The sequence below is a fragment of the Aureimonas sp. AU4 genome (genome assembly GCF_001463765.1).
Classification (GTDB): Bacteria; Pseudomonadota; Alphaproteobacteria; order Rhizobiales; family Rhizobiaceae; genus Aureimonas.
Genome location: NZ_BBWK01000021.1, coordinates 1 through 55942 on the forward strand (window position 1 = coordinate 1; position 55942 = coordinate 55942).

Consider the following 55942-nt stretch of genomic DNA (forward strand, 5'->3'; position numbering starts at 1 on the left):
GGCGTCCTCGGCCCGCAGGCGGTCGAGCCGTTGCGCCGCCGCGCGCCCCGCCGCCGCGTCGAGAAAGGTGACGGCGCCGAAGTCGGCGAGGCGCTCCGCGGCATCCAGCGCCGCCTCCATCGCTTCGGTGGCCGAGATCCGGCCGTCGCGCACGGCGGACCCGAGCGCGGTGGCATCGCCGCCGGCGAGGGGCTCGTCGGCGGATAAGGGCATGAGCGGAGACGGCATGGCTGGGCGGAGGACGGTCAGCCCGGCTCGCTCGTGTTCATCGGCACCTCGAACGTGCCGGCCTTGATCGCGGCGCGGCGCTCCTCCATCGGACCGACGGCCTCGGCGGGCACCTGCGCGGCGTCGAACTGGATGTCGTTGCCGCCCGTCTTCATCAGGCTGAAGGGCGTGTAGTTCTTGCCCGTCGGCTGGCCGGCCGCCGCGTCCGCCACGGCCGCGTCGAGGATCGGGCGGAAGTTCCAGATGGCGTTGGCGAACACCGTGCCGGGATAGCGCGGCGTGTAGTCGATGAGCGACCCGATCGCCTTGACGCCGCGCTCCTTGGCCGCGTCCGCCGTGCCGATGCGCTCGCCGAACAGGATGTCGGCGCCGGCATCGATCTGGGCGAGTCCGGCTTCGCGCGCCTTCGGCGGATCGAAGAACGTGCCGATGAAGCCGACGAGGTGCTTGGCGTCGGGCCGCACCGCCGTGACGCCCGCCTGGAAGCCGTTGATCAGCATGTTGACCTCGGGGATCGGGATGGCGCCGACCGAGCCGAAGACGCCGCTCTTGCTCATCTTTCCGGCCAGCATGCCGGCGAGATAGGCCGCTTCGAAGTTCCACGTGCCGAAGGTTCCGAAGTTCTCGCCCGCCGGCTCGCCCGACGAGCCCATCAGGAAGGCGGTGTCGGCGTATTCGCCCGCCACCTGCCGCGCCTCGCTCTCCACGGCATAGGACTCGCCGACGATGAGCTTGGCGCCGCCTTCGGCGTATTCGCGCATGGCGCGGCCGTAGTCGGGTCCGCGCACGCCTTCCGAGAAGACGTACTCGATCTTGCCGTCCTTGGCCGCGTTCAGGAGCGCCTGGTGAAGGCAGGAGTTCCAGGCGTTCTCGACCGGCGAGGCATGGATGCCCGCGACCTTGAGGGGCGCCTGCGCAAAGGCGCGGGGCATGGAAAGCGCCAGGCCGACGCCCGCCGACCCCAGAAGAAATCCGCGTCGCCCGATCGATCCCGTCGTCATCGCCATCTCAGCCCCTCGTCCCATGCCCTCGGATGAAGGGCATGTGACGGATTGCCTCTATTCGTGTCAATCGGCAAGGCTGCCGGGGAAATGGACAGGAACAATCAGCCGGCGGCGCGCGGCACGTAGCTCGACGGGTCCACGACGCTCTCGCGGCCAGGGATCGACAGTCGGCTCGTCTGCGGCTCGGCGCGGGCCAGAACCTTCCCCTCGCGCACCACGAGGAGGCGGCGCGCCTTGAGGCGGATCGCCTCGATCGGATCGGCGGCCTGGAGGAGCACGAAGCTCGCGGCCGAGCCGACCGCAAGCCCGTAGTCCGTCAGGCCGATCGCGCGCGCCCCGTTCACGGTCACCGCGTCGAAGGCCGCGCGAAGCCCCTCGCGCGAGGTCATCGGCGCGATGTGGACGGCCATGTGGGCGACCTCCAGCATGTCGCCGGAGCCGAGCGCGTACCAGGGGTCCATGACGCAGTCGTGCCCGAAGACGACGTTGACGCCGGCCGCCATGAGTTCGGGCACGCGCGTCATGCCGCGGCGCTTGGGGTAGGTGTCGTGGCGGCCCTGCAGCGTGATGTTGATCAGCGGGTTGGCGACGACATGAAGCCCGGCCTCGCCGATCAGGGCGATCAGCTTCGAGGCGTAATAGTTGTCCATGGAATGCATGGACGTGAGGTGCGAGCCCACCACGCGCCCCTGCAGGCCGTGGCGCACCGTCTCGGCGGCAAGCGTTTCCACATGGCGCGAGAGCGGGTCGTCGCTCTCGTCGCAGTGGAGGTCCACCGGCAGGCCGCGCTCGGCGGCGAGCCGGCACAGGGCCTCCACCGAGGCCGCGCCGTCGGCCATGGTGCGCTCGAAGTGCGGGATGCCGCCCACCACGTCGAGCCCCATGTCGAGCGAGCGCGCGAGAAGCGCCACCGCGCCGGGGCTGCGGTAGTAGCCGTCCTGCGGAAAGGCGACGAGCTGGAGCTCGAGATAGGGCCGCACGCGCTCGCGCAGCTCGATCATCGCCTCCGCCGTGCGAAGCGTCGGATCGCTGACGTCGACATGGCTGCGGATCGACAGCAACCCCTGCGAGACCGCGAGGTCGCAGTAGCGCAAGCCCCGCTCTACCATGGCCTCGACGGTGAGAAGCGGCTTCAGCTCGCCCCAGAGCGCGATGCCCTCGAGAAGCGTGCCCGAGCGGTTCATGCGCGGCAGGCCGAGCGAGAGCGTCGCGTCCATGTGGAAGTGCGGGTCGACGAAGGGCGGCGACAGGAGGCGCCCGTGCGCCTCGACGCGCTCGCCCGCCTCGCCCTCGATCCGGGGCGCGATCGCGGCGATGCGGCCGTCCTTCACGGCCACGTCCATGCCGGTGCGGCCGTCGGGCAGCGTCGCGCCCGCAACGAGAAGATCGAACATCGCAGCCCCTTGGTGGTCACTCGCGGCAGCCCCGGCAGAGGGGGTGACCCGCGTGGGAAAATCGGGCGGATGTCCACAGGAGCGGGCGGCCGAGGTCAAGCCCCTCGCCGGCGGATCCCCGGTGGAGCTGCGACCGGGCCGCGCCGCGGACACGCGGTGCCCGTTGCGCCGCCCCCCGCAAGCGGCGTATCGCGGGGGGGCCATCCCATCCGCCCCGCCCACCGCCACGGTTTCCCCTCGATGACCGCTCCTCCCGACGACGGCGCCGAGCCCAGAGTCGCCCCCGGGCCCGGCGGCGGCCTGATCGAGCGCCTGCGCGAGCGCTTGGCCGCGCCGGACTTCGCGGAGCCGCTCTATGCTCGCCTATCGCGCGAGCTCGCGCAGGAGATCGCGGCGGGGCGCCTGTCCATCGGCGAGACGCTGCCGGGCGAGCGGGTGCTCGCCGAGGGTCTGGCCCTGTCGCGCGTCACGGTGCGCAAGGCGATCGACGGGCTGGTGGAGGCCGGACGCCTCGCGCGCCGGCCCGGCGCGGGCACGGCGGTGGCGGGCCGGGTGGAGAAGTCGCTGACGCGCCTCACCGGCTTTTCCGAAGACATGGCCGCGCGCGGCCTCGAGCCCGGCTGCGTCTGGCTCCTGAAGGAGCGCGCCAACGCCGACATCGACGAGGCGCGCGCGCTCGGGCTCCCGCTCGGCGCCGCGATCCTGCGCCTGCACCGGATCCGCACCGCGAGCGGCGCGCCGATCGCCTGGGAGCGGACCGCCGTGCCGGGCTGGGTGCTCGGCGACCCGGACGCCGTCGACCAGTCGCTCTACAAAGTTCTGGAGGCCGTGGGCGCGGCGCCCGTGCGGGCCGTGCAGCGCCTGCGCGCCGAGGCCGCGACGCGGGTCGACGCCACGCACCTGCGCTGCAAGCCGGGCTCGCCCCTCCTGGTCATGGAACGACGCTGCTTCGAGCGCGAGGGGCGCATCGTGGAGAGCACGGAGTCGCGCTATCTCGGTGAGGCCTACGACTTCGTCACCGAGATTTTGCGATAAGACCGGTACGATACCGGTTGCATTCTCCAACCGTTCGGTTAGCGTCCGGAAACCGATCGCGGACATCTGGACCCCCGTGCGCCTCTCCGATCTCGACCGCAAGCTGATCGTCTCCTGCCAGCCCGTGCCGGGCGGTCCGCTGGACAGGCCGGAGATCGTCGCCGCCTTCGCCCTCGCCGCTCTCGACGGGGGCGCGAGCGGCCTGCGGATCGAGTCGGTGCGCTATGTCGAGGCCGTGCGCGCCGTGACGCGAGCGCCGATCATCGGGCTCGTCAAGCGCGACCTCGACGATTCCCCCGTTCGCATCACGCCGACCTTGGAGGAAGCCGCGGCGCTGGCGCGGGCCGGCGCCGACATCGTCGCCTTCGACGCGACGCGCCGCCCCCGGCCCGCCGGCGTGCGGGAACTCGTCGAGGCCGTTCAGCGCGAGGGCGCGCTCGCCATGGCCGACTGCTCCGACGAGGAGGACGCGAGGCAGGCGCTGGCGGCGGGCGCCGACGTCGTCGGTTCGACGCTTTCGGGCTATACGGGCGGTCCCGAGCCGGTGGACCCCGACATCGCGCTGATCTCGCGCCTGCGGCGCCTGACGCCCCATGTCGTCGCGGAAGGGCGCATCCGCACGCCCGACCAGGCGGCCGAGGCCCTGGCGGCGGGCGCCTTCTGCGTCGTGGTGGGCTCCGCCATCACGCGCCCCGAACACGCCACGAGCTGGTTCGTGTCGGCCATGGGCGCGGTCGCGCCGCAGCCCGCGACGGCGTGAACGCCGTGGCCGGGGTCCTCGCGCTCGACGTCGGCGGCACGAAGATCGCGGCAGCGCTCGTGGAGGGCGGCCGGATCGTCGAGCGCCGCGCCTTTGCGACCCCGCGCGAACGAGGCGCCGAGGTCTGGCTCGACGCCATCGCCGACGCCGCCCATCCCTGGCGCGGACGCGCGCGGGCCGTGGGCGCGGCCCTGACCGGACTGGTGGACGACGGGCGCTGGTCGGCCCTCAACCCGCGCACGCTGCCCGTGCCGGACGGTCTCCCGGTCGAGGCCGAGTTGTCGCGCCGCCTCGGGCTCCCGGTCCGCGCCTGGAACGACGCACAGGCCGCCGCCTGGGGCGAGGCGCGCTTCGGCGCGGGGCGAGGCGCGGATGAGGCCACGGTCGCGTTCCTCACCATCTCCACCGGCATCGGCGGCGGCATCGTCTCGGGCGGACGGCTCCTCAGCGGACTGGCGGGCCATTTCGGGCAGTGGCGCGAGGGCGGCGACCCGAGCGCGCCGCCCGCCGAGGACGCGGTCTCCGGCCGCTGGATCGCCGCCGAGGCGGCGTCCGCCGGCTTCGATGCCGACGCGCGCGCCGTGTTCGATGCCGCACACGGGGGCGAGGCGTGGGCCGAGGCGATCCTCGAGCGCTCGGCCCGCCGGGCCGCCGCCCTTCTCCTCAACGTCCAGCTCGCGCTCGACCCCAACCGCATCGTCATCGGCGGCGGGATCGGGCTCGCGCCCGGCTATCTCGACCGCCTGGATGCCGCGCTCGGCGGCCAGCCCGCCCGGCTGCGGCCACGCCTCGTTCCGGCCGAGCTCGGCGCGGACGCGGGGCTGATCGGCGCCGCCGACCTCGCTCTCACCGCCATCTCCACCGCCGAAAGGGTCTGATCCATGCCGAACCGCGCCCGACGCAGTGCCTTTCTTCTCGCCGCAACGCTGGCGAGCTTCCTGTCGGCCGGCGCCGCCGACGCCAAGGTCACGGTCCTCGGCTGGCCCGGCGGTCCCGAGGAGGCGGCGTTGCGGGCCGCGGCCGACGCCTACAATGCCAAGTCCGATACGGCCGAGGCCGACAAGGTCGACCTCCTGTTCTTCAACCGCGAGGGCTTCTGGGACAAGCTGCAGGCGGACCTGGCCGCCGGCACCACGGCCTTCGACGCCAACCTGCTGGCCACCTACTCGATCGGCCGCTACGCGCCCTTCATGGAGCCGGTCGAGCTCGACCCCTCCGCCGCGAAGGTCGTCGGCGAGCCGGTGCTGAAGACCATGCAGTTCGAGGGTCGGCAATACGGCGTGCCGACCGACCTCTCGATGCACTTCCTCTACTTCCGCAAGGACCTCGTCGACGCGCTGCTCGCCAGCGACGAGGCCAAGGCGACCTATGCGAAGATCGCCAAGGAGCGGCTCGGCCTCGACCTTCAGCCCAAGGCCCCCGCTGACTGGACCTGGGACGACTTCGCCGCCACCGCCCTCTACTTCACCAAGGCGGTGAACCCCGACAGCCCGACGCGCTACGGCACCGTCCTCCAGATGAAGAACCTTCTCTTCAACATGATGGTGTTCCAGTCCCTGCCGCGCGCCTATGGGGGCAACTGGGAGGACGCTTCCGGCAAGGTGAGCGTGGACTCGCCCGCCTACCGGCACGGGCTCGAGCTCTACAAGATGCTGACGGATGCCGGCGCGACGCCCAAGGACTCCCTGTCCTACGAGTTCGCCGAGGCGAACGCGGCGTTTGCGTCCGGCCAGGTCGCGGCCATGGTGCAGTGGAACGCCGCCGCGCCCGTGCTCACGGACCCGAACCAGTCGCCGGCGGTCGCCGAGACCACCGCGACCGTTCCCCCGCCGGCCGGACCGGACGGGCGCTTCACCCATATCCACTCGCTCGGCCTCGGCTTGTCGAAGACCGCGCCCAACAAGGCGGGTGCCGCGAAGTTCCTGCGCTGGATGTCGACCGAGGAGGCGGCCCTCGCCTATGCCAAGGCCGGCGGCGCGCCGGCTTTGACGGCTGAGGTCGCGGCCAAGATCGCCACCGAGCGGCCGGACCTCGTTCCGCTCGGCGAATACGCGGTGAAGTACGGCTTCGTGATGAACGGGGCGACCTCGGCCAACGCGCTCTCGGTCTACGAGCTCCAGGCCAAGGAGTTCACCGGCTACTGGAGCGGCCAGCGCTCGCTGGACGAGGCGCTGAAGGCGACCGAGACCGGCATGGCCGACCTCCTGAAGTAGGCGTGCGCCTCCTCGGCAACCGGCGCGGCCCTTGGCGGCCGCGCCACCGGACACGGGTTCTCCTCCCATGACATCAGCGATGCGCGGCGGCACGTTCGGCTGGTCCGTCCTGATGGCGCCGCTCGTCCTGTTCCTGCTGGCCTTTCTCGGCTTCCCGGCGCTGGTGAACCTCGTCTACTCCGTCTCGGAGGTCACGTTCCAGACGTTGCGCGAGCCGAAGCTCTCCGGCTTCGGGAACTACGCGGCGGTTCTCCGGGACGGCGCCTTCTGGAGCGCGGCCGGCTTTTCCTTGCGCTTCGGCCTCGTCACGGCACTGATCGAGTGCGGGCTCGGCCTCTTCCTCGCGGTCTTCCTCGCCCCGCTCCTGGCCAGGCGCTCCGTCCTGATCACCGGCCTCATGCTGCCGCTCATGGTGGCCCCCGCGCTGGTCGGCCTCATGTACCGCCTCGTTCTGCACGAGTTCGTGGGACCCCTGCCCTACTATCTCCTCGAATGGACCGGCGACAGCCCGGCCTTTCTCGGCCCCGACATGGCGTTCCGCACGCTGGTCGCCGTGGAGGCGCTGCAGTGGACGCCCTTCGCCTTTCTCCTGTTCCACGTCGCCTACGGCGCGATCTCGCAGGACGTGCGCGACGCCGCCGCGATGGACGGCGCCGGTGCCTGGCAGCGCCTGCGCTTCGTCGAGCTGCCGCTCATGCTGCCGACGGTCGCGGTCGCCTTCTTCATCCGCTTCATCGACGGCGTGCGCGTGTTCGACAACGTCTACGTGCTGACGGGCAGCGGGGCCGGTGGCTCCACGCAGTCGCTGTCGATCTACATCTACGAGAGCTTCTTCCGGCAGGGCGCGATCGGGCGGGCGGTCGCCGCCTCGGTGGTGCTGTTCGCAGCCTCGTTCCTTCTTCTCTACGCCTTGAACCGTGTCTCGCTGCGGCGGAGGACCTGACGCCGTGATGATCCTGCGCGTCGCCGTCTACCTCGTCGCCGTTCTTCTCGTGAACCTGCCGGTGATCGTGACGCTCGTCACCTCGTTCAAGTCGGCGGCCGAGATCGCGCGCAATCCGGGCCTCTGGATCGAGGCGCCGACGCTCGCCAACTACGCGCGCGTCTTCGCGGATGCCGGCCGCGTCGACATGACGGGCTACCTCCTCAACAGCCTCGCCGCTTCGCTGACGGGAACGGTGCTCGCCATCCTCCTCGCCTTTCCGGCCGCCTACGGCATCGCGCGAAGCGGGCTCGGGCGCCGGTGGCTGATGCCTCTCGTCGTGAACCTGCGCGCCATGCCGCTCGTGATCTTCGCGATCCCGATCTACATGATGTTCCAGTGGGCGGGGCTCCTCGACACGCGTCTCGGCCTCGGGCTGGTGCTCGCCGTCGTCAACCTACCGCTGACGCTGGTGCTGCTCCTCAACGGCGTCGAGGAGGTGCCCTTCGAGATCGAGGAGGCGGCGGTCATGGACGGCGCGGGCCGCCTGTCGCGCATGCTGCGGGTGGTCGCCCCGCTCTGCCGCCCGGCCTTCGTCACCGCCTTCGTGTTCGGCTTCATCACGGCCTGGAACGAGTTCCTGTTCGGCCTGATCCTGACGACGCGCGACGCCGTGCCCGTCACGGTCGGCGCGTCCTTCTTCTTCGCGTCCGGCGGCGGCGGGGTCCAGTGGGGCGTCGCCTCGGCGGTCATGGTGTTGGCCGCCCTTCCCCCGGTGATCCTCGGCAGCGTCCTCTACCGCTATCTCGCGGGCTCGCTCGCCGGCGCGGTCAAGGGCTGAAGGCCAGGCCTTGGCCGGCCGAAGTCAGTGGGCGCCGTGCCGGCGCCGGCCGCGCTCGATCATCAGCATGTGGTCCTCCAGAGCGTTGCGGATCTCGTCCTCGTCGACAGGCGCCGCCATACGCTCCAGCATCCAGTCGCGGAACGCCTCGTGCTGGCGCACAACGGCGCGCAGGTCCTTGTCGCGGTAGCGCTCGAAGTTGAAGACGATCAGGACGTGCCGGGCGATCGTGTCCCACAGCGTTCCCACGATCGCGTTGCGGGCGGCGTTGCGGAACACGCGGTGGAAGTTGAGGTCCGCCTGGAGCGAGGCCCGCACGTCGCCGACGCGCGCCGCGCGCCGCATGTCGTCGATCGGTCCCTGGAGCATGGCGGGATCCTCCAGCCCGGCCGCCCAGTTGCCGATCGCATCGCGCAGGAGAAGCGCCTCCACCTGGAGGCGCGCCTCCAGGATCTGCTGCGTGACCCGCGCGTCGAAGGTCGCGACCTTGTAGCCGCGATGGCTTCCCCCGATGACGATGCCCTGCGCATGAAGGACCTTCAACGCCTCGCGGATGGGAACGCGACTGACGCCGAGGCGCTCCGAGAACGAGGTCTCGATGATCCGCTCGCCGGGCTTCAGGTTGTTGGTGGCGATGGCCTCCGCGATGGAGTCGGCGATGGAGTCGGCGAGCGCGAGGCGGAGCGGCTGGCGGAGCGTACCCGAAGGGGAGCTGTCGTCTTCCGGCTCGTGGTCTGCCATGCCATCTCTCCCGCGCCGGCGCGACGCACAATTCGCTATCGCACGATGTTATAATGTAGACGATATGGCTGCCTCAAGACACGGATGCTTGCGCGGCTGCCCGCCGGCGGCCGGCGCGCGACGCGCCGGTTGCGATGCCGCCACCTCTCAGCCGAGCGATGCCTCGCGCCGATCGACGCCGCCCTTCTGCGAGCGCGCGACGACGCGCACCCCCGCCCCAGAGCCGCTCGAGCGCACCAGCCATTCCACCGGCTTGGCGACGGCGCTCCACTGCTGGCCCCAGGGCGACCAGGGGTAGAGCCGCTCGTTGCGCCCGGCCAGATGCCCGAGTTCGACCCGGGCCGGGTTCATCACGACCTCTCCGCCCTCGACCTCCAGCGCGACCTCGACGGGTTTGGCCGCCTTGTTGGCGACCGCGACGTCGGAGAGGTTGGTCGGCAGGTAGCCGTGGTTGGCCACCACGGCGCGTATCTTGAAGAGATCGGCGCCCATCGGCTCGACTTCCAGCGTGTCGACGCGAACGCGCGGGGCGGCTGCGGCATGACGCAGGTTGAACAGGGCGTTGGCGCGCGCGATGCCCTCCAGAAGCGCGGGCGGCGGGTTGCGGTAGCTCCAGATGTTGACCATGCCGCCGATCTCGATGGCGCCGAGCTGCGGATGCTCGAAGGGGCGCCAGTCACGCCAGGCGCGTTCGCCCATGTGCTCGCGCACGTAGGTGTAGACCTTCTGCTGTACCTCCTCGTTGCGCGGGTAGAGGTTGTAGTAGCCCACCTTCTCGACGCCCGCCTCGCGCTCGAGGTCCCAGAGTTCGGTGCCGAAGGAGATGATGCCCATCTCCTCGTAGGTCCAGTCCATCAGCCCGCCGCGCCGGACCTGGGTCTTGTCGGGCGTGAAGTCCTCGTAGATCGAGACCGTGGGGTAGCCGGTGAGCTCGGTGCCGACCTTGCCGATCTCCTTGTAGAGCGTGATGTCGCGCGCGCTCATGGCGCTGTCGGGCCTGGTCATCGAGGGGCGCATGATGATGCCCCCGTGCGTGTGGTAGGCGCACATGCCGCAGATGTTGGGATGGTCGAGGATGAAGCGCGCCATGGCGGCGGCTTCCGGCTCCGACAGCGGATGCTCGCCCGCGCCGTATTCCTGCGGCGACCAGTTGGTCGGAAAGTTGCGGTTCATGTTGCCGTCGAAGGGCTTCTCGATGGCGACGTTCGCGCCGTCGTAGTCGCGGATCGTGCCTTCGGGGTAGAGGCGGAAGTAATCGCCGCCCTCCTCGCCGGGCGCGCGCTGCACCATGATGTCGGGATTGCGGGCGCTCTTCTTCCACTCGCCTTTGGGATCGGGCACGCGCATCCAGACCAGGAAGCCGTCGCCGTCGACGTCTTCCGGAATGAGCCCGGCATGACGGTCGGCGCCCGGCATGAAGCGGCCGTTGCCGCACCAGTTGTAGTAGGGCGGCTGGAGCGAGAGCTCGGCGCCGTCCGGGTTGATGCGCGGCAGGACATAGAAGACCTGCGTGTCCAGAAGGCGCGTCGCCTCCTCGTCCCGGCCGTAGTTCGTCAGGAGGTGCCAGATGGCGTAGAGCGCCGTCGCGCTGGTCGCGTGCTCCTCGGCGTGGATCTGGGCGTCGATGTAGTAGCCGGGCTTTTCCGCGGCGGGCCCCGTGTTGGGGTTGGTCATCTCCATCACCCAGACCTCGCGCCCCCCGAACGAGCGCGCGAGCGAGCGCAGCGTGGCGAGCCTGGGGTAGCGGGCGGCGAGCGCCTGGAGGCAGGCGGTCATCTCGTCGTAGCTGTAGTAGCGGTCGAAGCGGATGTCGGGCTCAGCGGTCATGAAGGGTCTCGAAAAAAGGTCAGGGGGCGGTGCGGATGCAGGCGCTGAACTGGCCCGGCGAGACGGGCCTCAGCTCCGGCACGACGCGGGCGCAGTCGGCGATCGCCTGCGGGCATCGCGTGCGGAAGACGCAGCCGGACGGCGGCGAGATCGGGCTCGGGATGTCGCCGGTGAGGATCGTGCGCTGCGGGCGGCGGTCGGGGTCGGGCTGGGGCACGGCCGACAGCAGCGCCTGCGTGTAGGGGTGGTTGGGCGCGGCGTAGAGCGTGCGCGTCGGCGCGATCTCCATGATCCGGCCGAGATACATGACGATCACCCGGTCCGAGATGTGCTCCACCACCGCCAGATCGTGAGCGATGAAGAGCATGGTGAGGCCGAGCGCGTCCTTGAGGTCCTGCAGGAGGTTGATGACCTGCCCCTGGATCGACACGTCGAGCGCCGAGACCGGCTCGTCGGCGACGATGAAGTCGGGCTCGACGGCGAGCGCGCGCGCGATGCCAATGCGCTGGCGCTGGCCGCCGGAGAACTCGTGCGGGAAGCGGTCGAGATAGTCGGCCGATAGTCCGACCTGCTCCAGGAGCTGGACGACGCGCGCCTCGCGCTCGCGCGCCGGCACGATGTCGTGGACGGAAAGGGCGTGGGCCAGGACGGTGCGGATCTTCTCGCGCGGGTTGAGGCTGGCATAGGGGTCCTGGAACACGATCTGCATGCGCTTGCGCATGGCGCGCATCTGCGGCCGGCCGAGAAAGCCGAGATCCGTGCCCGCGAAGCTCACCGAGCCGGCGGTCGGGATCTCCAAGCGCAGGATCGTGCGCCCGACCGTGGTCTTGCCGGAGCCCGACTCGCCGACAAGCCCCACGACCTCGCCGCGGTTCACCGTGAAGGACACGTCCTCCACCGCATGGACGTGGCGCTGCACCCGGTTGAGGACGCCGCCCCGGATCGGGAAGTACTTGCGCAGGTCCGAGACGACGAGAAGCGGATCCGACGACGCCTGCGGCACGGGCGACAGGAGCGCGCTCATGCCGCCCTCTCGGCGAGCTCGAGTTCGCGCCAGCGGAAGCAGCGGACGCTGCGCCCCTCGCCCGCCGTCTCCAGCGGCGGCTCGCCTTCCGCGCAGCGGGCCAAGGCGTGGGCGCAGCGCGTGCGGAAGCGGCAGCCGGCCGGCAGGCGGCTCAGCGGCGGCACGTAGCCCGGGATCGTCTGGAGGCGCGAGCGCTCCGCCGACGCGCCGAGGCGCGGGATCGCGCGCATCAGGCCGGCCGTGTAGGGCATCAGGGGCCGCGCGAAGATCTCGCGCACCGAGCCGGTCTCGACCACCTGGCCCGCATACATCACCACCACGCGGTCGGCCATCTCGGCGACGACGCCCAGATCGTGCGTGATGAAGACGATCGCCATGCCAAGCCGCTCCTGCAGGCTTCGCATGAGGTCGAGGATCTGCGCCTGGATCGTCACGTCGAGTGCCGTCGTCGGCTCGTCGGCGATCAGGACGCTCGGCTCGCAGGCGAGCGCCATCGCGATCATGGCGCGCTGGCGCATGCCGCCCGACATCTCGTGCGGGAAGCTGTTCGCTCGGCGCTCGGGCTCGGGAATGCCGACGAGGCGCAGCATGTCGACGGCGCGGGCGCGGGCCGCCGCGCGCGGCAGGCCCTGGTGCTCGCGCACGACCTCCGCGATCTGCTCGCCGACCGTATGGACCGGGTTCAGCGAGGTCATCGGCTCCTGGAAGATCATGCCGATGTCATTGCCGCGCACGCCCCGCATCTCGCGTTCGGACAGGTTCACGAGGTCGCGTCCGCGCAGGCGGATGCGCCCCCGCGAGATCCAGCCGACCTTCTTGGGCAGGAGGCGCATGATGGAAAGGCTGGTGACCGACTTGCCGGAGCCGGACTCGCCGACGATCGCGACCGTCTCGCCGGCGCGAAGCGAGAAGCCGACCCCGTCCACGGCGCGGACCTCACGGCCCTCCCCGATCGAGAAGCTCGTCTGGAGGTCGTCGACCTCGAGAAGCGGGGGCGCGAGGGCGGCGTCGGATCGGCTCAACGGAAGGCTCCCTGATGATCTGGCGTCAGATACTGGCCGCTCGCGGGAGCGGCGCATAGCTCGCCGGCGGCATAGACCGGCCGCCCGGCGAGGAAGGTCGCCGCGACCCGCCCCCGGAAGCGCCGGTCGGCATAGAGGTGCGCGACGTCGCGCGCCTTGGTGCGCATCGCGCCGAGCGGGAAGCGCGTCTCGCCCGCAAGGTCCACCAGCGTCAGGTCGGCATCGAAGCCCGGCTCGACGCGGCCCTTCGTGGGCAGGGCGAAGCGCCGGGCCGGCTCGGCACTCAAGAGCCGCGCGACGTCGGGAAGCGAGAGCCGCCCCTCGGCCACAGCGTCGAGCAGCGTCGGCACGAGGATTTCGAGGCCCGGCGTGCCGGGCGGGGCGCTTGTGAAATCGCCGTTCGCCCGTTCCTTGTCGGCGAGGCTGAAGGCGGCGTGATCGGTGGTGACGAAGCCGATTGTTCCGTCCGCCAACGCCTCCCACAGCGCCGCGCGGTCCGAGGGGCCACGGATCGGCGGGTTGACGCGGCCGAAGACGCCGGCCCGCGCGACGTCCTCCCCGCCCGTGAAGAGGAGGTAGTGCGGGCAGGTCTCGGCGGTGAAGTCCGAGGTCCCGCGAAAGGCGCGCAGGACGCGCACCGTCGCGGCCGAGGTCACGTGGGCGATGTGGAGCTTCGCCCCCGCCTCCATGTTCATCGCGAGCAGCCGGGCGACCGCGACGCTCTCGCACAGCGCGGGGCGCATCCGCTCGTGGGTCGCGGCACTTTGCGGGTCGAGCCCCTGCGCGGCCGCCGCGAAGTGATCGAGAAGCTGCGCGCTCTCGGCGTGGACGATCACCGGCAGTCCGGTGCGCGCGCAGGCCCGCAGCGCCTCGAACTCCTCGCCCTCGTCCGGCCGGGCCAGCCCCGCGAACTCGGTCTCGCGGCCCGCCGGCATGGCGGTGGTGAAGATCTTGAAGGCGATCGCGCCGGCCTTCCGGATCGCTTCGATGCTCGCGTCGTCCAGGCTGCCGGGTGCGGCGATCATCGCGAAATGGGCGAGCGCCCGTCCTTGGAAATGCTCGGCGCGCACGCGTATCCGCTCGCCGGAATTGCAGCAGGGCTGCGTGATCGGCATCTCGAACAGCGCCGTGATGCCGCCCGCAATGGCGGCCGCCGTCTCGCTCTCCACCGTGCCGCGCTCGGGAAAGGCCGGCGCGCGCACGTGGACGTGGATGTCGATCGCGCCCGGCAGGACGTGGAGGCCGGCGGCGTCGAAGGTCTCGCGCGCGTCGGCCGCCTCGCCCGGCGCAAGGAGCAGGGCGACGCGCCCGTCCCGGATCGCGATGTCGGCCGCCCGCACGCCCGCCTCGCCGACGACCTCCGCCCCCCGGACGACGATGTCGAACGGCCCGCTCAATGGAGACCGAGCTCGCGCAGGGCGGCGGCGACGCCGTCGAGATGGGTGAGGTGCATCGAGGCGTAGTTGGGCGCCAGCACCACGCCGTGCCCGCCCGCGCGATAGGTCGCGAGAACCGAGCGGTAGGCGATGTCGGGCGTGCATTGGGCGGTTTCCGCGCGCGTGCGCGGCGCGTCGACGCCGAGCCCCATATAGACCTTGGCCCGGCCCTCCACCCCGCGCAACGCATCGGCGCACTGCCCGAAGACGTAGGTGTCGGGGTCCATTCCGGTCTCGACGAGCTTGTCGAACGGCGCCTCCTTCAACCCGAGCAGCCGGTACAGGACGGCGGTCGCCTCGCCCGGCTCGAAGTCGCGCAAGATCGTCTTGCGGAAGAAGCCGAGCTCCTTGGCGAACACCTCGCCTGCCTGGTGCTGGTAGGTGATGGGCTTCACCCAGTCGGCGTAGAGCGTCTGCTCGGCCCAAGGCCACTGCGCCTTGCGGAAGATGTTGAAGTGGTTGCGGTTCCAGACGTTGAGCCCGAACGGGAGGGTTGGGCGGCACCATTTCACGAGGCCGTAGAGTTCGCGGTCGAGGTCCTTGTTGCGCTCCAGCCAGAAGCGCTCCCAGATCAGGGCTTCGGGGTGGGCGAGGAGCGTGCGCAGGAAGGTGACGAAGGTGCCGTCGGCAAAGCTCTTGCCGGCCGCCGCTTCCTGGCAGAAGTCGTAGAGGCGCAGGAGCGCCTCGCGGCAGCGTTCCGCGTCGACGCCACGCTCCGCCGCCTCGCGCCGCGAATGGGTGGAGAAGTCGCCCGGCGCCCCGCCCTGGATCAGCGTGTCGAGCGGCGAGTTGCGCTCGTTGCACCACATCAGGCCGTCGATCGGGTAGCGGCGCACCTGGTCCTCCACCATCGAGAGGATCCAGTTGCGGTAGCCGGGATGGCTGGTGGAGGGCTCGGGCCCGAGCCGGCCGAAGAGGTCGACCTCCATCGCCTGCGGCAGGTTCGGAATGTCGACCGTGCCGGCCGAGCCGTGGCCGGAATACTTGAAGAAGGGCTCCATCAGCTCGACGAAGACCTTCATGCCGCGCCGATGCGCCTCGGGCAGCACCATGGCGAGGATGTCGCGTCCCTCGAACTCGGGATCGCGCGTGCGGTAGTCCGCCATGAACGTGTCGCGATAATAGGCGGGATCGGGCTGGAAATAGGCCCCGCCCCGCAGCGCGTAGGGCTCGGGGATGCCGTGGTCGGGCCAGCCGTCCAGCGCGTGGCTGATCGAGCGGCCGGTCTTGAGGCCGAGCCAGGACACGGTGCCCAGCATCAGGACGTTGACGCCGACGCGGGTCTGCAGCGTGTCGAGCACCGCATCCACGCCCTCGTCGAGGAACGAGATGGGGCTGACCTGGATGCCGACGAACTTCTCGGCCGGATCGGGACGAGGCGCGCTCATGCGGCCTGCGCCTTCAGGCCCTGAATGAAGCCTTCCATACGCGCGATCGCCTCGCGGATGCGCTCGATCGGCTGGAGAAACGAGACGCGGACGTAGCGGTCGCTCTCGTCGCCGAAGAGCGCGCCCGGAAACAGCAGCACCCCCGTCTCGCGCAGCAGGCGCTCGCAGAAGACCGGGGCCGACAGCCCCGTCGAGGAGACGTTGGTGTAGAGGTAGAAGGCCCCGCCGGGATGGCCGAACGAGAGGCCCATGCGCCGGAACGCCTCGGTCAGCGCCGCGCGCCGCTCGGCATAGGCCGCGATCATCGCCTCGATCGGCTCGGACGGACCTTGAAGGGCCGCGAGCGCGGCGTGCTGCGAGATCGTGCAGGCGTTGATCGAGAGCGTGTGGCGCGGCTCGGTCATCTTCGCGACGAAGTCGGCGGGCGCCGCGAGATAGCCGACGCGCCAGCCCGTCATGGCATAGGTCTTGGAGAAGCCGTTCAGCGTGACCGTGCGCTCCTTCATTCCGGGCAGCGTCGCGATCGAGAGGTGTTCGTTCCCCTCGTAGATGATCTGAGCGTAGATCTCGTCGGAGACGACGATGATGTCGTGCCGCTGCGCGATCTCGGCGATCTGCCGGATGGCGTCCGGCGGCGTCACGGCGCCTGTCGGGTTGTTGGGCGAGACCAGCACGAACAGGCGGGTGCGCGGCGTGATGCGCCGCTCGATCTCGGCGGGGTCGAGCGCGAAGTCGTTCTCCTCCACGGTCGGCACCGGCACGGGCACGCCGCCCGCCAGCCGCACCGCCGTGTCGTAGGTCGTGAAGCGCGGCGAGGTGACGAGAACCTCGTCGCCCGGTGAGACGAGGCCGAGCATCAGGAGCGTGATGGACTCCTGGACGCCCGCCGTCACCACGATCTCGTCGGCCCCATAGCGGAGCCCGTAGAGGTCGGCCAGGTGCTCGGCGATCGCCGCGCGCAGCGCCGGCATCCCGGTGGGCGCGGTGTAGTGGTGCTGATTGTCGCGGATCGCCCGGATCGCGGCCTCCGCGATATGAGGCGGGGTGTGGAAGTCGGGGTCGCCGCGGCCCATGGCGATGACGTCGGGCTGCGTCGCCGCGATGGCGAGCATCTTGGTGCGGAAGGACTCGTCCTCCTCGCGGATGCGGGGGGCGATGCGGTCGAAGAGCGTGCTCATGGCGTTCAGTGCATCCGCTGGCCGGCGATGAAGGTCATCGCGACGTTTCGCAAGGCGAAGAGATCCTGGTCGGGCTTGCCCGGCACGACGATGAGGTCGGCGGCCTTGCCGGCCTCGAGCGTGCCGACCTCGTGATCCATGCGGCAGACGCGCGCCCCGCGCTGCGTGATGGCGCGAAGCGCGTCCAGCGGCGAGCGGCAGACGCCGACGCGCACCATGAAGTCGAGCTCGGGCGCGATCTGGTCGTGCTCGACGGCGGGGCTTCCGGCATCCGTGCCGAAGGCGATCGGCACGCCGGCTTCCGCCGCCGCCTTGAGGCCGGCGAAGCGCTTGGGATCGGCGACCGCCTTCTTGCGCTCATTGATCTTCCATTCGGGAATGGCGAAGCGCCGCGCGATCGCCTCGTCGGCCTGCAGCACGAGGGCCGAGAAGGTGGTGACGATCGGCAGCTTGCGGTCGAGAAGGACCTGGATCGTCTCGTCCGACATGGAGCCGCCGTGCTCGACGCAGTCGATGCCGAACTCGGCGACGCGCCGGATACACGCGTCGTAGGTCGCGTGGGCGGTGATCGGCAGCTTGTTGCGGTGCGCCTCGTCGATCACCGCGTGAAGCTCCTCGTCGGTGAACTCCAGCGTGTCGTGGCAGGCCATGATCTTGATGAGGTCGGCGCCGCCGCGCACCTGCTCGCGCACGGCGCGGCGCATCTCGTCGGCCCCCGACGCCTCGCGGCAGACCCAGTAGGTGTGGCCGCCGGTCTGGATGATGCTGCTGCCCGACACCTTGAGCCGGGGCCCGGGCACGATGCCTTGCGCGACCGCCTGCTTGGTGAAGAGGTTGGCGTCGTGGACGCCGAGGTCGCGCACGAGCGTGACGCCCGCGCGCAGCGACTTGAGCATGTTGCCGGCTGCCTTGTAGGCGCGGATCTCCGGCGCGTCGTGCATCGACTGGAAGGACAGTTCGTGGATGCCGTCCCAGGACAGGTGGGCGTGGCTGTTCACGAGGCCCGGCATGATCGTCTGGCCGCCGGTGTCCTCGGGCTGGAGAGCGCCCGTGTCTCCCAGCCCCGAGCGCTCGCCGACCCGCGCGATGCGCCCGCCCCGGATCTCCACGAAGCCGTCCTCGATCACCGTGTCGTCGTGGCACGGGATCACGCGTCCGAGGAGGATGCGGTCGGGCGCGTGGCGCTCGAACATCGGCTTGATGATCGTCTGGTAGTGCCAGCTTGCGGGTTCGGGCATGGGACCGGGCCTTCGGGTTCGGATAGGACGAGATGGACGTCAGGCGAGCGCGACGACGCGGCGCTCGATCGGATGCGCGGCGAGGAAGCGGCTCGGCACCTCGGTGCCCGCCTCGCCCGCGATCAGCGTGTTGATGGTGCGGAAGCCGTCGCGGCCGGGGCGGTAGACGCCGGGCTCGGACGAGAAGACCATGGCGGGCTCGACCGGGGTCGGATCGCCCGGCGCGAGCCAGGGGCCCTCGTGACCCTCGACGCCCATGGCATGGCCGATGCGATGCCGGATCGCCTCGCCGAGCCCCGCCTCGCGCAAGGGCTCCATGGCGCGCCGGTTCACCTCATGGCACGGCGTGCCGGGTTTGAGCGCCTCCTGCGCGGCCCGGTCGCTCCGCTCCATGGCGCGCGCGACGCGCACCTGCTCGGCCGTGAGATCGCCGAGAAACAGCGTCGCGCCGCTTTCGGCGTGGTAGCCGCCGAGGCACGCGCCGATCCCGGCGATCAGCGTTTCGCCGGCCTCCGGGCGCCTCAGCGAGGTGGCGCCGTGCGGCAGCGCCGCGCGCGGGCCGGAATGGACGGAGGCCGTGATCGCGAGCCGCGTTCCGGCAAAGCGCGCGCCGTGCGATGCTTCCAGAGCCTGCCGCGCATGGCCCGTGCAGTCGGCGAGAAGGTCGAGTTCGGTCCCGCCGTCCCGGACGATCGCGCCGGCCTGGGTCAGGAGGCGTTCGAGGCAGAGGTCGGCAAAGCGCGCGGCCTCACGTACCAGCGCCAGTTCCTGCTCTGTTTTGCGGGCGCGAAGGGGCGCGGCGAGGTCGACGAGGCGCAGCTCCCGAACCTCGCCCCCGCAGGCATGCAGCAGGCTCGCATCCAGCGCGTCCACCGCGAGGCGCAAACCCGCGGCGCGCCGGCCCATCCAGAGCTCGGCCGGCACCTCGCCGGGATATTCCTCGTAGGTCTCGACCCGGAAGAGCGCCGCTTGGGCCGCGTTCTCGCGCTCGAGATCGGGCACAAGGAGTTCGGGCTGATCGGCATCCAGCCGCACGAGGACGCCGGTGGGCCGCTCGTTGGCGTGGAAGTCCCAGCCCGTGAGGTAGCGCACGTTGCCGGGCCGCAGGAACAGGGCGGCGTCGAGCCGCTCGGCCGCGATCCGTGCGCGCAGGCGATCGAGGACGCCGCGCCGGAACGCATCCCCGAGCGGCTCCAGCGCAGCGCTCACAGCCGCTCCTCGCGATAGGGGCCGATCTCCTCCAGCGTGGAGGCGACGCCGAGCTCGCGGCCGAGCGCCTTCAGATCGGCCAGCACCTCGTCGTCGAGCGGCACGCCGGCGCCCGACTTTCGCTCGACGCGCCGCGCCTCCTGCTCGCCCGGCAGGAGAACTTCCGTGAAGCCCGGGCGCGTGGCACGGCTCTTCACCATGTCGGCGAAGCGGTCCATGCGCTCGCGAAATGCGGGCAGCGGCATGAACCATTCAATGTCGATCGCGGTCAGCGAATGCGAGACGTCGAGGCGGCCCTGGTCGCTGTAGGGCATGAGGCCGAAGCCCCCGCCCCCGATCACGCCGGTCAGGACGTCGGTCATGAAGGCGAGGCCGTAACCCTTGTACTCGCCGATCGCGAGCAGCGCGCCCTTCATGGCGGCGTCGGGGTCGTCGGTCTCGTGGCCGTCGGGCGTCAGCGCCCAGTCGCGCGGCATGCGCTGTCCCTCGCGCGAGCGCCAGAGCATCATGCCCTTGCCCGCCGTCGTCAGCGCGAAGTCCATGACCACCGGAAAGCCGAGGCCGGTCGGGGCGGCGATGCCCCAGGGATTGGTGCCGACCGCCCCCTCGCGCGCACCCCAGGGCGCCATCTCGGGGCCGGCATTGGTGTAGGCGACGCCGATGCAGCCGGCTTCCTCCGCCTGGCAGGCGTGGACCGCCGACGAGCCGTAATGGGTCGAGTTGCGCACGATCACCGTGCCGATGCCGTTGGCCTTGGCCTTTTCGATCGCGAGCCGCATCGCCTTGGCGGCGGCCACGGTGCCGAGCCCGTTATTGGCGTCGAGAAGGGCGAGCGAGGGCGCGTCCTTCACGGTGTCGAGCGGCGCGCGCGGGTTCACCAGCCCCTGCCCGATGCGCTCCTGGTAGCGGCGCAGGCGCCGGACGCCCTGCCCGTGGCCGGGATGGAAGCGCAGCTCCGAGAAGACCAGCGCGCCCGCGAAGATCGCGGCGTCCTCCGCCGTCAGGCCGAGCGCCTCGAAGCCTTCCGCCATGAAGCGCTCCAGGCTCGCGCGCTCGACCGTGGTCATCGTGATCGCCATGGCGGGTCAGGGCTCCAGGTCGAGAAGGGTGCGGATGTTGGTGCCGGCGGCCTCGAAGGCGCCGAGCCGCTCGTCGGGGGCGGTGAGGAGAATCGTGAGGCCCGGCCCGTAGCCCGCGCGCGGGCCGTCGCCCTGCCCGACCACGCCGATGCCCATGGCGCCCCGCAGGTAGCCGTGGTTGTAGCGGCTGTCGGTGTCGGCCACCGCGACGACGTCGCCAAGCCGCAGATCGTCGAGGCCGAAGCGCTCCAGCTCCGCTTTGTCGCTCGACTGGATGTGGAGGCTTCCCCCTTCCGAGGTGAGACCCGCGCCCGCGCCTACCAGATGGGGCGGCACGGTCGCCGTGACGCCGACCTCCAACCGCCCGTCGTTGCCGAGCCGCGTCGGCAGCGCCGACAGGAGGCGCGGCGACAGCCCCTTGAGCTGGATCTCGGGATGGTCGGCCAGTTTCAGGCCCGTGCCGAGAGCGCGCACCACGATCGCGTCGCCGACCGCCATCAGGAGGCGGCTCTCGCGCGGAAAGTGGACGATGAGCTGCTCGGCGAAGCGCCCGGACTTGCCGGTGACGACGCCGCGCGTTCCCGCCGCCCGCCCCGTCATCACGACCGCCTCGTTGCCGACGCAGGCGAACACGTTGAGGCCGCGGTTCTTCAGGTCGTCCGCGCCCCGGATCGAGACGCCGGGATGGATGCAGTCCGCCGCCCAGCCGAAGGCGCGGTCGCCCACCGACACGTTGTAGACGATGCCGCCGAAGGTCGGCAGCAGGAAGGGCCTCCCCTCGGCCGAAAGCCGGTAGGGCTCGGCCGGCAGGCCCGGGAAGCTCGAATGGACGATCTGGCCGCCTGCCGAGACACAGACGAGATCGGCCTCGTTGGTCCGCACGCTCATGCCTGTTCTCCGATGCCCAGAAGCGAGGCGATGTTGGCGCCCGGATCGATGCGGAAATCGAGCTCGCCGCCGACCGCGCTCATCAGGGTGAGGATGCCGGGGCCATGGCCCGTCATCACCGAGTCGCCGTGGATGCAGAGCGCGATCGTGACCGCGCCCTCGCGATACGAGCGGCCGAAGCGGTGGTCGGCGTGGCGGATGCCGATGAGGTCGCCAAGGCGCATCCGGTCGACGCCGAGTTCCGCCATCAGCGCGCGGTCGCCGCTCATGAGGTCCTGGTCGACATATTCCGAGTTGAGCTCCGCGCCCGAGCCCATGATGCGGATCGGCAGTTCCATGGCGACCGGCACGACCAGCGTCCCGTCGTCCCGGCGCTCCAGCCCCAGCGCGTCGAGAAGGCGCGGGCTGGTCTTCTTCACGTCGATGCCGGGCAGCCCGTCGAAGGCAAGGCCCCGGCCGTGGGCGCGGATCTGGATCGCATCGCCGATGTTCAGCCGCTCCAGGATGTCGGGCTCGAAGTCCACGAGAAGGCGTGCGTGCTCGCCGGTGACCGTGCCGGTCGCGCCCTTGGCGAGCCCAGAGGTCACCACCGCCTCGTTGCCGATGCAGCTGAGATAATGGAGCGCGAAGTCGGCGCGCTCGTCGGGATGCGCGATCGAGACGCCGGGCTCGACATGGTCGCCGGCCCATCCGAAGGCGCGGTCGCCGACGCGGGCGTTGAAGGCGATGCCGAACATGCCGGGCAGCATCTCGCCCCGTCCGTCGGGATGGTGGACGTAGCCGCCGGGCCTGAGCGCGGGCTGCGAGACGAAGCCGCAGACCGCCATCTCGACCAGCGCGTCGCGGTTCGACGCCACGCCCGGCCCCGCCGTTCCGCCCGAACCCCCGCTCGGAAAACTTGAGATCCCCTCGCTTGACAACGTCCCCGATCCCTCGTCACTATCACCGTCAAAATGTATACATTCAAACAGTGATCACACGCAGCCGAGGTCGTCAAGCGGTCTTGGCAAGGGATCGAAAAGGCTCCGGAAGCCCCTCGCTGGGGACCTTCCGGGCCGGAAAAGAGCCGAGCCTTCCATGAGTTACGCCGAGCTGCTCGACACGATGGGACAGGTGAACGACCTGCTCAACGCCGAGTCCATCCTGAAGTGGGACGCCCGCACGATGATGCCCTCGGGCGGGACCGAGACGCGCGGCAAGCAGATCGCGACGCTCGCGGTCTTCGCCCGCGACCTCCTGGTCGCGGACCGCACGCGCCGGCTTCTGGACGGGGCGGAGCGCGAGACGGCGGGAGCAAGCGAGGACAGCGTCGAGCGAACGATCGTCGCCCAGGTGCGCGAGGCGGTGGACTACCATCTCGCCATTCCCGCCGACCTCCAGCGTCGTCGGGCGGAGCTCGGAACCGTCGGCCAGCGCATCTGGGCCGAGGCGCGCGCCCGGTCCGACTTCCAGCTCTTCCTCCCGGTCCTAGAGGAGACGGTCGAGATCAACCGCGCCATGGCCGAGGCGATCGGCTACAGCGAGCACCCCTACGACGCGCTGATGCACCGCTTCGAGCCGGGCGAGACGGTCTCGACGCTCCGACCGCTCTATGCGCGGCTGCGCGAGGTGCTGGTGCCGCTCGTGTCGGCGATCGCGCAAGTCGAGCCGCCGCGCTTCGACTTCCTGGAGCGCCACTATCCGGTGGAGCAGCAGCACGCCTTTGCGCTCAAGCTCGCCGAGAGCGTCGGCTACGACTTGGGGCGCGGCCGGCTCGACGAGACGGTGCATCCGTTCGAGGTGTCGTTCACGCGCAACGACGTGCGCATCACCACGCGCTTCTACCCCGACTACATGCCCGCCAGCCTCTTCGGCGCGCTGCACGAGGCGGGCCACGGGCTCTACGAGCAGGGCGTCGACGAGGCCTACACGCGCACCCCGCTCGCGACCGACCTCGTCGGCCTTTATGCGGTGGGCGGCGTCTCGTTCGGGGCGCACGAGTCGCAGTCGCGCCTGTGGGAGAACCATGTCGGGCGCTCGCGCCCCTTCTGGCAGCGCCACTTCCCGCAAGCGCAGGCGACCTATCCCGAGCAGCTCGGCGACGTGTCGGCGGAGGAATTCTACCGCGCGGTGAACCGCTGCCGGCCGGGCCTTATCCGCGTCGAGGCGGACGAGCTGACCTACGACCTCCACATCATGCTGCGCACCGAGATCGAGGCCGCGCTGATCGACGGCTCGCTCAAACCCCGCGACCTGCCCGAAGCCTGGAACGCGGCGGTCAAGCGCGATCTCGGGCTCGACGTGCCGAGCGACCGGCTCGGCTGCCTGCAGGACGTCCACTGGTCGTCGGGCCAGATCGGCACGTTCTGCAACTACACGATCGGCAACGTCATGGCCGGCCAGCTCTTCGAGGCGGCGCAGGCGGACGGCGCGGTCGCGGCGGGTCTCGAGCGCGCCGACTACGAGCCGCTGCGCCGCTTCATGGGTGAGCACGTCCACCGGCACGGGCGGCGCTACGGGCGCGACGAGCTCCTGCGCCGCGCGACCGGCCGGGCGCTCGATCCCGAGCCGTACCTGAAGCACCTCTCCGCCAAGTATCGCGAACTCTATGCCCTGGGAGACGCCGCGTGAGCCTCGCCGACCGCCTCGCCCGCCGCGTCAAGCTCAAGGACGCCCATCTCGTCACGCGCATGGCCGACATCGCGGCCACCCTGCCCGACGTGATCCGGCTCGGCCGGGGCGATCCCGACCTCGACACGCCCGCCCATATCGTGAAGGCGGGCCAGGACGCGCTCGGGCGCGGCGAGACGCATTACGGTCACCCGCTCGGCCTGCCACCCTTACGCGAGGCGATCGCGGACGACATCCGCCGGCGCGGCGGGGCGGACTACGGCGCCGACCAGATCGTGGTGACGCCGGGCGGCCAGCACGCCATGTTCGTGATCGCGCTGGCGTTGCTCGACCCGGGCGACGAGATCGTCGTGCCCTGCCCCGGCTACAATCCCTATTCCCAGGCGGCCGAGCTGGCCGACGCCACCGTCGTCTCCGTGCCGATGACCATGGAGACGAACTTCACGCTGACGGCCGAGATGGTGCGCGCCCATCTGACGCCGCGCTCCAAGATCCTCGTCCTCATCAACCCCAACAATCCGACCGGCACCGTGACGCCGCCGGACGAGGTGGCCCGCATCGCGGAACTCGCGATCGAGCATGACCTCATCGTCGTCTCCGACGAGATCTACGCCCGCCTCACCTTCGGCAACCAGCGCATCCAGCCGGTGGCGGCGCTGCCCGGCATGGCGGAGCGCACGATCACGCTCTCGGGCTTCTCGAAGGCCTATGCCATGACTGGCTGGCGCATCGGCTACTTCGCGGCGCCCCGTGCGCTCGTGCCGGCCATGAGCGAGATCAACCACGCCTTCGCGATCTCCACCGCCTCGGTCTCGCAGCACGCCGCGCTCGCCGCCCTCACCGGGCCGCAGGACTGCGTGGAGGACATGCGCCGCACCTATGACGAGCGGCGCCAGGCGCTGTGCGAGGGTCTGCGCTCGCTCGGCATCCCCTATGCCGAGCCGCAGGGCGGCTTCTACGTCTATGCCGACGTGTCGGTGACGGGGCTGCCGGCCACGCTCTTCTGCGAGCGGCTGCTGCGCGAGGGCCGCGTCCTGGTCTTTCCCGGTCAGATCTACGGCGACCACACCGACGACTTCGTGCGCATGTCGCTGACCCAGCCCGTGCCCCGCATCCGAGAGGCGGTCGCGCGCATGCGCGCGGTGATCGCCGCGATCCGCTCCGAAACCCGCGCTCCGGCCGCCTGAAGAGGGTTCCCAACGTGAAGTCCGACAATCCCAACGTCCGGTCGATCAAGCACATGGCCTTTGCCGTGCGCGACGCGGCCGAGGCCCTGAAGGCCTACGCGCAATTCCTCCACGTGCCCGCCGACACGGCGCTCACGGACTATCCGAAGTCGAAGAACCGCGTCGCGCTCTTCAACCTGGGCGGCATCGAGTACCAGCTCTGCCAGTCGCTTGAGAAGGGCGGCCGCTTCGACCAATGGATCGAGGAGCGGGGCGCCGAGGGGCTCCACCACATCTGCTACGAGGTCGATTCCATCGACGCGGCCCTCGACCATGCGCAGGCGCAAGGGGCCAGCCTTCGCCTGTGCAAGGCGTGCGGCGTGAAGGGCTCGCACCCCCATCCCGAGGGCTACGTCGCCTTCCTCGACAACGACGCCGGCGGCGTCGAGATCGAGTTCATGCAGGTCTACACCCCCGAAGAGCTCGAGAAGTACAATGCTTACAAAGGCATCTGAGGCCCCCGCGCAGGCCCGCACCGTCACGGTCGGCACGGCCAGCGCCGCGCCCGGCGAGGTGGTGCGCGGCGTCATCCCCGTCACCGAGCTCGCCGGCGGCACCAAGGTCGAGATCCCGCTCGTCGTCGTCAACGGCGTGAAGCCCGGCCCCGTCTTCTGGGTCGACGGCGCGATCCACGGCGACGAGCCGGAGGGGCCGCTCGCCTGCCAGATCGCGCTTCGCGAGGTGGACCCGCAGCGTCTGGCCGGCACGCTGGTCATGGTGCCGGTGCTGAACGTCCTCGCCTTCGAGGCCGCCAATCGCGGCAACCCGGGCGACACCTTCTCCTTCGACATGAACCGCATCTATCCAGGCCGGGCCGACGGCTACCTGTCGGAGCGCGTCGCCTGGGCGCATTCGCAGTGGATGAGCGAGGTCGCCGACTTCGAGATCTCGATCCACTCGGGCGGCGCCCACTCCTATCTCGCCAAGGCGATCTTCGTCGACGAGACGCCGGCCTCGGTGGAACTGGCGCTCGCCATGGGCGAGGGCTGGGGCAACATCATGTCGAACTTCCTGCCCAAGGGCTCGCCCATGGCGCAGATGAAGGCGATCGGGAAGACCGGCATCACCGTGGAGCTGGGCGGCCGCTCGGCCACCGGCCCGGAGGCCTTCGCGCATGTGGGACGCGAGCTCGCCAACTCGATCCTCAACATCCTGCGGCACTACAAGATGTATCCGGGCGAGGCCGTGTATCCCTCGCCCCGCTACAAGGGCCAGCAGGAGGCGCTACTGGCTCCCGCGTCCGGCATCTTCATTCCCGAGCCCGGCACGAAGTTCCTGACCCTGATGAAGAAGGGCGACCCGATCGCCACGATCCGCAACGTCTTCGGCGACGAGATGGGCAAGCTCGTGGCCCCCGCCGACGGGCTGATCTTCGGCCTTCGCGCGCTGCCCAACGTCAATACGGGCGACTGGTGCTGCTTCTACTGCAAGGTCGAGGGAACGCGCGACTGATGGACGGGGCGGGCGGCACGGCACCTTCGATGCGCGACTTCGTCGGCTATGCCGACCGCCCGCCGAGCTTACGTTGGCCGGGCGGGGCGGGCCTCGCCGTCAACTTCGTGCTCAACTACGAGGAGGGCGCGGAATACTCGGTCGACGACGGCGACGGGCGCTCCGAAACGGCGCTGATCGAGATCGCGCAGCCGCGCGTACCGGTGGGCGAGCGCGACCTCGCCTCCGAGAGCATGTACGAATACGGCAGCCGCGTCGGCTTCTGGCGCCTCCACCGCATGTTCCGCGAGCGCGACCTGCCGCTGACCGTCTTCGCCGCGGCACTGGCCTTGGAGCGCAACCCGCAGGTGGCGGCGGCGGTGCGCGAGAGCGGCTGGGACGTCGCCTGCCACGGGCGGCGTTGGATCGAGCACTATCTGATCGACGAGGCGACCGAGCGGCGCGACATCGCCGAGGCTTATGACAGCGTCGCGCGCACGACGGGCCGCCCGCCGGAAGGGTGGTACTGCCGCTACAGCCGCTCGCCTCGGACGCGCCGCCTCCTCGTCGAGCACGGCGGCTTCGCCTACGATTCCGACGCCTATAACGACGAGATCCCCTACTGGACCGAGGTATCGGGCAGGCCCCACCTCGTCGTGCCCTACTCGCTCGTCACCAACGACGCGAAGTTCCTGCAAGGGGGATGGGTGACGGGGCGCGACTACGGCGAGTTCCTGATCGAGAGCTTCGACACGCTGCTGGCCGACAGCCGTCACGCGCCGCGCATGATGTCGGTCGGCCTTCACCCGCGCGTCGTCGGCCATCCCGGGCGCGCCTCGGGCCTCGCGCTGTTTCTCGACCATGTGGCGCGCTCGCAGGGCGCCTGGGTCGCGCGGCGCGGCGAGATCGCCGCCCACTGGCGCGCCGCCATGCCCCATCGCCGCCCCGCGGAAAGGGCCGTCTCGTGATGCGCCCTGTTGCCTGCGCGCCGCTGACCGAAGACGCCTTCCGGCCCTTCGGCACCCTGATCGCGCCGCCCGGCGCGGTGGGCGAACGGCGTCGCTTCGACGCGCTTCTCCACCCGGCGCCGTCGGAGCCTGGTCTTGCCCCCGTCTTCCACACCAACCTCGTCGCGCCCGTCACCCTGCCGCACGAGATCGCGGCTCTGGAACGCCACCCGCACGCGGCTCAAGGCTTCGTGCCGCTGGATGCCGGGCGCTTCCTCGTCGTCGTGGCGCCCTCGACCGCTAGCGGCGAACCGGACCTGTCCGCCGTTCGCTCCTTCGTCGCGCCGGGCGGCGTCGGCGTCGTCTACGGGCGCGGCGTCTGGCATGCCGGCGCGCGCGCCCTCGACCGCGCGGCGAGCTTCGCGGTCCTCATGTGGCGCGGCCTTCCCGACGACGACGTGTTCCTGTCCGTTCCCCCCATCCGCATCGAACCGGAGCCCGCCTTCGCATGAGCGGCACGCTCCTTCTCACCGGCGCGGGCGGCTTCGTCGGCGCGCATCTGGCGGAAGGTCTCACGGCGCTCGGCTGGCGCGTGAGCGCGCTCGACCGCGCCTTCGACGCAGCGACCCGCCGCCGGCTCGGCGCCGCGCGCCTCGTGGAGGGCGAGGTTTCGGCCTCCGCGATGGAGGGGGCGGGCCACGGCTTCGACGTGCTCATCCACGCCGCCGCCCTGACGACGCCGCCCGAAGGCCTCGGTCTTTCGGTCGCGGCCTTCGTGCGGCTCAACCTCGACCCGCTCTTGTCGGCGATTGAATTCGCCTCGCGCGGCGGCGCCCGCCGCCTTCTGTTCCTGTCCTCGTCCGGCGTCTTCGAGGCGGGGGGCGAGCGGGAGCGGCCCCTCGACGAGAGCGCGGCGCCGGACGCCGCCCATCCCTACGGCGTCGCCAAGCGCATGGGCGAGCTGGCGATGGAGACGCTGCTTCCCGCCGCCGTGAGGGGACTGACGCTGCGGCTCGGCCCCGTCTTCGGCCCGCACGAGGCCGCGCGCGAGAGCCGCGCGCGCCTGTCGCCGGTGGCGACGTGGATCGCGGAAGCGTCCGCCGGTCGCTCGCCCCTGGTCGAGAACGCGCTCTCGCGCCGCGACTGGACCTTCGCGCCGGACCTGGCGCCCGCGATCGACCGGCTCGTCCGGCGGGAGGCGACGGGCCTCCTGCACCTCACCTCCGGCGAGGCGATGGACGATGCCGCGCTGGCCGGGCGCATCGCGCGGCATCACGGGCTGGGTGCCCGGATCGCGGAGCCGCCCCTTGGCTCCCCGCGCCGACCCATGGTCTCGCGGCGCGGCGAGCTCGCGGACTTTCCCTGGACGCCGATCGAGGCGGGCCTCGCCTCGCTTCTCCCACGAAAGGCCGCCGCATGACCGGGACGCCGCTTCGCATCGTCCTCGTCGGCCTCGGCGCGCGCTCGCGCTATTGGCTCGACGTCATCGAGGCCGACCCTGAGGCCCGTGTCGTCGCGCTGATGGATCCGGTTGCCGAGCGCCGCGCGGCCGCCGGCGAGCGCTGCCCCGGCGCCCTGCTTCTCGCCTCGCTGGACGAGATCGCTGGTGTCGAGGCCGACGCGGTGCTGCTCGCGACCCCGCCCGGCGGACGCGCGGCGCAGATCGAGGCCGCCTGCCGCGCCGGTTTGGCCATCCTGGCCGAGAAGCCGCTCGCCGACACGCTGGCGGAGGCCGCGCGGCACGTGGCGACGGCCGAGGCGGCGGGCGTGCCGCTGATGGTCGGGCTGAACTTCCGCTATCTCGCGGTGACGGAAGCCACGCGCCGGCTCTTCGCGTCCGAGGTGGGCCCGCCGGCCTTCTCGCGCTTCACCTACGAGCGCTGGCGCGACGGCCGGCAGGCCCATCTCAACAAGTACCCGCTCGAGATGGCGCAGCCCATGCTGTGGGAGCAGTCGATCCACCATCTCGACCTCCTGCGCCATGTCTATAGCGTGGAGCCGGTGCGCATCTATGCCCGGACCTTCAACCCGCCCTGGTCGATGTACCGCGACGATGCCAACGTCTCGGCGCTCGTCACCTTCCGGAACGGGGTCGAGGTGAACTACCAGGGCACTTGGGCCGCGAACTGGCGCCGCCCCGCCTTCGAGTGGCGCCACGAGTGCGAGCGGGGCGTCGTGCTCCAGCGCGACCAGTTCGGTGAGCTCAGCTTCGCGCGGCGCGACGACGAGCGCGAGACCGCGGTTTCCCTGCCGCCCTACCGGCAGTGGATCGACGACGCGGCGGCCCTTCTCGTCGCCTTCCGCCGCGCGCTCGCCGGCGAGACCCCCCTGCCCTGTTCGGGCGCCGACCACCTGCGCTCGCTGCGCATGGTGGAAGCCTGCATCCTGTCCTCGACGAGCGGACAGGCGATCGCGATGGACGATCCCCGGCTCCTCCCGCCGGCGACCGCCCGCATGCCCCATGCCACCCCGACAGCTTGAGAAAGGACGCCCGACCATGACATCCAGCCGTCTCCTCCTGGCAGCGCTTGCCGCAGGCGCCCTCGCCGCTCCGCCGGGCGCGCACGCCGCGCCGGCCGACGACACGATCGTCGTCGGCATCTCGGCCGACGCCTCGACCTTCGACCCCGATGCGATCGCCTCGCGCGACAACTCCAACATCGCCAAGCACATCTTCGGAACGCTCTACGAGGTCGATCCCGAGGGGAAGATCGTGCCGGACCTCGCCGAGTCCTACACGGAGGCCGCCGACGGCCTGTCCTACACCTACAAGCTGAAGCCGGGTCTCACCTGCGAGGACGGCGAGGCTCTGACGGCCGAGGACGCGGCCTATTCCTTCAACCGCGCCGCCGACCCGAAGAACGCCTTCACCGGCAACACGCCGGGCTTCGTCTTCACCTCGATCGACTTCAAGAGCGCCGAGGCCGTCTCCGACAGCGAGGTGAAGGTCAATATCGGAACGAAGAATCCGGTGTCCTTCGGTCTGATCGCCGAGGTCTTCATCCACTGCAAGGACAGCTACGAGAAGATGAGCCTGGCCGACGCGGCGGCCAAGCCGGTCGCCTCGGGTCCCTATCGCCTGGTGAGCTGGGATCGCGGCAGTCAGGTGAAGCTGGAGCGCTGGAAGCCCGACGGCGCGAAGTTCAAGACCATCACCTGGCGCATCATTCCCGAGGCCTCAACGCGTTCGGCCGAGTTGATCGCCGGCAACGTCGACATCATCACCAACGTCGCGCCCGACCAGATCGGCGCGATCGACGCCTCGGGCGCGGCCGAGGTCAAGAAGGTCCAGGGCACGCGCCGCATCTATGCTGGCTTCAACCAGCGCGCCGACTTCGCCTCGACGCCGGGCGGCGCCGCCGTGCAGAAGCCCGAGGTGCGCCGGGCCCTGCAATACGCGATCGACGTGCCGGCGATCTGCAAGCAGCTCCTGAACTTCGAGTGCACGCGCGCCACCGGCCTCGTGAACCCGCCCAATGACAACAAGTCGCTGGCGCCATACCCCTACGACCCCGACACGGCCGAGAAGATGCTGGACGAGGCCGGCTATCCCAGAGGGGCCGACGGCACACGCTTCGAGCTGAAGTTCCAGGCGCCGCGCGGCCGTTACCTCAACGACGCCAACGTCGCGCTCGCGATCGGCCAGTATCTCAGCGACATCGGCGTCAAGACCGACGTCGAGCTCATGGAATGGGCCTCGGTCTACGTGCCGCTGATCTCCAAGCACGATGCGGGCCCGCTGTTCCTGCTCGGCTCGGGCGGCGGCACCTGGAGCCCGCTCTACGACATGACCGACCTCGCGACGCCGGAATCGGGCACGAACTACACGAACTGGTCGGATCCGCGCTGGTACTCGGGCTGGCCCGAGATCGCCGCCGCCAAGACCGACGAGGAGCGGCGCCCGATCATCGATCGCATGCTCAAGGTCTTCTACGACGACGGGCCCTGGCTGCTTCTCTACTTCCAGCCCGACTTCTACGGCGTCTCCAAGCGCGTCGACTTCACGCCGCGCCGCGACGAGAAGGTCTACCTCTTCGACGTCGGCCTCGCGAAGTAGCCGTCCCCTGCGCGCGGGGGATGGGGAGGTCCCCCGCGCGTCCCGACCAGCAGACGTCTCGCCCCCTTCTGACCAAGGATTGACGACCGTGCGCAGCCTTCTTCCCGCATCCCTTCTGATCCTCCCCCTCCTCGCGGCGTCCGCCCTCGCGGCTCCGCCCGACGACACGCTGGTGGTCGGCCTGTCGGCCGACGCCTCCTCCTTCGATCCCGCGCAGATCGCCTCGCGCGACAACGCCAACATCGCCAAGCACATCTTCGCGACCCTGTTCACCGTGAACTTCGAGGGCGAGATCAAGCCCTATCTCGCCGAGTCCACCGAGGTCAGCGCCGACGGGCGCGCCTACACGTTCACGATCAAGCCCGGCCTCACCTGCGAGGACGGGGAACCGCTGACGGCCGACGACGTCGCCTATTCGTTCAACCGTCCGGCCGACAAGTCCAAGAACTTCACCGGCAACTCCGCCGGCTTCGTCTACACGACGCTCGGCTTCCAGTCGGCCGAGGCGCTGGACGAGCGCCGCGTGCGCATCAACCTCGCCGCCAAGACGACGCTCGCGCTCGGCATGATGGCGCAGGTCTACGTCCATTGCCGCGACAGCTACGAGAAGATGACCCTCGACGAGGCGGCGATCCATCCCGTCGCCTCGGGCTCCTACCGACTCGCGCGCTGGGATCGCGGCTCGCAGATCGTCCTGGAGAAGCGCCAGGAGCCCGCGAACTTCCGCCAGATCGTCTGGCGCGTGATCCCCGAGGCCTCGACGCGCACGGCCGAACTCATCGCCGGCAATGTCGACCTCATCACCAATGTCGCGCCCGACCAGATCGGCGCGATCGACGGCTCGGGCACGGCGAGCGTCGCCAAGGTCGACGGCACGCGGCGCATGCAGGTCGGCTTCAACCTGTCGGAGGCGGCGAAAAGCCTGCCGGGCGGCAAGGAGATCCAGGACCCCAAGGTCCGCTGGGCCCTGCAATACGCCGTGGACGTGCCGGGCATCTGCACGCAGCTTCTCGGCACCGAATGCCGCCGCGCGACGAGCCTCGTGAACCCGCCGAACGACGACCCCTCGCTCAAGCCCGTGCCCTACGATCCCGAGAAGGCCGAGAAGCTCCTCGACGAGGCCGGCTATCCCAGAGGCCCCGACGGCGTACGCTTCCGCACCACGCTCCAGGGTCCGCGCGGGCGCTATCTCAACGACGCCAACGTCGTGCAGGCCATCGGCCAGTACCTCACCGACATCGGCGTCGAGACCGATGTCGAGCTCCTGGAATGGGCCTCGGTCTACTCGCCCCTGCTGCGCGCCAAGAAGATGGCGCCGCTCTTCTTCCTCGGCCAGGGCGGCGTCACGTGGAACCCGCTCTACGACATGAGCCTTTTCGCGACCCCGGACGCCACGACCAACTACCAGAGCTGGAACGACCCGCGCTGGTACGCCGACTGGAAGGTCGCGCTCGAGGCCGATACGGTGGAGGCGGCACGCCCGGCCATCAACCGCATGCTCAAGCTCTTCTACGAGGAGGGACCCTGGCTGCAGCTCTACTTCCAGCCCGACTTCTACGGCGTGTCGCACCGCATCAGCTGGCAGCCGCGGCGCGACGAGGAGATCGACCTCTTCGAGGCGAGGCTCGCCCCGTGAGGGCCGGCCGCGTCCGGCAGGGGGACAGCGCCTGATGGGGACCTTCCTCGTCCGCCGCCTCCTCCAGAGCCTGATCGTGATCGTGGGCGTCACCGCGATCACCTTCGTGGCGCTCCAGATCGGGGGCGACCCGACCTACCTCTACGTCTCGGAGCGGGCGAGCGAGGCGGAGATCCAGCAGACCCGCGCCGCGCTCGGCTTCGACCGCCCGCTGCCCGAGCAGTACCTGTCCTTCGTCGGCCGCCTCGTGCAGGGCGACTTCGGCACCTCGCTCGCCTTCAAGCGACCGGCGATCGAGCCGGTGCTGGAAGCCCTGCCCGCCACGATCGAGCTGACGCTCTTCGCCATGATCTTCGCGATCGGGCTCGCCATCCCGCTCGGCGTCTTCGCCGCGCTGAACCGTGGCACCTCGGTGGACGGCTCGATCATGACGCTCGGCATGCTCGGCCAGTCCATCCCCTCCTTCTGGCTCGGCATCATGATGATCATGATCCTCGGCCTCCAGCTGCGCTGGTTCCCGATCTCGGGCCACGTGCCCTTCCTGATGCCGCTTCTGGAAGGGCATGTCGTCGAGGCCTTCCGGCAGCTGCCGCAGGCGCTCTACTATCTCGTCATGCCGGGCGTGGCGGTGGGCTTCTATTCGCTCTCGCGCAACGCCCGGCTCGTGCGCTCCTCCATGCTGGAGGTGCTGGGCCAGGACTTCGTGCGCACGGCCCGATCCAAGGGCCTCTCGGAATGGCGCGTCGTCGTCCACCACGCCCTGCGCAACGCCTGGCTGCCGGTGGTCACCATGGTGGGCCTCGAGTTCGGCTTTCTTCTCGGCGGCGTCGTCGTGGTGGAGATGGTCTTCTCCTGGCCCGGCATCGGGCGCCTCATCTTCAACGCCATCAACCAGCGCGACATTCCCGTGGTCCAGGCGGCCGTGATCGTGCTGGCCGTGGTCTTCATCGCGCTGAACCTCGTGGTGGACCTCGTCTACGCGCGCATCGACCCGCGTGTGAAACTGTGAAGGGGTTCCAGTCATGACCGTCGAGGCCCTCCCCCCGGCGACCGTCGAGGCGCAGGCGCCCGCGCCCTCGCTCCTGCCGCCGCCCACCCGCCGGCAGGCGATGCGGCGCGCGGTGCGCTCCATGGTCGGCGCCCGCTGGCCGCTGGTCGCCGTCGCGATCCTCGCCGTGGTGGTCTTCGCCGCCCTGTTCGGGCCGCAGGTCTCGCCCTTCGATCCGAACCGGCAGAACATCATGTTGCGCCTCGCCGACCCGATGACCGAGGCGCGGCGCGGCGGGACCTATCTCCTGGGCACCGACGGGCTCGGCCGGGACGTCCTGTCGCGTCTTCTCTACGGCGCGCGGGTCTCGCTCCTGGTCGGCATCTGCGCGATCCTGGTGGGCGGCACGATCGGCACCGTCGCGGGGCTGCTCGCCGGCTATTTCGGCGGCTGGGTGGACGACGTCGTGATGCGGCTCGGCGACATCCAGCTCGCCTTTCCCTTCATTCTCCTCGCCATCATGTTCCTGGTGGTGCTGGGGCCGGGCGTCGTCAACATCATCATCGTGCTCGGTATCGGACAATGGGTGACCTATGCCCGCATCGTGCGGGCGCAGACGCTCTCCTTGCGCGAGAAGGAATATGTCGAGGCGGCGCGCGCGCTCGGCGACCGCACGGTCTCGGTGATCTTCCGCACGATCCTGCCCAACATCGTCGCCCCGCTCACCGTGATCGCCTCGTTCAACGTGGCGAGCGTCATCCTGTCGGAGGCCTCGCTCTCGTTTCTCGGGCTCGGCGTGCCGCCGTCCGTTCCGACCTGGGGCTCGATGCTGGCCGAGAGCCGCGACCAGCTTCTCGCCAACAAGTGGTGGCTCGCCTTCTATCCCGGCATGGCGATCGTCCTGACCGTCCTGTCCTTCAACATCCTGGGCGACTGGTTGCGGGACTTCCTCGACCCCCGCCTCAAGACCACCGGCTGACGGGAGACCCCATGCGCATCGGCATCATCGGCGCGAGCTTTGCACGCGCCGCCTATCTTCCCGCGCTCCGGCACGTCGAGGGCGCCGAGGTCGTCGCGCTCGCATCGAGCCGGCTGGAGAGCGCGACGGAGGCCGCCCGGGCCTTCGCGATCCCCCGCGCGACCGACGACTGGCGCGCCATGCTGGCCGAGGAGCGGCTGGACCTCGCGCTCATCGCCACGCCCGCCGACCTCCACGCGCCGATGACACTGGAGGCGCTGGCGCGCGGCGCCCACGTCCTGTGCGAGAAGCCGACGGCGCTGGACGCGCAAGAGGCCGAAGCCATGCTGGCGGCGCAGCGGGCGGCCGGGCGGCTCGGCATGATCGACCACGAGCTGCGCTTCAATCCCAACCGGCGCCACCTCGCCCGCCTCATCCGGGAGGGCGAGCTCGGCGAGATCCGCCACGTCAACATAGCCAACATCGGTTCCTCCTGGGCTGATCCCGCAAGCCGGCCGAAGGGCGACTGGTGGTCGCTGAAGAGCCACGGCGGCGGGCGCCTCGGCGCCAACGGTTCGCATCAGGTCGACCTCCTGCGCTGGTGGCTCGGGCCCGTGCGCTCGGTTGTCGGCCAGGCGCTGACGCTCGTTCCCGATCGCGTCGACAAGCGGACCGGCGAGGCGTGGCGGGCCGATGCCGACGACCTCTCTCACCTCACGCTGGAGATGGCGAACGGCGCGCTCGCGCAGGTCTTCATGAGCGGCGTCGCGGCGTCCAACATGGGCAACCGGACCGAGGTCTTCGGCTCGCGCGGAACGGCGACGCTCGACAACGAGACCGAACGCCTTCTGATCTCTCGCGGCGGCGGCCCGTTCCAGGACGAGACGCAGGACGACCCCAACGCGGGACTGGCAGGGCTCAACAAAGGCATCTGGAACGTGTCGGTGGTGGCGGCGCTGCGCGAGCTGACGGCGGCGATCCGCGAGGGCCGCCCGTTGCGCGAGGGCGCCACCTTCGCGGACGGCGTGGCGAACCAGCGCGTGCTCGACGCCGTCCACCGCTCCACGGTCGAGCGGCGATGGATCGATTTGGCCGAGGAGCCCCGATGAGCGCGACCCGACACGAGCCGCAGACCGTTCTCCTGACGGGCGCCGCGCAGGGCCTGGGCGCCGCGATCGCGCGCGACCTGGCCGAAGCGGGCGCGAGGCTCCTGCTGATCGACCGCGACGCCGAGGGTCTCGACGCGGTCGCGCGCGACTGCGGGTCCGGAGCACGCTTCGCGGTGGCCGACCTGTCGGATGCCGAGAGCACGCTCCGTGCCCTGCGCGAGTTCGGGAATGCGGTCGGCGAGACCGACACGCTGATCCACAACGCCGCGATCCTCAACCCGGTCGCCTTCGAGCGGGAAACGCTGGAGGGCTTCCGGCGCACGCTCGACGTCGGGCTCCAGGCCGCCTTTCTCCTGACGCAGGCCGTATGGCCGGGCATGGCGCGGCGCGGCGGCGGGATGCTGGTCTATGTCTCGTCGCGCTCGGGCATCATGGGTTTTGGCGACGAGGCCGCCTATTGCGCGGCCAAGCACGGGTTGGAAGGCTTCTCGAAGTCGATGGCCGAGGCCGGCGCGCCGCACGGCATCGCCTCGGTCACGATCACGCCCGGCATGCCGATGCACACCCCCATGTCGGAGCGCAACTACGCGCCCGAGATGAAAGGGCGCTGGGTGGAGCCGGCGCGCCTCGCGCCGGCCTTCCGCCACCTCTCGGCCGAGCGTCCGCAGGCGCTCAGCGGGCAGAGGCTCGACGCCTGGGCCCTGTCGCAGGAGCTCGCCGGCGCGGCTTAGGCGCCGATCTCGGCGAGGCGCCGCTCCTGCGCGGCGAGCAGGCGCTCGACGTCGGCGACGTCGGCAGCAGAGAGCGCCGGGCTAGGCGCGCGCAGCTTGGCCGAGCCGATCACGCCGCGCTTGGCGAGAACGTACTTGCGCACGGCCAGACCCAGACCTTGCTGCTGCTCGTAGCGCGCGAGCGGCAGGTAGGCGGCAAACAGCCGGTGCGCCGCCTCGCGCTCGCCGGACGCGAACAGGCGGCAGACGCCGACCATCATCTCCGGGAAGCAGAAGCCGGTCATCGCGCCGTCCGCGCCGCGCTCCATCTCCTCGGGCAGGAACAGGCCGCCATTGCCGCACAGGATCGAGATGCGGCGCATGCGTCCCGCATCGGACGCGGCGCGAAGGGCGCCGATCTTGGCCAGACCCGGCCAGTCCTCGTGCTTCAGCATCACGCAAGTCGGCACGTCGCGCACGATGCGCTCGATGACGCCGGGCGAGATCTGGACGTTGGTGGTGAGCGGATAGTCCTGCAGCACGAAGGGCGTGTCGCCCAGCGCCTCGCCCACAGAGCGGTAGAAACCGTGGATCTGGTCGTCGGTGCGCAGCGTCCAGGGCGGCAGCACCATGACGCCGGCCGCGCCCGCGCCCATCACCGCGTCGGCCAGCTCGCGCATCGGGGCGAGACCCGGTGCCGAGACGCCGACAACGACCGGCAGGCGACCCTGGAGCCGGTGCAGCACCCGCTCCACCACCTCGCGCGATTCGGCCGCCGTGAGCTTGGGCGCCTCGCCGAGCTGCCCCAGGACCGTCAGCCCGTCGACCCCGGCCTCCTCGTAGAAGTCCACCATGCGGTCGATCGAGGCGATGTCCACCGCGCCGGACTCGGTGAACGGCGTCACCGCGATCACGTAGACGCCCTTGGCCTGCTCGTTCAATGCTGCGGTCATTCAGCCCTCCGCAAGTGATAAATGTATACAAGTTACGGAGGGAAGACGGCCTTGTCCAGCGCCGCCGCTGCCGTCCGCCGGCCTATCAGTTCCGGGCGGCTCGCGAAACGGCCACTCGCCAAAGGCGGCCCGTCGCGCCGTCAGGCGGATGGCGCGCGGGAGGGTTCGACCGGACCGCGATCGAACGCACAGTCGAACAGCGTGTCGCTGCCGAGCGGCGTCACGCGGCATCGCGGTCGCAGCGCCTCCGAAAGGTGCGAGACGGGATCGAGGAGGAGCCCCGGCGCGCCCGAGCCGATGATGATCGGGGCGACCGTCACATGGAGCCGGTCGACGAGCCCCGCCTGGAGGAAGTGGCGGATCGTCGCCGCCCCGCCCTCGACGAGGATCGTGCGCAGCCCACGATCGGCGAGCGCCGCCAGAAGCGCGCGCGGGCAGAGCCGCCCGTCCGCCTCGCGCGGCAGGCGGAGGCTCGCGCCGTCCTCCGTCGCCGCGCAGTCCTCGGCGCGAACGAGGATCGCCCCACCCACCCCCGCCACACACTTGGCGCCGGCCGGCACGCGCCCGCTCGGGTCGATCACGACGCGCGCGGGCGAGGGTCCCTCGACCTCGCGCACGGTCAGGCGAGGGTCGTCCGCCACGACGCAGCCCGCCCCCACGATCACCGCATCGGCGAGCGCGCGCAGACGGTGGAGATGGGCAAAGCCGTCCGGCCCGGAGATGGGCGCGGCGTCGCCGTCCACCGTGGCCACGCGCCCGTCGAGGCTCTGGCCGACCTGCGCCACCACGAAGGAGGTCGCCCTTCGCCGCGCGATCGGCTCGTAGAGCGCCCAGGCCGGGTCCCACGCGTGCTCGGCGCCCGGCCCCTCGCCGCGCCGCAGAGCGAGAAGGTCGCGCCACACGGCATCGCGGACCTGAAACGGCGTGCCGGTCACGAGGCCCCCGCCGGGCTCTCGCTCATCGCGCGCACGAAGCGCTCGCGGAACTCGCTCATGGGAAAGCTCGGCACGTCGCCGGCCGGCACCATGCCGCTGGTCAGCCCCAGCGCGTCGAGACGGGCGAGAACCGCCGGGTCGCCCGACAGGATATGGAAGGGAACATCGCGCGAGGCGCCCGGGCCCGTCACGATCTCGGCCGGCTGGTGGTCGCCGAGCACCAGGGTCACGGCGTTCCGGCCGCCGCGCGCCACGAACGAGCCGACGGCCTCCAAGGCGTAGTCGATGGTCAGCGCATAGTTCCGGCGGACCTTGGCGGGATCGCGCCAGAGGACGTCGGGCGCCTCGCCCGAGCGGGCCTGCGCGTCGAAGACGCGCCCGTCGCCGACCTCCTCCCACGGCACCATCCGGGGAACCGGGGTCCAGGGCGCATGGCTGGAGATCAGGGCCGCCTCGACCATCACGGGCGCGGGCGAGGCCGCCAGGACGTCGCCGATCCGCCGGAGGGTGAACTGGTCGGGCATGGTCACCCAGTTGAACGGCAGGCCCCGGTAACCGAGATTCCAGGCCGCCCGCACCTCGTCGTAGCCGAACCATTCGGCCTCCGGCCAGGGCATGGTGATCGCCGGCATGACGGCGACCGTGCGCCATCCCGCCGTGTGAAACAAGCGGTTGAGGCTCTCGCGCCCGCTCGCGATCAGGCCGGCGTAGCGCGCCTGATTGTCGACCCAGAGGCCCGACAGGAGCGTGCCGTGGGCGAGCCAGCTCTGGCCGCCCGAGACGGGTGAGCGCATCCAGCCGCTGCGCGCGCCGATCCCGGCGGCGGCAAGGTCCCGCTCGACCGTTCGCAGGCGGCGGACGGTGGGTCCCGCGTAATCCGGCGCCTCGACCGCGCTGCGGCCGTAGGACTCCACGAAGAGCACGAGGACGTCGTGCCCGGCCAGCGCCGAAAGAAGGCCCGGGGGCGGCGCCTCGCGCAGGGGATCGTCGAGCAGTTCCCGCTCGAAGGCGGCGCGCGCCGCCAGCGAGCGCCCCATCCCGCTGGCCTTGGCGACGAGATAGGGCTCGAGATCGGCCGACAGCGGCGGGCGTCCCGCACTTGCGGGTGCCAGGAGGAGCAGGATGGACGTCACGGCCCCGAGGCCGAGGCCGCCGGCGGCGAGAAGCCGCCGCGCCCGCCCGTCCAGCCGGCGCAGGCCCGTCAGGCCCCAGGCGGCGGCGGCGAGCGCGAGGAGGAAGAGAAGGACGGCTCCGCCCAGAACCAGCGCCGCCCGCCCCATGCCGAGCGTGCCCGACAGGAGTTGCCAGCCGGCCGCCGCGATCGGGCCGTCGGTCACGGGGTCGAAGGGTCGCGAAAAGGCGAGAAGCGTTCCCCAGTCGGCAAGCTTCAGGAGCGTCGTCACGCCCGACACGGCAAGGAGCAGCGCGGCCAGGAGCGCGAAGGCGCGCCCGCGCCCGAGCGCCAGGAGACCCACGGCCCAGAACCATTCCACGGGAACGCGCCCCCATTCCGCCGCGCCCGGCCGCTCCGGCAGGGCGAGCGCGGCCAGAAGCAGCGCGAGCCCGACCGCCGCGCGCGCGGCCGACCGGGCGTCGGTGCCCCGCCGCACCGCCGATGCGGGTCGCATCGCCTCTCCCACCGCCGGCTCGCCCCTCACCGGTGCGGTGCCTCAAGGCGCGCGTAGACATCGCCGGACCGGCTGTTGCGGCCCGCTTCCTCGGCGAGAGCGGCGCGGAAGGCGGCGGGCGGCAGCCACTCGGCTCGGCGAAAGCGGAGGCTCTCGCCGACGACGAGGTTGAAGCGATAGGGTCCGAGCGCGGCGAGGTGCTCAAGGCACCGCTCGGCGATGTCGAGCGTGGCCGGCGTGTATTCGAAGGCGAGCAAGCGCAAGGGGCGCGACAGGCCGGCCAGCACCTCCGCCTCGTGCCCTTCCACGTCGATCTTGCAGAAGGCCGGCTCGCCGTATTCGGCGATCAGGTCGTCCAGCGTCGCGATCTCGACCTCGGCCCGCTCGTTCCACTCGACGCCGCGAAACCCCGCGTCCTCGCCGACCCGCCGTCGCCAGTCGGCCGAGAGCGTCGAGACGGTGGGATGGCGCGGCGAGATGGCGAGCACCGCCCGCCCCGGCCTTGCGCCCACCGCGCGGCGGTCGAGGCGGATCGGCCCGCCCGCGACGCGGCGCTCCAGATAGGCGGCCAGGCGCGGCTGCGGCTCGAAGGCGACGACGCGCGCGCCCGCGCGGGCCAGCGCCTGAGACCGGTTGCCGACATGGGCGCCGATGTCGAAGGCGAGGTCGCCGGGTGCGACCATCGTGCGGAAGAAGCGCTCCAGCGCACGCCGCCGCCAGAACTGCCCGCGATAAACGAGGATCGAGCGCCAGAGGCCGAGCGTGGCAGGCTCGACGCCGAGGCGGCTGAGAACGGCGGCGCTCACGCGGACCCTCGCAGGAGCGCCGCGATGTCCACCTCGAAGGACCACGCGAGCGCGAGAAACGCGGCGGCCGCCAGCCCGTTCGAGGTGGCGGGAGGAACCAGCGGCACGAGGACGAGGCAGAGAAGCGCGATCTGGAGCACGCACACGGCCTTTCGCCGGAACGAGGGCGCGAGCGGGCGGCGCAGCCTTTCGTCCACGCTTGCCCAGAGGCAGAAGCCGTAGCGCATCAGGCCGATCAGCATCACGAAGGCCCCGGCCTTGCCGCTCGCATAGGCGAGTGCGCACAGGACCAGGATCAGGAAGGCGTCGGTCTCCATGTCGAACCGCTCGCCGAAGCGCGAGACGAGGCCGGTGCGCCGGGCGAGCATGCCGTCCACGCCGTCCAGCGCCAAGGCGACGAGCGTCGCCCCCACCAGCCCAAGGAGAAGGGGCTCGCCGCCGGCCCCCTCCAGGCGCTCGTATTCCCAGACGAAGGTGCCGATCACCGCCGCCATGCCGCCGCGCAGCACCGTGACGGCATTGGCCGGACCGAAGCGATGGTGCGGGTGGGCGTCGAGGAAGCGGAAGACGAGAAAGCCGATCGGAAGAAAGAGAAGGAGCGCGAGCGGAGCGGTCGACCAGGAAGTGCCGAGACCCGCGACGAGGCCGAGGCTGGCGGCGAGAACCAGCAAGGCCGTCGCGCCAAGACTCGCGAGCGCGCCGGCCAGCGGCGAGGAGCCCAGCCGCAGGGGCGGGAGGACGAGCGCGCCCCGCCGGACCGTCGCATGGAAGGGATCGGCCACCATGGCCGTCAACCGTGCTTGGCGGCGATCGCCGGCCAGTCGAGGAGATGGCCCGCGCGCCGCGCCTTGGTCACGAGATAGTTCCGGTTCTCCGCCGTGACGGCGCCCAGCACCGCCGTGCGGGCTTGCACCTCGATCCCGGCCTCCCGCAGCGCGGCGATCTTAGCGGGATTGTTGGTGAGGAGTTCCACCGAGCCGATGCCGAGGCCCCGCAGCATGGCGACCGCCGCGCCGTAGCGGCGCCCGTCCGCCTCGAAGCCAAGCTCGGCGTCGGCGTCGATCGTGTCGAAGCCCTCGTGCTGGAGACCGTAGGCCCGCATCTTCGCCGCGAGCCCCGTGCCGCGTCCCTCCTGGTCGAGATAAAGGAGAACCCCGCCGCCGCGCTGGGCGATGAGTTGCAGGCCCTCGCGCAGCTGGTCGCCGCAGTCGCATTTCAGCGAGGCAAAGAGATCGCCCGTGATGCAGGAGGAGTGGATGCGCACCGGCACGGGCCGGGACGCGTCGGGCTCGCCCACCACGATGGCGAGCTGGTCGCGCTGGGCGAGGCCGCCCCGGAAGACGACGAAGCGCGTCTCGGCGGCGATGTCGCGCAGGGGTACGCGGGTGCGGGCGATCTCGCTGAAGCGCGCATCAAGACCCATCGCCTCGCGCAGATCCGACACGCCGAGCGACAGGCAGCCCGCAAAGGCCTCGTCGCGCGCCGTGGCCGGCCGGCACAGGAACACGGGCAGGATCAGCGCCAGACGGGCGAGATCGGACAGGCACGACCATTCGGGTGCCGGCCGCCATTCCGCATCGGTTTTCGCCTTCGTACCGAAGGCGACGCGCGACAGCGCATCGAAGTCGGCCGACCCGACCGCGAGCGCGACGGGCCCGAGCGTCGACAGCCCGAGCGCCCGGGCGCGGTGCGCGGTGAGGAACAGGCTGACGGAGCCGGGGTCGGAGCAGAGGAAGCGCAGCAAGTCGTCCGGCGCCGCGCAGTCCAGCGCCAGGACCGCGACGGTTCCCGTCTCCGCTTCCAGAAGAACGGGCCGCCCGTACCGAAGCTCGGAAACGGCGCGTTCGCTGTTGATCCTCGCCGTTTCGAGACGACGGTCGGCCGGGTCGAACAGGATGTCCGTGCTGCCCTTGCCCATGAACTGCTACTCCTGCACCCGAACCGCGCCGCCCAGTGCGAATGGTTCTCGCGGCTGAGTTATGACAGCTAGACGACGCGGGCGGCTTATCCAGATAGCCGCCTAAACGACTTCGCGAGCGGGAGACGTTCGGTCGCAGGGCGCCCTACGGTCGATCCCGCCGAATGCGGAACGCCGCCGGTTCTTCGCGGCGAGAAGCGGCACAAGTGGAGGATGGGAATCATCGCCACGCAGGACGGGGACAAGGACGGCGCGACGGCGCTCTGGATCACCGCCGCGGGACGGGCCGAACTGCGTCGCGGCGGCGCGGGCTTGCCCGGGACGGCGGACTGCCGGGTCCGCACGCTGTTCGGTGCCGTCAGCCGGGGCACGGAACGCCTCGTCTTCGCGGGCCTCGTTCCTCCGTCCGAACACGAGCGGATGCGCGCCCCGCTTCAGGAGGGCGCCTTCACGTTTCCCGTGAAATACGGCTACAGCGCCGTCGGCGTGGTGGAGAGCGGCCCCGAGCCGCTGCGCGGCCGCACGGTCTTCTGCCTCCATCCCCATCAGGACCGCTTCCGCGCGCCGCCCGAGATGCTTCACGTGGTACCGGACGAGGTGCCGCCCGAACGCGCCGTTCTCGCGCCCTTCATGGAAACGGCGCTGAACACGCTCTGGGACGCCCGGGTCGAGCCCGGCGACCGCGTGGGGGTGATCGGCGCGGGCCTCGTCGGATGCCTCGTCGCCACGCTCGCCGCGCGCGTTCCCGGCACAGAGGTCGTCCTGGTGGATCCGAGCGCGGCGCGGCGGGCCTATCTCTCCGGCTGGCCCTGCGCGGCGGTGGCGCCCGAGGACGCGCCGTCCGACTGCGACGTGGTGATCCACGCCTCCGGCCACCCGTCCGGGGTCACGGTGGCGCTCGGCTGCGCCGGCTTCGAGGCGCGCGTCGTGGAGGCGAGCTGGTTCGGCGCGGCCCCGGTGGAGATGCCGCTTGGCGGCGCCTTCCACGCGCGGCGCCTCGAGATCGTCTCCTCGCAGGTCAGCCACGTGCCGGCGCACCGCCGGGCGCGCTGGACGACGCGGCGCCGCCTGGAAAAGGCGCTGTCGCTTCTGGCCGACCCCGCCCTCGACCAACTCTTTTCGGGCGAGACGCCGTTCGAGCGGCTCGACCGCGACTACGCTTCGATTCTCGCCGACCCCGGCACCCTGTGCCACCGCATCCGCTACCCCGCCTGACGGGCGGGCTTCCTCATCCCTCCCCTCTCCCGACCCGAGGCCCAAGCATGTACGCCGTCGAAGTCCGTGACCACATGATGATCGCCCACAGCCTCGCGCGGCCCGTCTTCGGGCCGGCGCAGGGCATGCACGGGGCGACCTTCGTGGTGGATGCCGCCTTCTTCACCTCCGACGTCGACGAGGACGGCCTCGGCGTCGACATCGGCCTCGCGACCACGGTCCTTCGCGAGGTGATCGCTCCCCTAAACTACCAGAACCTCGACGAACTGCCCGTCTTCAAGGGCCGCGTCACGACAACGGAGGTGCTGGCGCGCCACGTCTTCGACGCGCTGGCCGGGCGCATCGCCCAGGGCGACTTCGGCCCCGGCGGCCGGCGCATCGAGCGCGTGCGCGTCACGCTGCACGAGAGCCATGTCGCGCGGGCCTGGTACGAGGCCGCGCTTTGAGCGAGCCGAAGGGCCGCCGCCTCGTCTTCGCCATTCCCGGCGACCTTTCCGCCCCCAGCGGGGGCTACGGCTACGACCGGCGCATGATCGGTGAACTCGGCCGCCTCGGCTGGGCGGTCGACGTGCTTGCGCTGCCGGCCGCCTTTCCGTTTCCGGCCGAGGCGGACCTGCGCGCGAGCGACGAGGCGTTCGCGGCCCTGCCGGACGGGACGCTCGTCCTTGTCGACGGCCTCGCCTTCGGTGCCCTGCCGCGTCTGGCGAGCGCCGAGGCGAGCCGCCTGCGTCTCGTCGCGCTCGTGCACCATCCGCTCGCGCTGGAGGAAGGCCTTGCGCCGGAGGCCGCCGAGCGGCTGCGCTCGAGCGAGCGGGAGGCGCTGCGCCACGCGCGCGCCGTCGTCTCGACCAGCCAAACGACGCGCGCCCGCCTTGCGGCCGAGTTCGGCGTGGGCGTGGAGCGCATCACTGTCGTGCCGCCGGGCACCGAGCCCGTGGCCGCAGCCGCGCCTCGCGGCGGGAGCGCCGAGCCCCTGATCCTCTGCGTCGCCGCGCTGATCGAGCGCAAGGACCACGCGGTGCTGGTCGATGCGCTCGGCCCCTTGCGCGGCCGCCCGTGGCGCTGCCGGATCGTGGGCAGCGACACGGCCGACCCGGCGACCGCGCGCCGGCTGCGCGAGCGGATCGCAAACGCCGGCCTTGCCGGGCGCATCGAGGTTCCCGGCGCGGTCGCTGATATCGAGGCGGAATACCGGCGCGCCGACCTCTTCGCCCTGCCCTCGCGCTTCGAGGGCTACGGCATGGCCTTTGCCGAGGCCATGGCGCACGCCCTGCCCGTGGTCGGCTGCGCGGGCGGCGCGGTGCCCGAGGTCGTGCCGCCCGAGGCCGGTCTTCTCGTGCCGCCGCGTGACGCGCCGGCCTTTTCGAGCGCGCTCGCGCGTCTTCTCGACGACGCGCCGCTTCGCGCGCGCCTGTCGGCCGGCGCCCTGGCCGCCTCGCGCGCTCTGCCGGGCTGGGCGGCCTCGGCCGCGATCCTGTCCCGAACCCTGGAGGCGATCCGATGAGCGGCTTCGACACGCGCTGGCTCGACCTGCGCGAGCGCGCCGACCACGCGGCCCGCGACGGGGCGCTCCTCCGAGCCGCCGCCGCCTATCTCGCGGCGGGCGGCGAGGCGCCGCTCGCGGTCGACCTCGGCTCGGGCACGGGCTCCACGCTGCGCGCCTTCGGCTCCCTTGCGGAAGCCGCGCGCTGGCGCCTCGTCGACAACGACCCGCGCCTTCTGGAGGCCGCCGCGTCGCGCCTGTCCGGGTTCGGGGCGGTGGAGCGTGTCGAGGCCGATCTGACGCGCCTGTCCGCGTCCGAGATCGAGGGCGCGCGGCTGGTCACCGCCTCGGCGCTCTTCGACCTCGCCTCGCGTTCCTTCGTGGAAGAACTCGCCGCCCTGCTGGCCGAGCGACGCGTCGCGCTCTACGCCGCGCTCAACTACGACGGCGCGATGCGCTGGGACCCGCCGCTCCCAGCGGACGACGAGGTCGTCGCGGCCTTCAACCGGCACCAGACCGGCGACAAGGGCTTCGGCCCGGCGCTCGGGTACGGGGCGACGGAAGCGCTGCGCGAGGCCTTCGCGCGTCAGGGCTTCGAAGTGCGCCTCGCCCGCAGCCCCTGGCGTCTCGGGCCGGGCGACGAGGCCCTTCATGCGCTGTTCCTGGAGGGCGTCGTGGCGGCGGTGGCCGAAACCGGCGCGGTCGAGCCGGCACGGCTCGCGGACTGGGCGGCGCGACGGCGCGCGGCGGGGCCGTTCTGCGAGGTCGGCCACTGGGACGTCCTCGCCCTGCCGCGCTGAGCGTCAGGCCGTCGCGCGGCGGCGTCGACGCGCGACGGCGAAGCGCAGGAGAACGAGAAGTCCGGGCATCGCGCCGAGGAGCGAGGCCAGCCCGTAGACGAGGCTCGCCGCCACGGCCTCCTGGGCGCCGAGACCCGCCACCGGCAGGATCGCGGCGGCCGCGCCCTCGCGCACGCCCCAGCCGCCGACCGAGACTGGCAGCAGCATGGACAGGAGCACGAGCGGCACCAGAAGCAGCGCGGCCCCGAGACCCAGCGGTGCGCCGACCGCCGCGCCCGCCAGCGCGAAGGCCGCGAGATAGGCGCCCACCACGGCGAGCGAGCTCGCGAGCTGCACGAGCGGCGCCCCGCGCCGGAAGAACGCCTCGCCGAGCGCCGGGCCCATCGTAGCGATGAACCCCGCCGCCCGGCCCCTTGCGCGGGTCAGAGCGAGGCCGAGCAGGACGGCGAGGAGCAGGACACCCGCGAGAACAAGCGGCGTCCATCGCCCCGGCAGGTCCCGCCCGTAGACGAGCGGTGCGAGAAGGACGCCCGCCAGCGCCGCGCCCAGAAGCACGACCTGCCCCGACAACCGCTCCAGCACCACCGCCTGCGCGGCGCGAGCCGTGCGCCGTTCCCCGCCGCGCTCGCGCGACGAGCGCAGGACGCGTACCGCGTCGCCCGCGACGCCGCCCGGCAGGACCTGGTTGAGGAGACTGGCGAGATAGTATTCCGCGACCGCCCGGCCGAGCGGCAGCGCCTGGCCGAGGCGCCCCGCCGTGAAGCGCCAGCGCAGCGCGGAAACGAGGACCTGGACCTGCACGGCGAGAAGGGCGAGCGCGAGGGGCACGGGCTCGATGCCGGCAAGCCGGCGCGCGACGCCGCTCCCGTCGACGAGCCGGACGGTCGCCGCGAGCACGAGGAGCCCGGCGGCAAGCTGCGCAACCGGCAGGAAGGGGTGCAGGCGGCGCAGGGCGCCGGGCAGGGTCGGACCTGGGTTCAAGCCATCCTCGGATGAGGCGCCTTCGCCGCATCGTCGCGCTCCGGCCTCCGCGGCGCGATATAGCGCAGTGCCGCGCGCCGTCGCGGGTCGCGGCACCGGCGATGGCAACTGGCTCCGGAGCGTCATGTCGTCCCAGTCTCGTGCTCACGCGGTTCGCGGGGGCGGCGGCGCGGCGCCGGCGCCCCATATCGACGCCATGACCGAACTCACCGTCTGGCACGACGGATCGTGCCCGCTGTGCCGCCGCGAGATCGCGCTGATGCGCCGCCTCGACCGGCGCGGGGCGATCCGCTTCATCGATGCCGCCGCTGAAGGGCCCGCCGACTGTCCGCTCGACAGGGCCGAGCTTCTCGCGCGCTTCCATGCCCGCGAGAACGGCCGCATCCTCAGCGGCGCGGCGGCGTTCGCCGCTATGTGGCGGGCCGTGCCCGTCCTGCGGCCGCTCGGCCTTCTGTTCCGGGCGCCGCTGCCGCTCGCCGTCCTGGAGCGGCTTTTTCGCGGCTTTCTGCGCGTGCGACCGAGGCTGCAAGGGCTTGCCCGTCGATGGGAGCGCGCATGAGGCCCGTGCCCGATCCCGTGCCGCCGGGCGGGGAGAGCGTCTGGCGCTACCCGAGGCCCGCCATTGCCGAGCGGTGCGACGCCCATGTCGTGATCGAGCATCGCGGCCTGCGGATCGCCGACAGCCGACGCACCGTGCGAACGCTCGAGACCAGCCATCCGCCGAGCTACTACATCCCGGTGGAGGACATCGCGGAGGGCGTGCTGCGGCGGGCCACGGGCGCCTCCTTGTGCGAATGGAAGGGGGCCGCCGTCTACTGGGACGTGGTGGCGGGCGGCGACGTCCTGCCGGGCGTCGGCTGGAGCTATCCCGAACCGACGGCGGCGTTCCGCATCCTGCGCGACCACGTCGCCTTCTATGCACGCCCCTTCGACCGCTGCCTCGTCGATGGCGAGGTCGTCACGCCGCAGCCCGGCCCCTTCTACGGCGGCTGGATCACGAGCCGTCTTGCCGGACCGTTCAAGGGCGGCCCCGGCACGATGGGCTGGTGAAGGGCGGGCCGGGCCCGATATCCGCCCGCGCCCGGGAACGAATAGGCCGCGCCAAAGATTGGCGGGCGATACACCCATCGTCCCGGCGGGCCTCCCGGCTCCCGCGACCGACCAAGGCGCTCCCATGCCCAAGCCACCGCTTCGCTACACGCCCGCCATCGAGGTCACGGAAGGTGACGAGGAGGCGACGGCGCAGGGGCTGATCGAGGCCTTTCGCGGCATCGTCGCCAAGACGCACGAGGATCTCGGCACCGCCCAGCGTGGCGTCCATGCCAAGAGCCACGCGCTCCTGGAAGGCGAGCTGCGGGTCCACGACGATCTCGCCGACGAGCAGGCGCAGGGCATCTTCGAGCGGGGGCGGCGCTATCCCGTCCTGATCCGCATGTCCGCCATTCCCGGCGATCCGATCCGCGACAGCGTCTCGCTCCCGCGCGGCTTCTCGGTGAAGGTCATCGGCGTCGACGGCGAGCGCCTGCCGGGCTCGGAGGACGAGACCACGCAGGACTTCCTGATGGCGACCGGTCCCGCCTTCCAGGCCGCGCGGCCCGAAGGCTTCCTTTCGAACGTGCGGCTTCTCGCCAAGACCACCGACCGCGCGGAATGGGCCAAGGAGGCGCTCTCCAAGGTGCTTCAGCCGATCGAGCGCGCGCTGGAAGCGGTCCACCTGGAGAGCGCGACGCTCAAGGGCTTCGGCGGCTATCCCGCGACCAACCCGATCGGCGACCGCTACTACACGCAGGCCCCGCTACGCTTTGGCGACTACATCGCCAAGTTCGACATCGTGCCCGAGTCCGACAACTTCCGCGCCCTGACCGACAAGCCGATCGACGAGAGCCGGGGCGAGAACGCCATCCGGGAGAACCTCCTCGACGTCTTCACGCGCGAGGGCGGCGCCTGGACGCTGCGCGCCCAGCTCTGCCGCGACGCCGAGGCGAACCCGGTCGAGGACGCCTCGATCCCTTGGCCCGAGGACGACAACCCCTACATCCCGCTCGCCACGATCACCGTTCCCGCGCAGACCAGCTGGTCCGAGGAGCGATCCGAGGCGATCGACGGGCGCACCGCCTTCCGCCCCTGGCACGGGATCGAGGCGCACCGGCCGCTGGGCGCCGTCATGCGGGCGCGCCGGGTCGTCTACCCCGCGATCCAGGACTATCGCAGCGGCCTCAACGGCTGCCCCCTGCACGAGCCGAGCCGCGCGCCCGCGCTGGACTGAACCTCAAGGCCCCGGCCGCGCCCAGGTCCCTTCCGGCGGATGGCCGAGCGCGTGGAGGACGCCGCGTAGTTCGGCCAGACCCCGCATGCGCCCCGTCGCCGGATAGCCGGGCGTGACCTCCTTGGCGAGGTCGTCCAGCATCCGGTGGCCGTGGTCGGAGCGGAAGACGATCGTCTGCCCCCGCTCGCGCCGCCGGTCCTCGGCGACGAGCTCGCGTAGCACCGCGACCATGTCGGTGTCGCCGTCGAGATGGGCCGACTCGTGGAACGTGCGCGGGTCCGCCTCGCGCCGCGTGTTGCGCAGGTGCGCGAAGTGGATGCGGTCTGAAAACCGCCGCGCGATGGCCGGCAGGTCGTTCTCCGGCCGCACCCCGAGGCTCCCCGTGCACAGGCACATGCCGTTGGCGCTTGAGGGCACGGCCTCGAACAGCGCGGCGTAGTCCTCGGCGGTCGAGGCGACGCGCGGCAGGCCGAAGAGCGGGCGCGGCGGATCGTCGGGATGGAGCGTCAGCTTGACGCCGAGCGCCTCGGCGGCCGGCGCGACCGCTTGGAGGAACTCCACGAGGTGGCGGCGAAGGCGCGCGGCGTCGACGCCACCGTACTGCGCGAGCCTGTCGCGGAAGCCGGGAATGGTCATCGGCTCGGTGGTCGAGCCCGGCAAGGCGCTCGCGATGTTGCGCGTGAGGTCTGCGACCTCGCGCTCGCCCATCGCCTCGAAGCGGGTCCGCGCCCGCGCGCGTTCGCCATCCGTATAGTCCCGCTCGGCCCCCGGCCGCTCGAGGATGTGGAGCTCGAAGGCCGCGAAGGTCTCGATGTCGAAGCGCATCGCCGTCGCGCCCGTCTCGATCACGTGGTCGAGCTCGGTGCGGCACCAGTCGACGACCGGCATGAAGTTGTAGCAGACGACACCGATGCCGGCCTTCGCGACGCTCTCCAGGCTGGCGATCCAGCTCTCGATCTCGCCCCGCGCCTCGGCCCCCGTGCGCTTCACGGCGTCCGGGATGGGGATGCTTTCCACCACGCTCCAGCGCAGCGGCACGCGGCCGGGCGGCGTCGTCTCGATGAGGTCGCGCCGCGCCTCGACGGCCGCCTGCGTCCAGACCGCGCCGATCGGCACCTCGTGAAGCGCGGAGACGACGTCGGTCGCGCCGACCTGCCGAACCTCGTCGAGCGTCACCGGTGCCTCCGGTCCGAACCATCTCCAGCCTTGGCGCATGCGTCGTCGTCTCCCGTCCGGCGCGCGGCGCGCCGGGATCGTTTCAGCTAAAATACTGGGGGTAGCGCCCCTTCAGCTCGTCGACGTCGGGAATGACGGCGTCGAGGTGATGCATCATGGCGGCTCGCGCGCCCGGCAGGTCGCCCGCGGCGATGCGGGCGCGAATGACCTCGTGCTCCCCGATCACGTGGTCCATGCGGCCGAGCACCGGCAGCGTCAGGCGCCGGGCACGGTCGATCTGGACTTTGGTCTGGGCGAGCAGGGTCCAGATGCCGGGATGGCCGGCAAGATCGGCGATCGCGGCGTGGAAGCCCTCGTCGGCCTCGTGGAAGTCGTCGTTGTCGCCGGCGGCAGCCGCCGCCTTCTGGCGTGCGATCGCCGCGTCGATGCGGCTCATGCGCGCCGGCGCGCCGCGCTCGGCCGCCTTCTCGACGGTCACCCCCTCCAGCGCCTTGCGCACCAGCACCGCCTCGGGGATCGCGTTCACCGGCACGCGCGAGACGAAGGTCCCGCTCTGGGGCCGCACGTCCACCAGCCCGATCTCGGCAAGCCGGATCAGCGCCTCGCGCACCGGCGTGCGGCTGACGCCGAAGCGCTCCACGAGGCTCCGGTCCGCGAGCGGCGTTCCGGGCGGCAGTTTCAGGGCGACGATCTCGTTGCGCAGCGCGTCGAAGATCTGCGTCGCCGACGTCACGCGCCGCAGAACGACCGGCGCGGCGGGCGCCGGGTCGTCGTCGGATCGGGGTGCGCTCTGCGACATGAGGGGTCCGCTGCCAATCTCGTTTGACATTCTAATATACCAGTTGCTACATCGTGCCAAGGTCGCATCCCGGCGGGAAGACGGGACGCAGACCTTCGGGGGGACTTCGCATGGCGCTTCATCCGGACCGGCTCCTGCCCATCGAGCCTGAGGCAAGAGCCGTCGCGCGCCGGCTCTTCGCCGAGGTCGCGTCGTTGCCGATCGTCTCGCCGCACGGCCATACCGAGCCGGTCTGGTATGCCGAGAACCCGCGCTTTCCCGATCCCGCCGCGTTGTTCGTGGTGCCCGACCACTACATCTTCCGCATGCTCTACAGCCAAGGCGTGCCGCTGGAGGCGCTCGGCGTGCCGCGCGCGGACGGCGGCTCCGTGGAAACCGACGGACGCGCCATCTGGCGGCTCTTCGCCCGGCACTACGCGCTGTTTCGCGGCACGCCCTCGCGCCTGTGGTTCGAGCATTCGATGCAGGATGTCTTCGGCATCGAGGAGCGCCTGTCGGAAGCCAATGCCGACGCGCTCTACGACCGCATCGCCGAGGCGCTGGCGAGCGACGCCATGCGGCCGCGCGAGCTCATGGAGCGCTTCCGCATCGAGGTGATCGCGACCACCGACGCCGCTACCGACGACCTCCGGCATCACGACGCGATCCGCCGAAGCGGCTGGAACGGTCGGGTCGTTCCGACCTACCGCCCCGACGCGGTGGTGGACCCCGACAGGCCCGGCTTCGCGGAGGCGCTGGCCGGCTTCACGGCCCTGGCCGGCGAGCCCGACACGTGGGAGGGCTATCTGGCCGCGCATCGCGCGCGCCGGGCCTATTTCCGAGAGCGCGGGGCGACCGCGAGCGACCACGGCCACCCGAGCGCGCGCACGGCCGATCTCGGATCCGCCGAGGCGGCCCGCCTCTTCGACCGGGTCCGCGCGGGCACGGCGGATGCGGGCGAGCGCGAGCTCTTCCGCGCCCAGATGCTCACCGAGATGGCGCGCATGAGCCGTGACGACGGGCTCGTCATGCAGATCCATCCCGGCTCGCGGCGCAACCACAACCCCGCCGTCTTCCAGCGCTTCGGCTTCGACAAGGGCGCCGACATTCCGGGCCCGACCGACTATGTGGAGGCGCTGCGCCCGCTGCTCGCGGCGGTCGGCAACGACCCTTCCGTGACCGTGATCCTCTTCACGCTGGACGAGACCGCCTTCGGCCGCGAGCTCGCCCCGCTCGCCGGCCACTACCCCGCCCTGCGGCTCGGGCCGCCCTGGTGGTTCTTCGACAGCCCGGAAGGCATGCGGCGCTTCCGCGAGACGACCACCGAGACGGCGGGCTTCCGCAACACGGTCGGCTTCAACGACGACACGCGCGCCTTCCTGTCGATCCCCGCGCGCCACGACATGGCGCGGCGCGTCGACTGCGCCTATCTCGCCCGCCTCGTCGCCGACGGGCGCCTCGACGAGGACGAGGCGCACGAGACCGCGCACGAGCTTGCCTACGGCCTTGCCAAGCAGGCCTACCGACTTTGACCTCAAGGGAGCCGGCCCCTTTGCCGGTGCGATCTGGGAGGATTTGCCAATGACCATCACCCGCAGGCGCTTCATGGCGACGACCGCAGCGGCCGCTGCCGGCGTCACCGTCTTCGGCGGCCGCGCCTTCGCCGCGCTCCAGGCGCCCTCCAGCCCCGTCACGATCACGGTCGCGGACGTGGCGGGTAACCTTGCCCTCACGCAGGCCGCGATGGAACGCTACACGGCGGCCAAACCCGAATGGGCGAGCCGCATCGCCTTCACCAAGGCGCCCGCGCCCGAGCTACCGGGCAAGCTGCGGGCGCAGCAGGCGGCGGGCCGGGTCGACATCGACCTCGTGCTCACCGGCACCGACGCGCTCTCGGCCGGTCTCGACCAGGGCATCTGGACGGACCTGTCGCCCTACATGGCGGATCTGCCCAACCTCGAGGGCATCTACATTCCCCAGGCCTTCAAGATGCAGGGCATGGCGAAGAATCACGGGGTGGTCGTCTCCTACTACCCGTCCGGGCCCCTGATCGAGTACATGCCCGACCGCGTGCCGACGCCGCCCAAGACCGCCGAAGAGCTGCTGGCCTGGACCAAGGCGAACCCCAACAAGTTCATCTACGCGCGCCCCGCCAACTCCGGCCCGGGCCGCACCTTCCTGATGGGCCTGCCCTACCTCCTGGGCGACAGCGACCCGCGCGATCCCGAGAAGGGCTGGGAGAAGACCTGGGCCTTCCTCGAGGCGCTGGGGCAGAATGTCGAGTACTACGCGTCCGGCACGACGCAGACCATGCGCGAGTTCGGCGAGGGCACGCGCGACATCGTCGTCTCCACCACGGGCTGGGACATCAACCCACGCGTGCTCGGCACCGTGCCGGCCGAGGCCGAGGTCGGAACGCTCCAGGGTTTCCACTGGGTGACGGACGCCCACTACATGGTGGTGCCCAAGGGCGTCGCCCCGGAGAAGCTCGCCGTTCTCCTCGACCTCATGAACTTCATGCTGACGCCCGAGTCCCAGGCCTACGCCTATGACGAGGGCTACTTCTATCCCGGCCCGGCGGTGAAGGACGTGCCCCTGTCCATGGCGCCCGAGTCGAGCCAGGCGGCGATCAAGGAGTTCGGCCGGCCGCAATACGACGAGTGGATCGCCGGCAATCCGATGGAGATCCCGCTCGACGCCGACAAGCTCGTCGCCGCCTTCCGCATCTGGGACGAGCGGATCGGCGCCAAGAAGGGCTGACGCCCTTCCCCCATCGCGGCGGCCGCACCCGCACCGGCCGCCGCCCTTCCCTGCCCGCCGTCCGGAGGCCGTTCGCGATGAATGCCCATTCCTCACCGACCCAGCCCGCCGGGCGCGCCGCCTCGCCCCATGCCGACGGAGGCCGCCTGGAACTCGTCGGCCTGCGCCGGGCCTTCGGCTCCTACACGGCGCTGGACGGGATCGACCTCGCCGTCGAGGGCGGCGAGTTCATCGCCCTCCTCGGGCCGTCGGGCTGCGGCAAGTCCACGGCGCTCAACTGCATCGCCGGCCTCCTGCCCCTGACGGGCGGCGAGATCCGCCTTGACGGACGCCCGATCCACGAGCTGGAGCCCGAGAAGCGCGGCTTCGGCATGGTGTTCCAGAGCTACGCGCTGTTTCCGCACATGACGATCCGGAAGAACGTGGGCTTCGGCCTCGCCATGCAGGGCGTGCCGCACGCCGAGGCCGACGCGCGGATCGACGCCGCGCTCGACCTCGTGCGCCTGCGCAACCAGGCCGACAAGCTGCCGGGGCAGCTCTCGGGCGGCCAGCAGCAGCGCGTCGCGATCGCCCGCGCCATCGTGATCCGCCCGCCCGTCGTCCTGATGGACGAGCCGCTCTCCAACCTCGACGCCAAGCTGCGCCTGGAGATGCGCGCCGAGATCCGCGCCATCCATGAGGCGATCGGCTCCACCACCATCTACGTCACGCACGACCAGGACGAGGCGCTGTCGCTGGCCGACCGCATCGTCGTCATGGCGAACGGCGTGATCCGGCAGGTCGGCGCGCCCGAGGATCTCTACGAGCGTCCCGCGCATGGCGACGTCGCCGACTTCATGGGCTTTCGCACGCGCATCCCCGCGCGCGTCCTCGACGCGGACGGCACGGTCGAGGCGGCGGGCGCGCGGCTGACGCTGCCGCCCGCGCGCGGCCATGCGCCGGGCTCGGCCGTCTCGATCTCGGTGCGCCCGGAAGACCTGGTCGCCGGCGCCGCGGAGGGCCTGCCCGCCGAGGTGCGCTCGATCGAGTATCGCGGCCGCGCCTGGTTCGGCTCGGCGGCGCTCGCCGACGGCACGCTCGTCTTCTTCCGCTCCGAAGGCCATCTGGCGCACGGGCGCCGCGTCGCCCTGAGCTTCGATCCCGC

At 71.3% G+C, this 55942-nt stretch carries 51 protein-coding genes and 2 pseudogenes (1 of these 53 cut by a window edge); 29 read left to right on the forward strand and 24 right to left on the reverse strand.

What is annotated here, in order from left to right; genetic code table 11:
• The 3 genes and pseudogenes from AUL35_RS07305 to AUL35_RS07315 form a co-directional block, all read right to left on the reverse strand.
• Positions 1-213 (reverse strand): annotated as a pseudogene (locus AUL35_RS07305) (hypothetical protein); the annotation flags it as partial.
• 32 nt (positions 214-245) lie between these two features.
• Positions 246-1229, reverse strand: a complete 984-nt coding sequence (locus tag AUL35_RS07310) for a BMP family protein (protein WP_062013724.1) — start codon at positions 1227-1229, stop codon at positions 246-248.
• A gap of 104 nt (positions 1230-1333) precedes the next feature.
• Positions 1334-2626 (reverse strand): amidohydrolase family protein, encoded by a 1293-nt coding sequence (locus AUL35_RS07315; protein ID WP_062013541.1) that lies wholly within the window; start codon positions 2624-2626, stop codon positions 1334-1336.
• 240 nt (positions 2627-2866) lie between these two features.
• On the opposite strand from AUL35_RS07315, the gene AUL35_RS07320 reads away from it, so the two are divergent.
• From AUL35_RS07320 to AUL35_RS07345, 5 genes and pseudogenes are all read left to right on the forward strand, one after another.
• Positions 2867-3661, forward strand: coding sequence for a GntR family transcriptional regulator (locus tag AUL35_RS07320; RefSeq protein ID WP_062013544.1), 795 nt, complete (start codon positions 2867-2869; stop codon positions 3659-3661).
• Between the two features lie 76 nt (positions 3662-3737).
• Positions 3738-5299 (forward strand): annotated as a pseudogene (locus AUL35_RS23140) (putative N-acetylmannosamine-6-phosphate 2-epimerase).
• 3 nt (positions 5300-5302) lie between these two features.
• Positions 5303-6634 carry an ABC transporter substrate-binding protein gene (locus tag AUL35_RS07335; RefSeq protein ID WP_062013550.1) on the forward strand — a complete coding sequence of 444 codons (1332 nt, stop codon included), beginning with the start codon at positions 5303-5305 and terminating at the stop codon, positions 6632-6634.
• Between the two features lie 67 nt (positions 6635-6701).
• Complete coding sequence (locus tag AUL35_RS07340; RefSeq protein ID WP_082666181.1) at positions 6702-7577, forward strand: carbohydrate ABC transporter permease; 876 nt, start codon at positions 6702-6704, stop codon at positions 7575-7577.
• A 7-nt stretch (positions 7578-7584) separates the two neighbouring features.
• Positions 7585-8397, forward strand: a complete 813-nt coding sequence (locus AUL35_RS07345) for a carbohydrate ABC transporter permease (protein WP_062013554.1) — start codon at positions 7585-7587, stop codon at positions 8395-8397.
• 24 nt (positions 8398-8421) lie between these two features.
• Here the strand turns inward: AUL35_RS07345 and AUL35_RS07350 are convergent, their stop codons facing one another.
• The 12 genes from AUL35_RS07350 to AUL35_RS07405 all read right to left on the reverse strand — a co-directional run bounded on the left by AUL35_RS07350 (position 8422) and on the right by AUL35_RS07405 (position 22284).
• Complete coding sequence (locus tag AUL35_RS07350; protein WP_062013556.1) at positions 8422-9138, reverse strand: GntR family transcriptional regulator; 717 nt, start codon at positions 9136-9138, stop codon at positions 8422-8424.
• A 147-nt stretch (positions 9139-9285) separates the two neighbouring features.
• On the reverse strand, positions 9286-10965 hold the full coding sequence (locus tag AUL35_RS07355) for a M14 family metallopeptidase (protein WP_062013558.1): 1680 nt from the start codon (positions 10963-10965) through the stop codon (positions 9286-9288).
• Positions 10966-10984: 19 nt separating this feature from the next.
• Complete coding sequence (locus tag AUL35_RS07360; RefSeq protein ID WP_062013560.1) at positions 10985-11989, reverse strand: ABC transporter ATP-binding protein; 1005 nt, start codon at positions 11987-11989, stop codon at positions 10985-10987.
• The gene (locus AUL35_RS07365; protein WP_062013562.1) at positions 11986-13011 is read right to left on the reverse strand and encodes an ABC transporter ATP-binding protein; all 1026 of its coding nucleotides are present in this window, start codon (positions 13009-13011) and stop codon (positions 11986-11988) included. The genes AUL35_RS07360 and AUL35_RS07365 overlap by 4 nt, the downstream gene beginning before the upstream one ends.
• Positions 13008-14408 carry a dihydroorotase family protein gene (locus tag AUL35_RS07370; protein WP_062013564.1) on the reverse strand — a complete coding sequence of 467 codons (1401 nt, stop codon included), beginning with the start codon at positions 14406-14408 and terminating at the stop codon, positions 13008-13010. The genes AUL35_RS07365 and AUL35_RS07370 overlap by 4 nt, the downstream gene beginning before the upstream one ends.
• A complete protein-coding gene (locus AUL35_RS07375) occupies positions 14405-15835 on the reverse strand; it encodes a hypothetical protein (RefSeq protein WP_062013566.1) in 1431 nt (476 codons plus the stop codon). The genes AUL35_RS07370 and AUL35_RS07375 overlap by 4 nt, the downstream gene beginning before the upstream one ends.
• The gene (locus AUL35_RS07380; RefSeq protein WP_062013568.1) at positions 15832-17013 is read right to left on the reverse strand and encodes a pyridoxal phosphate-dependent aminotransferase; all 1182 of its coding nucleotides are present in this window, start codon (positions 17011-17013) and stop codon (positions 15832-15834) included. Before AUL35_RS07380 ends, AUL35_RS07375 begins: the two co-directional genes overlap by 4 nt.
• 5 nt (positions 17014-17018) lie before the next feature.
• Positions 17019-18251, reverse strand: a complete 1233-nt coding sequence (locus AUL35_RS07385; RefSeq protein WP_062013570.1) for an amidohydrolase family protein — start codon at positions 18249-18251, stop codon at positions 17019-17021.
• 39 nt (positions 18252-18290) lie between these two features.
• A complete protein-coding gene (locus tag AUL35_RS07390; RefSeq protein WP_062013572.1) occupies positions 18291-19460 on the reverse strand; it encodes a Xaa-Pro peptidase family protein in 1170 nt (389 codons plus the stop codon).
• Positions 19457-20539, reverse strand: coding sequence for an Ldh family oxidoreductase (locus AUL35_RS07395; RefSeq protein ID WP_062013574.1), 1083 nt, complete (start codon positions 20537-20539; stop codon positions 19457-19459). Before AUL35_RS07395 ends, AUL35_RS07390 begins: the two co-directional genes overlap by 4 nt.
• A 6-nt stretch (positions 20540-20545) precedes the next feature.
• Positions 20546-21427, reverse strand: a complete 882-nt coding sequence (locus tag AUL35_RS07400; protein ID WP_062013576.1) for a DUF4438 domain-containing protein — start codon at positions 21425-21427, stop codon at positions 20546-20548.
• Entirely contained in the window at positions 21424-22284 is an 861-nt protein-coding gene (locus tag AUL35_RS07405) for a DUF4438 domain-containing protein (protein ID WP_244493692.1), read from the reverse strand. The genes AUL35_RS07400 and AUL35_RS07405 overlap by 4 nt, the downstream gene beginning before the upstream one ends.
• Positions 22285-22504: 220 nt before the next feature.
• On the opposite strand from AUL35_RS07405, the gene AUL35_RS07410 reads away from it, so the two are divergent.
• The 14 genes from AUL35_RS07410 to AUL35_RS07475 all read left to right on the forward strand — a co-directional run bounded on the left by AUL35_RS07410 (position 22505) and on the right by AUL35_RS07475 (position 37120).
• A complete protein-coding gene (locus AUL35_RS07410; protein ID WP_062013578.1) occupies positions 22505-24037 on the forward strand; it encodes a carboxypeptidase M32 in 1533 nt (510 codons plus the stop codon).
• A complete protein-coding gene (locus tag AUL35_RS07415) occupies positions 24034-25224 on the forward strand; it encodes a pyridoxal phosphate-dependent aminotransferase (protein ID WP_062013580.1) in 1191 nt (396 codons plus the stop codon). Before AUL35_RS07410 ends, AUL35_RS07415 begins: the two co-directional genes overlap by 4 nt.
• 14 nt (positions 25225-25238) lie before the next feature.
• Entirely contained in the window at positions 25239-25718 is a 480-nt protein-coding gene (locus AUL35_RS07420; protein ID WP_244493693.1) for a VOC family protein, read from the forward strand.
• The gene (locus tag AUL35_RS07425; RefSeq protein ID WP_062013582.1) at positions 25699-26715 is read left to right on the forward strand and encodes a succinylglutamate desuccinylase/aspartoacylase family protein; all 1017 of its coding nucleotides are present in this window, start codon (positions 25699-25701) and stop codon (positions 26713-26715) included. The genes AUL35_RS07420 and AUL35_RS07425 overlap by 20 nt, the downstream gene beginning before the upstream one ends.
• A complete protein-coding gene (locus tag AUL35_RS07430; RefSeq protein ID WP_062013584.1) occupies positions 26715-27662 on the forward strand; it encodes a polysaccharide deacetylase family protein in 948 nt (315 codons plus the stop codon). Before AUL35_RS07425 ends, AUL35_RS07430 begins: the two co-directional genes overlap by 1 nt.
• On the forward strand, positions 27662-28153 hold the full coding sequence (locus AUL35_RS07435) for an ureidoglycolate lyase (RefSeq protein WP_062013586.1): 492 nt from the start codon (positions 27662-27664) through the stop codon (positions 28151-28153). Before AUL35_RS07430 ends, AUL35_RS07435 begins: the two co-directional genes overlap by 1 nt.
• Positions 28150-29061: an NAD(P)-dependent oxidoreductase gene (locus tag AUL35_RS07440; RefSeq protein WP_062013588.1), complete on the forward strand. Its 912-nt coding sequence runs from the start codon at positions 28150-28152 to the stop codon at positions 29059-29061. The genes AUL35_RS07435 and AUL35_RS07440 overlap by 4 nt, the downstream gene beginning before the upstream one ends.
• The gene (locus AUL35_RS07445) at positions 29058-30122 is read left to right on the forward strand and encodes a Gfo/Idh/MocA family protein (protein ID WP_062013590.1); all 1065 of its coding nucleotides are present in this window, start codon (positions 29058-29060) and stop codon (positions 30120-30122) included. The genes AUL35_RS07440 and AUL35_RS07445 overlap by 4 nt, the downstream gene beginning before the upstream one ends.
• Before the next feature lie 16 nt (positions 30123-30138).
• Positions 30139-31698, forward strand: coding sequence for an ABC transporter substrate-binding protein (locus AUL35_RS07450; RefSeq protein WP_062013592.1), 1560 nt, complete (start codon positions 30139-30141; stop codon positions 31696-31698).
• Between the two features lie 88 nt (positions 31699-31786).
• Complete coding sequence (locus AUL35_RS07455; protein WP_062013730.1) at positions 31787-33334, forward strand: ABC transporter substrate-binding protein; 1548 nt, start codon at positions 31787-31789, stop codon at positions 33332-33334.
• 34 nt (positions 33335-33368) lie between these two features.
• A complete protein-coding gene (locus tag AUL35_RS07460; RefSeq protein ID WP_062013594.1) occupies positions 33369-34343 on the forward strand; it encodes an ABC transporter permease in 975 nt (324 codons plus the stop codon).
• Between the two features lie 13 nt (positions 34344-34356).
• A complete protein-coding gene (locus tag AUL35_RS07465) occupies positions 34357-35301 on the forward strand; it encodes an ABC transporter permease (protein WP_244493694.1) in 945 nt (314 codons plus the stop codon).
• Positions 35302-35312: 11 nt separating this feature from the next.
• Positions 35313-36389 carry a Gfo/Idh/MocA family protein gene (locus AUL35_RS07470; protein ID WP_062013596.1) on the forward strand — a complete coding sequence of 359 codons (1077 nt, stop codon included), beginning with the start codon at positions 35313-35315 and terminating at the stop codon, positions 36387-36389.
• Positions 36386-37120: an SDR family NAD(P)-dependent oxidoreductase gene (locus AUL35_RS07475; RefSeq protein WP_062013598.1), complete on the forward strand. Its 735-nt coding sequence runs from the start codon at positions 36386-36388 to the stop codon at positions 37118-37120. Before AUL35_RS07470 ends, AUL35_RS07475 begins: the two co-directional genes overlap by 4 nt.
• Here the strand turns inward: AUL35_RS07475 and AUL35_RS07480 are convergent.
• The 6 genes from AUL35_RS07480 to ribA form a co-directional block, all read right to left on the reverse strand.
• Positions 37117-38052 (reverse strand): dihydrodipicolinate synthase family protein, encoded by a 936-nt coding sequence (locus AUL35_RS07480; RefSeq protein ID WP_062013600.1) that lies wholly within the window; start codon positions 38050-38052, stop codon positions 37117-37119. The two genes, AUL35_RS07475 and AUL35_RS07480, sit on opposite strands and share 4 nt — an antisense overlap.
• A 140-nt stretch (positions 38053-38192) precedes the next feature.
• Positions 38193-38987 (reverse strand): RibD family protein, encoded by a 795-nt coding sequence (locus AUL35_RS22885; protein ID WP_062013602.1) that lies wholly within the window; start codon positions 38985-38987, stop codon positions 38193-38195.
• Positions 38984-40615 carry a hypothetical protein gene (locus AUL35_RS22890; RefSeq protein ID WP_062013604.1) on the reverse strand — a complete coding sequence of 544 codons (1632 nt, stop codon included), beginning with the start codon at positions 40613-40615 and terminating at the stop codon, positions 38984-38986. Before AUL35_RS22890 ends, AUL35_RS22885 begins: the two co-directional genes overlap by 4 nt.
• 26 nt (positions 40616-40641) lie before the next feature.
• Positions 40642-41421: an FkbM family methyltransferase gene (locus tag AUL35_RS07495; RefSeq protein ID WP_062013606.1), complete on the reverse strand. Its 780-nt coding sequence runs from the start codon at positions 41419-41421 to the stop codon at positions 40642-40644.
• A complete protein-coding gene (locus tag AUL35_RS07500) occupies positions 41418-42206 on the reverse strand; it encodes a CDP-alcohol phosphatidyltransferase family protein (RefSeq protein ID WP_062013608.1) in 789 nt (262 codons plus the stop codon). Before AUL35_RS07500 ends, AUL35_RS07495 begins: the two co-directional genes overlap by 4 nt.
• 5 nt (positions 42207-42211) lie before the next feature.
• The gene (gene ribA, locus AUL35_RS07505; RefSeq protein ID WP_062013610.1) at positions 42212-43339 is read right to left on the reverse strand and encodes a GTP cyclohydrolase II RibA; all 1128 of its coding nucleotides are present in this window, start codon (positions 43337-43339) and stop codon (positions 42212-42214) included.
• Between the two features lie 213 nt (positions 43340-43552).
• Here ribA and AUL35_RS07510 point away from each other — a divergent pair, with 213 nt between their 5' ends.
• From AUL35_RS07510 to AUL35_RS07525, 4 genes are read left to right on the forward strand one after another with little or no spacing between them, the layout of a single operon-like run.
• Complete coding sequence (locus tag AUL35_RS07510) at positions 43553-44554, forward strand: zinc-binding alcohol dehydrogenase (RefSeq protein WP_062013612.1); 1002 nt, start codon at positions 43553-43555, stop codon at positions 44552-44554.
• Between the two features lie 47 nt (positions 44555-44601).
• The gene (locus tag AUL35_RS07515) at positions 44602-45000 is read left to right on the forward strand and encodes a 6-carboxytetrahydropterin synthase (RefSeq protein ID WP_062013614.1); all 399 of its coding nucleotides are present in this window, start codon (positions 44602-44604) and stop codon (positions 44998-45000) included.
• On the forward strand, positions 44997-46058 hold the full coding sequence (locus AUL35_RS07520; RefSeq protein ID WP_062013616.1) for a glycosyltransferase family 4 protein: 1062 nt from the start codon (positions 44997-44999) through the stop codon (positions 46056-46058). The genes AUL35_RS07515 and AUL35_RS07520 overlap by 4 nt, the downstream gene beginning before the upstream one ends.
• A complete protein-coding gene (locus AUL35_RS07525) occupies positions 46055-46837 on the forward strand; it encodes a class I SAM-dependent methyltransferase (protein ID WP_062013618.1) in 783 nt (260 codons plus the stop codon). The genes AUL35_RS07520 and AUL35_RS07525 overlap by 4 nt, the downstream gene beginning before the upstream one ends.
• A 3-nt stretch (positions 46838-46840) precedes the next feature.
• Here the strand turns inward: AUL35_RS07525 and AUL35_RS07530 are convergent, their stop codons facing one another.
• Positions 46841-47818, reverse strand: coding sequence for a lysylphosphatidylglycerol synthase transmembrane domain-containing protein (locus AUL35_RS07530; RefSeq protein WP_062013619.1), 978 nt, complete (start codon positions 47816-47818; stop codon positions 46841-46843).
• A 124-nt stretch (positions 47819-47942) separates the two neighbouring features.
• Here AUL35_RS07530 and AUL35_RS07535 point away from each other — a divergent pair, with 124 nt between their 5' ends.
• The 3 genes from AUL35_RS07535 to AUL35_RS07545 all read left to right on the forward strand — a co-directional run bounded on the left by AUL35_RS07535 (position 47943) and on the right by AUL35_RS07545 (position 50084).
• Positions 47943-48377 (forward strand): thiol-disulfide oxidoreductase DCC family protein, encoded by a 435-nt coding sequence (locus AUL35_RS07535; protein ID WP_244493695.1) that lies wholly within the window; start codon positions 47943-47945, stop codon positions 48375-48377.
• A complete protein-coding gene (locus AUL35_RS07540) occupies positions 48374-48868 on the forward strand; it encodes a DUF427 domain-containing protein (protein ID WP_062013621.1) in 495 nt (164 codons plus the stop codon). Before AUL35_RS07535 ends, AUL35_RS07540 begins: the two co-directional genes overlap by 4 nt.
• A 124-nt stretch (positions 48869-48992) precedes the next feature.
• Positions 48993-50084, forward strand: coding sequence for a catalase family protein (locus AUL35_RS07545; RefSeq protein ID WP_062013623.1), 1092 nt, complete (start codon positions 48993-48995; stop codon positions 50082-50084).
• A 3-nt stretch (positions 50085-50087) separates the two neighbouring features.
• Here the strand turns inward: AUL35_RS07545 and uxuA are convergent, their stop codons facing one another.
• Together uxuA and AUL35_RS07555 are read right to left on the reverse strand one after the other, a co-directional pair.
• Entirely contained in the window at positions 50088-51299 is a 1212-nt protein-coding gene (gene uxuA, locus AUL35_RS07550) for a mannonate dehydratase (RefSeq protein WP_062013625.1), read from the reverse strand.
• 43 nt (positions 51300-51342) lie between these two features.
• Positions 51343-52059, reverse strand: coding sequence for a GntR family transcriptional regulator (locus AUL35_RS07555; protein ID WP_062013627.1), 717 nt, complete (start codon positions 52057-52059; stop codon positions 51343-51345).
• Between the two features lie 110 nt (positions 52060-52169).
• Between AUL35_RS07555 and uxaC the strand changes: the two genes are divergently transcribed.
• The 3 genes from uxaC to AUL35_RS07570 form a co-directional block, all read left to right on the forward strand.
• Positions 52170-53570 carry a glucuronate isomerase gene (gene uxaC / locus AUL35_RS07560; protein ID WP_062013629.1) on the forward strand — a complete coding sequence of 467 codons (1401 nt, stop codon included), beginning with the start codon at positions 52170-52172 and terminating at the stop codon, positions 53568-53570.
• Between the two features lie 49 nt (positions 53571-53619).
• Positions 53620-54798, forward strand: a complete 1179-nt coding sequence (locus AUL35_RS07565) for an ABC transporter substrate-binding protein (protein ID WP_062013631.1) — start codon at positions 53620-53622, stop codon at positions 54796-54798.
• A 77-nt stretch (positions 54799-54875) separates the two neighbouring features.
• Positions 54876-55942: the 5' portion of an ABC transporter ATP-binding protein gene (locus AUL35_RS07570; protein ID WP_062013633.1), read on the forward strand. The gene runs 34 nt beyond the window's last position; the window shows 1067 of its 1101 coding nt (coding positions 1-1067); its start codon is at positions 54876-54878; its stop codon lies off the right edge, out of view.

What these genes read in the sequence shown, in the direction of transcription:
- AUL35_RS07310 (WP_062013724.1), bottom strand. Translation starts at nt 1,229, where the DNA reads ATGACGACGGGATCGATCGGGCGACGCGGATTTCTTCTGGGGTCGGCG.
- AUL35_RS07315 (WP_062013541.1), bottom strand. Translation starts at nt 2,626, where the DNA reads ATGTTCGATCTTCTCGTTGCGGGCGCGACGCTGCCCGACGGCCGCACC.
- AUL35_RS07320 (WP_062013544.1), top strand. Translation starts at nt 2,867, where the DNA reads ATGACCGCTCCTCCCGACGACGGCGCCGAGCCCAGAGTCGCCCCCGGG.
- AUL35_RS07335 (WP_062013550.1), top strand. Translation starts at nt 5,303, where the DNA reads ATGCCGAACCGCGCCCGACGCAGTGCCTTTCTTCTCGCCGCAACGCTG.
- AUL35_RS07340 (WP_082666181.1), top strand. Translation starts at nt 6,702, where the DNA reads ATGACATCAGCGATGCGCGGCGGCACGTTCGGCTGGTCCGTCCTGATG.
- AUL35_RS07345 (WP_062013554.1), top strand. Translation starts at nt 7,585, where the DNA reads ATGATCCTGCGCGTCGCCGTCTACCTCGTCGCCGTTCTTCTCGTGAAC.
- AUL35_RS07350 (WP_062013556.1), bottom strand. Translation starts at nt 9,138, where the DNA reads ATGGCAGACCACGAGCCGGAAGACGACAGCTCCCCTTCGGGTACGCTC.
- AUL35_RS07355 (WP_062013558.1), bottom strand. Translation starts at nt 10,965, where the DNA reads ATGACCGCTGAGCCCGACATCCGCTTCGACCGCTACTACAGCTACGAC.
- AUL35_RS07360 (WP_062013560.1), bottom strand. Translation starts at nt 11,989, where the DNA reads ATGAGCGCGCTCCTGTCGCCCGTGCCGCAGGCGTCGTCGGATCCGCTT.
- AUL35_RS07375 (WP_062013566.1), bottom strand. Translation starts at nt 15,835, where the DNA reads ATGAGCGCGCCTCGTCCCGATCCGGCCGAGAAGTTCGTCGGCATCCAG.
- AUL35_RS07380 (WP_062013568.1), bottom strand. Translation starts at nt 17,013, where the DNA reads ATGAGCACGCTCTTCGACCGCATCGCCCCCCGCATCCGCGAGGAGGAC.
- AUL35_RS07385 (WP_062013570.1), bottom strand. Translation starts at nt 18,251, where the DNA reads ATGCCCGAACCCGCAAGCTGGCACTACCAGACGATCATCAAGCCGATG.
- AUL35_RS07395 (WP_062013574.1), bottom strand. Translation starts at nt 20,539, where the DNA reads ATGGCGATCACGATGACCACGGTCGAGCGCGCGAGCCTGGAGCGCTTC.
- AUL35_RS07400 (WP_062013576.1), bottom strand. Translation starts at nt 21,427, where the DNA reads ATGAGCGTGCGGACCAACGAGGCCGATCTCGTCTGTGTCTCGGCAGGC.
- AUL35_RS07410 (WP_062013578.1), top strand. Translation starts at nt 22,505, where the DNA reads ATGAGTTACGCCGAGCTGCTCGACACGATGGGACAGGTGAACGACCTG.
- AUL35_RS07425 (WP_062013582.1), top strand. Translation starts at nt 25,699, where the DNA reads ATGCTTACAAAGGCATCTGAGGCCCCCGCGCAGGCCCGCACCGTCACG.
- AUL35_RS07430 (WP_062013584.1), top strand. Translation starts at nt 26,715, where the DNA reads ATGGACGGGGCGGGCGGCACGGCACCTTCGATGCGCGACTTCGTCGGC.
- AUL35_RS07435 (WP_062013586.1), top strand. Translation starts at nt 27,662, where the DNA reads ATGCGCCCTGTTGCCTGCGCGCCGCTGACCGAAGACGCCTTCCGGCCC.
- AUL35_RS07440 (WP_062013588.1), top strand. Translation starts at nt 28,150, where the DNA reads ATGAGCGGCACGCTCCTTCTCACCGGCGCGGGCGGCTTCGTCGGCGCG.
- AUL35_RS07445 (WP_062013590.1), top strand. Translation starts at nt 29,058, where the DNA reads ATGACCGGGACGCCGCTTCGCATCGTCCTCGTCGGCCTCGGCGCGCGC.
- AUL35_RS07450 (WP_062013592.1), top strand. Translation starts at nt 30,139, where the DNA reads ATGACATCCAGCCGTCTCCTCCTGGCAGCGCTTGCCGCAGGCGCCCTC.
- AUL35_RS07460 (WP_062013594.1), top strand. Translation starts at nt 33,369, where the DNA reads ATGGGGACCTTCCTCGTCCGCCGCCTCCTCCAGAGCCTGATCGTGATC.
- AUL35_RS07465 (WP_244493694.1), top strand. Translation starts at nt 34,357, where the DNA reads ATGACCGTCGAGGCCCTCCCCCCGGCGACCGTCGAGGCGCAGGCGCCC.
- AUL35_RS07470 (WP_062013596.1), top strand. Translation starts at nt 35,313, where the DNA reads ATGCGCATCGGCATCATCGGCGCGAGCTTTGCACGCGCCGCCTATCTT.
- AUL35_RS07475 (WP_062013598.1), top strand. Translation starts at nt 36,386, where the DNA reads ATGAGCGCGACCCGACACGAGCCGCAGACCGTTCTCCTGACGGGCGCC.
- AUL35_RS07480 (WP_062013600.1), bottom strand. Translation starts at nt 38,052, where the DNA reads ATGACCGCAGCATTGAACGAGCAGGCCAAGGGCGTCTACGTGATCGCG.
- AUL35_RS22890 (WP_062013604.1), bottom strand. Translation starts at nt 40,615, where the DNA reads ATGCGACCCGCATCGGCGGTGCGGCGGGGCACCGACGCCCGGTCGGCC.
- AUL35_RS07500 (WP_062013608.1), bottom strand. Translation starts at nt 42,206, where the DNA reads ATGGTGGCCGATCCCTTCCATGCGACGGTCCGGCGGGGCGCGCTCGTC.
- ribA (WP_062013610.1), bottom strand. Translation starts at nt 43,339, where the DNA reads ATGGGCAAGGGCAGCACGGACATCCTGTTCGACCCGGCCGACCGTCGT.
- AUL35_RS07510 (WP_062013612.1), top strand. Translation starts at nt 43,553, where the DNA reads ATGGGAATCATCGCCACGCAGGACGGGGACAAGGACGGCGCGACGGCG.
- AUL35_RS07515 (WP_062013614.1), top strand. Translation starts at nt 44,602, where the DNA reads ATGTACGCCGTCGAAGTCCGTGACCACATGATGATCGCCCACAGCCTC.
- AUL35_RS07525 (WP_062013618.1), top strand. Translation starts at nt 46,055, where the DNA reads ATGAGCGGCTTCGACACGCGCTGGCTCGACCTGCGCGAGCGCGCCGAC.
- AUL35_RS07535 (WP_244493695.1), top strand. Translation starts at nt 47,943, where the DNA reads ATGTCGTCCCAGTCTCGTGCTCACGCGGTTCGCGGGGGCGGCGGCGCG.
- AUL35_RS07540 (WP_062013621.1), top strand. Translation starts at nt 48,374, where the DNA reads ATGAGGCCCGTGCCCGATCCCGTGCCGCCGGGCGGGGAGAGCGTCTGG.
- AUL35_RS07545 (WP_062013623.1), top strand. Translation starts at nt 48,993, where the DNA reads ATGCCCAAGCCACCGCTTCGCTACACGCCCGCCATCGAGGTCACGGAA.
- uxuA (WP_062013625.1), bottom strand. Translation starts at nt 51,299, where the DNA reads ATGCGCCAAGGCTGGAGATGGTTCGGACCGGAGGCACCGGTGACGCTC.
- AUL35_RS07555 (WP_062013627.1), bottom strand. Translation starts at nt 52,059, where the DNA reads ATGTCGCAGAGCGCACCCCGATCCGACGACGACCCGGCGCCCGCCGCG.
- uxaC (WP_062013629.1), top strand. Translation starts at nt 52,170, where the DNA reads ATGGCGCTTCATCCGGACCGGCTCCTGCCCATCGAGCCTGAGGCAAGA.
- AUL35_RS07565 (WP_062013631.1), top strand. Translation starts at nt 53,620, where the DNA reads ATGACCATCACCCGCAGGCGCTTCATGGCGACGACCGCAGCGGCCGCT.